Origin of the sequence: Methylorubrum populi (genome assembly GCA_036946625.1) — a bacterium.
GTDB lineage: Bacteria > Pseudomonadota > Alphaproteobacteria > Rhizobiales > Beijerinckiaceae > Methylobacterium > Methylobacterium populi_C.
In genome coordinates, this window is sequence record JAQIIU010000002.1 from 1919933 (window position 1) to 1976543 (window position 56611).

47 protein-coding genes and 4 pseudogenes (1 of these 51 only partly in view) are annotated in these 56611 nt (G+C 69.3%); 19 read left to right on the forward strand and 32 right to left on the reverse strand.

Features of this window, described 5'->3' with window-relative positions:
- Window positions 1-277, reverse strand: the 5' portion of a protein-coding gene (locus PGN25_11045) for a Tat pathway signal protein (GenBank protein MEH3118101.1). The gene continues 203 nt to the left of window position 1, outside the view; 277 of the gene's 480 nt are visible here — the first part of the coding sequence; its start codon is at window positions 275-277; its stop codon lies beyond the left edge, outside the window.
- Window positions 278-833: 556 nt separating this feature from the next.
- Here PGN25_11045 and PGN25_11050 point away from each other — a divergent pair.
- A complete protein-coding gene (locus PGN25_11050; protein MEH3118102.1) occupies window positions 834-1265 on the forward strand; it encodes an Hsp20 family protein in 432 nt (143 codons plus the stop codon).
- Between the two features lie 171 nt (window positions 1266-1436).
- Window positions 1437-1721, forward strand: coding sequence for a DUF1150 domain-containing protein (locus tag PGN25_11055; GenBank protein ID MEH3118103.1), 285 nt, complete (start codon window positions 1437-1439; stop codon window positions 1719-1721).
- Window positions 1722-1754: 33 nt separating this feature from the next.
- Here the strand turns inward: PGN25_11055 and PGN25_11060 are convergent, their stop codons facing one another.
- Window positions 1755-2543 (reverse strand): alpha/beta hydrolase, encoded by a 789-nt coding sequence (locus tag PGN25_11060; protein MEH3118104.1) that lies wholly within the window; start codon window positions 2541-2543, stop codon window positions 1755-1757.
- Between the two features lie 125 nt (window positions 2544-2668).
- Between PGN25_11060 and PGN25_11065 the strand changes: the two genes are divergently transcribed.
- Both PGN25_11065 and infC read left to right on the forward strand, forming a co-directional pair.
- Window positions 2669-3898 carry a glycosyltransferase family 4 protein gene (locus PGN25_11065; protein ID MEH3118105.1) on the forward strand — a complete coding sequence of 410 codons (1230 nt, stop codon included), beginning with the start codon at window positions 2669-2671 and terminating at the stop codon, window positions 3896-3898.
- Between the two features lie 205 nt (window positions 3899-4103).
- The gene (gene infC / locus PGN25_11070) at window positions 4104-4625 is read left to right on the forward strand and encodes a translation initiation factor IF-3 (protein MEH3118106.1); all 522 of its coding nucleotides are present in this window, start codon (window positions 4104-4106) and stop codon (window positions 4623-4625) included.
- A gap of 446 nt (window positions 4626-5071) precedes the next feature.
- On the opposite strand, the gene PGN25_11075 is transcribed toward infC, so the two are convergent.
- Together PGN25_11075 and PGN25_11080 are read right to left on the reverse strand one after the other, a co-directional pair.
- Window positions 5072-7408 (reverse strand): amylo-alpha-1,6-glucosidase, encoded by a 2337-nt coding sequence (locus PGN25_11075; GenBank protein MEH3118107.1) that lies wholly within the window; start codon window positions 7406-7408, stop codon window positions 5072-5074.
- 164 nt (window positions 7409-7572) lie between these two features.
- Window positions 7573-8706, reverse strand: a complete 1134-nt coding sequence (locus tag PGN25_11080; GenBank protein MEH3118108.1) for a glycosyltransferase family 4 protein — start codon at window positions 8704-8706, stop codon at window positions 7573-7575.
- A gap of 562 nt (window positions 8707-9268) precedes the next feature.
- Between PGN25_11080 and PGN25_11085 the strand changes: the two genes are divergently transcribed.
- Entirely contained in the window at window positions 9269-9790 is a 522-nt protein-coding gene (locus PGN25_11085) for a hypothetical protein (protein MEH3118109.1), read from the forward strand.
- Window positions 9791-9824: 34 nt separating this feature from the next.
- Here the strand turns inward: PGN25_11085 and PGN25_11090 are convergent, their stop codons facing one another.
- The 7 genes from PGN25_11090 to PGN25_11120 all read right to left on the reverse strand — a co-directional run bounded on the left by PGN25_11090 (window position 9825) and on the right by PGN25_11120 (window position 14531).
- A complete protein-coding gene (locus PGN25_11090) occupies window positions 9825-10007 on the reverse strand; it encodes a hypothetical protein (GenBank protein ID MEH3118110.1) in 183 nt (60 codons plus the stop codon).
- A 171-nt stretch (window positions 10008-10178) separates the two neighbouring features.
- A complete protein-coding gene (rpmG, locus tag PGN25_11095; GenBank protein ID MEH3118111.1) occupies window positions 10179-10346 on the reverse strand; it encodes a 50S ribosomal protein L33 in 168 nt (55 codons plus the stop codon).
- A 153-nt stretch (window positions 10347-10499) separates the two neighbouring features.
- Window positions 10500-11324, reverse strand: a complete 825-nt coding sequence (panB, locus tag PGN25_11100) for a 3-methyl-2-oxobutanoate hydroxymethyltransferase (GenBank protein MEH3118112.1) — start codon at window positions 11322-11324, stop codon at window positions 10500-10502.
- A gap of 410 nt (window positions 11325-11734) precedes the next feature.
- Window positions 11735-12130, reverse strand: a complete 396-nt coding sequence (locus PGN25_11105; GenBank protein ID MEH3118113.1) for a thioredoxin family protein — start codon at window positions 12128-12130, stop codon at window positions 11735-11737.
- Between the two features lie 28 nt (window positions 12131-12158).
- Window positions 12159-12737 carry a rhodanese-like domain-containing protein gene (locus PGN25_11110; protein ID MEH3118114.1) on the reverse strand — a complete coding sequence of 193 codons (579 nt, stop codon included), beginning with the start codon at window positions 12735-12737 and terminating at the stop codon, window positions 12159-12161.
- A 4-nt stretch (window positions 12738-12741) separates the two neighbouring features.
- Window positions 12742-13557 carry a quinoprotein dehydrogenase-associated SoxYZ-like carrier gene (locus PGN25_11115; protein MEH3118115.1) on the reverse strand — a complete coding sequence of 272 codons (816 nt, stop codon included), beginning with the start codon at window positions 13555-13557 and terminating at the stop codon, window positions 12742-12744.
- Window positions 13558-13598: 41 nt separating this feature from the next.
- Window positions 13599-14531 (reverse strand): quinoprotein relay system zinc metallohydrolase 2, encoded by a 933-nt coding sequence (locus tag PGN25_11120; protein ID MEH3118116.1) that lies wholly within the window; start codon window positions 14529-14531, stop codon window positions 13599-13601.
- A 202-nt stretch (window positions 14532-14733) separates the two neighbouring features.
- Here PGN25_11120 and PGN25_11125 point away from each other — a divergent pair, with 202 nt between their 5' ends.
- From PGN25_11125 to PGN25_11140, 4 genes are all read left to right on the forward strand, one after another.
- Window positions 14734-15375, forward strand: coding sequence for a TetR/AcrR family transcriptional regulator (locus tag PGN25_11125; protein ID MEH3118117.1), 642 nt, complete (start codon window positions 14734-14736; stop codon window positions 15373-15375).
- Window positions 15376-15415: 40 nt separating this feature from the next.
- Window positions 15416-16405, forward strand: coding sequence for a GTP-binding protein (locus PGN25_11130; GenBank protein ID MEH3118118.1), 990 nt, complete (start codon window positions 15416-15418; stop codon window positions 16403-16405).
- A 681-nt stretch (window positions 16406-17086) separates the two neighbouring features.
- Window positions 17087-17998, forward strand: a complete 912-nt coding sequence (locus PGN25_11135) for a lytic transglycosylase domain-containing protein (protein MEH3118119.1) — start codon at window positions 17087-17089, stop codon at window positions 17996-17998.
- 127 nt (window positions 17999-18125) lie between these two features.
- A complete protein-coding gene (locus PGN25_11140; protein ID MEH3118120.1) occupies window positions 18126-19031 on the forward strand; it encodes an alpha/beta hydrolase in 906 nt (301 codons plus the stop codon).
- Between the two features lie 554 nt (window positions 19032-19585).
- Here PGN25_11140 and PGN25_11145 read toward each other — a convergent pair.
- Window positions 19586-20005, reverse strand: coding sequence for an acyl-CoA thioesterase (locus PGN25_11145; GenBank protein ID MEH3118121.1), 420 nt, complete (start codon window positions 20003-20005; stop codon window positions 19586-19588).
- A gap of 257 nt (window positions 20006-20262) precedes the next feature.
- Between PGN25_11145 and PGN25_11150 the strand changes: the two genes are divergently transcribed.
- Window positions 20263-20937, forward strand: a complete 675-nt coding sequence (locus tag PGN25_11150; protein MEH3118122.1) for a transglutaminase-like cysteine peptidase — start codon at window positions 20263-20265, stop codon at window positions 20935-20937.
- Between the two features lie 166 nt (window positions 20938-21103).
- Window positions 21104-21427 (forward strand): hypothetical protein, encoded by a 324-nt coding sequence (locus tag PGN25_11155; GenBank protein ID MEH3118123.1) that lies wholly within the window; start codon window positions 21104-21106, stop codon window positions 21425-21427.
- 541 nt (window positions 21428-21968) lie between these two features.
- Here PGN25_11155 and PGN25_11160 read toward each other — a convergent pair.
- On the reverse strand, window positions 21969-23507 hold the full coding sequence (locus PGN25_11160; protein ID MEH3118124.1) for a YifB family Mg chelatase-like AAA ATPase: 1539 nt from the start codon (window positions 23505-23507) through the stop codon (window positions 21969-21971).
- A gap of 151 nt (window positions 23508-23658) precedes the next feature.
- On the opposite strand from PGN25_11160, the gene PGN25_11165 reads away from it, so the two are divergent.
- Window positions 23659-23919, forward strand: a complete 261-nt coding sequence (locus tag PGN25_11165) for a PepSY domain-containing protein (GenBank protein MEH3118125.1) — start codon at window positions 23659-23661, stop codon at window positions 23917-23919.
- Between the two features lie 233 nt (window positions 23920-24152).
- On the opposite strand, the pseudogene PGN25_11170 reads toward PGN25_11165, so the two are convergent.
- The 9 genes and pseudogenes from PGN25_11170 to PGN25_11210 all read right to left on the reverse strand — a co-directional run bounded on the left by PGN25_11170 (window position 24153) and on the right by PGN25_11210 (window position 36634).
- Window positions 24153-24500 (reverse strand): annotated as a pseudogene (locus PGN25_11170) (winged helix-turn-helix domain-containing protein).
- A 600-nt stretch (window positions 24501-25100) separates the two neighbouring features.
- On the reverse strand, window positions 25101-26060 hold the full coding sequence (locus tag PGN25_11175; protein MEH3118126.1) for a hypothetical protein: 960 nt from the start codon (window positions 26058-26060) through the stop codon (window positions 25101-25103).
- Between the two features lie 464 nt (window positions 26061-26524).
- Entirely contained in the window at window positions 26525-27580 is a 1056-nt protein-coding gene (locus PGN25_11180) for a DUF3445 domain-containing protein (protein MEH3118127.1), read from the reverse strand.
- 9 nt (window positions 27581-27589) lie between these two features.
- The gene (locus PGN25_11185; protein MEH3118128.1) at window positions 27590-28543 is read right to left on the reverse strand and encodes a PDR/VanB family oxidoreductase; all 954 of its coding nucleotides are present in this window, start codon (window positions 28541-28543) and stop codon (window positions 27590-27592) included.
- Entirely contained in the window at window positions 28540-29112 is a 573-nt protein-coding gene (locus tag PGN25_11190; protein MEH3118129.1) for a dimethylamine monooxygenase subunit DmmA family protein, read from the reverse strand. The genes PGN25_11185 and PGN25_11190 overlap by 4 nt, the downstream gene beginning before the upstream one ends.
- 64 nt (window positions 29113-29176) lie before the next feature.
- Entirely contained in the window at window positions 29177-30313 is a 1137-nt protein-coding gene (locus PGN25_11195) for an aminomethyltransferase family protein (GenBank protein MEH3118130.1), read from the reverse strand.
- 227 nt (window positions 30314-30540) lie between these two features.
- Complete coding sequence (locus PGN25_11200) at window positions 30541-32292, reverse strand: APC family permease (protein MEH3118131.1); 1752 nt, start codon at window positions 32290-32292, stop codon at window positions 30541-30543.
- Window positions 32293-32805: 513 nt separating this feature from the next.
- On the reverse strand, window positions 32806-35130 hold the full coding sequence (locus PGN25_11205; protein ID MEH3118132.1) for a DUF1989 domain-containing protein: 2325 nt from the start codon (window positions 35128-35130) through the stop codon (window positions 32806-32808).
- 145 nt (window positions 35131-35275) lie between these two features.
- Window positions 35276-36634 carry an NAD(P)/FAD-dependent oxidoreductase gene (locus tag PGN25_11210; protein ID MEH3118133.1) on the reverse strand — a complete coding sequence of 453 codons (1359 nt, stop codon included), beginning with the start codon at window positions 36632-36634 and terminating at the stop codon, window positions 35276-35278.
- Window positions 36635-37365: 731 nt separating this feature from the next.
- Here PGN25_11210 and PGN25_11215 point away from each other — a divergent pair.
- A complete protein-coding gene (locus PGN25_11215; GenBank protein MEH3118134.1) occupies window positions 37366-38421 on the forward strand; it encodes a LuxR C-terminal-related transcriptional regulator in 1056 nt (351 codons plus the stop codon).
- A gap of 107 nt (window positions 38422-38528) precedes the next feature.
- On the opposite strand, the gene PGN25_11220 is transcribed toward PGN25_11215, so the two are convergent.
- The 3 genes and pseudogenes from PGN25_11220 to PGN25_11230 all read right to left on the reverse strand — a co-directional run bounded on the left by PGN25_11220 (window position 38529) and on the right by PGN25_11230 (window position 40711).
- Window positions 38529-39056 carry a transposase gene (locus tag PGN25_11220; GenBank protein MEH3118135.1) on the reverse strand — a complete coding sequence of 176 codons (528 nt, stop codon included), beginning with the start codon at window positions 39054-39056 and terminating at the stop codon, window positions 38529-38531.
- A gap of 261 nt (window positions 39057-39317) precedes the next feature.
- A pseudogene (locus PGN25_11225) lies at window positions 39318-40101 on the reverse strand (IS5 family transposase).
- Window positions 40102-40246: 145 nt separating this feature from the next.
- Window positions 40247-40711: pseudogene (locus PGN25_11230) on the reverse strand (IS3 family transposase).
- 327 nt (window positions 40712-41038) lie between these two features.
- On the opposite strand from PGN25_11230, the gene PGN25_11235 reads away from it, so the two are divergent.
- Complete coding sequence (locus tag PGN25_11235; protein MEH3118136.1) at window positions 41039-42100, forward strand: transposase; 1062 nt, start codon at window positions 41039-41041, stop codon at window positions 42098-42100.
- 31 nt (window positions 42101-42131) lie between these two features.
- Here the strand turns inward: PGN25_11235 and PGN25_11240 are convergent.
- Window positions 42132-42445 (reverse strand): annotated as a pseudogene (locus PGN25_11240) (transposase).
- 381 nt (window positions 42446-42826) lie between these two features.
- Here PGN25_11240 and PGN25_11245 point away from each other — a divergent pair.
- Window positions 42827-43066: an Lrp/AsnC ligand binding domain-containing protein gene (locus PGN25_11245; protein ID MEH3118137.1), complete on the forward strand. Its 240-nt coding sequence runs from the start codon at window positions 42827-42829 to the stop codon at window positions 43064-43066.
- 450 nt (window positions 43067-43516) lie between these two features.
- Here the strand turns inward: PGN25_11245 and garD are convergent, their stop codons facing one another.
- The 5 genes from garD to kdgD form a co-directional block, all read right to left on the reverse strand.
- Window positions 43517-45106, reverse strand: coding sequence for a galactarate dehydratase (gene garD / locus PGN25_11250; protein ID MEH3118138.1), 1590 nt, complete (start codon window positions 45104-45106; stop codon window positions 43517-43519).
- Between the two features lie 209 nt (window positions 45107-45315).
- Window positions 45316-46875 (reverse strand): aldehyde dehydrogenase (NADP(+)), encoded by a 1560-nt coding sequence (locus PGN25_11255; GenBank protein ID MEH3118139.1) that lies wholly within the window; start codon window positions 46873-46875, stop codon window positions 45316-45318.
- Window positions 46876-46953: 78 nt separating this feature from the next.
- Window positions 46954-48306 carry a glucarate dehydratase gene (gudD, locus tag PGN25_11260; GenBank protein MEH3118140.1) on the reverse strand — a complete coding sequence of 451 codons (1353 nt, stop codon included), beginning with the start codon at window positions 48304-48306 and terminating at the stop codon, window positions 46954-46956.
- 99 nt (window positions 48307-48405) lie between these two features.
- Window positions 48406-49782 carry an MFS transporter gene (locus PGN25_11265; GenBank protein ID MEH3118141.1) on the reverse strand — a complete coding sequence of 459 codons (1377 nt, stop codon included), beginning with the start codon at window positions 49780-49782 and terminating at the stop codon, window positions 48406-48408.
- Between the two features lie 122 nt (window positions 49783-49904).
- A complete protein-coding gene (gene kdgD / locus PGN25_11270; GenBank protein MEH3118142.1) occupies window positions 49905-50819 on the reverse strand; it encodes a 5-dehydro-4-deoxyglucarate dehydratase in 915 nt (304 codons plus the stop codon).
- A 109-nt stretch (window positions 50820-50928) separates the two neighbouring features.
- Here kdgD and PGN25_11275 point away from each other — a divergent pair, with 109 nt between their 5' ends.
- A complete protein-coding gene (locus PGN25_11275; protein MEH3118143.1) occupies window positions 50929-51822 on the forward strand; it encodes a LysR family transcriptional regulator in 894 nt (297 codons plus the stop codon).
- Between the two features lie 108 nt (window positions 51823-51930).
- Here PGN25_11275 and PGN25_11280 read toward each other — a convergent pair whose 3' ends face one another.
- Complete coding sequence (locus tag PGN25_11280) at window positions 51931-52560, reverse strand: aldolase (protein ID MEH3118144.1); 630 nt, start codon at window positions 52558-52560, stop codon at window positions 51931-51933.
- 221 nt (window positions 52561-52781) lie between these two features.
- Here PGN25_11280 and PGN25_11285 point away from each other — a divergent pair, with 221 nt between their 5' ends.
- From PGN25_11285 to PGN25_11295, 3 genes are all read left to right on the forward strand, one after another.
- Window positions 52782-53912 (forward strand): transglycosylase SLT domain-containing protein, encoded by a 1131-nt coding sequence (locus tag PGN25_11285; GenBank protein MEH3118145.1) that lies wholly within the window; start codon window positions 52782-52784, stop codon window positions 53910-53912.
- Window positions 53909-55519 (forward strand): DUF2336 domain-containing protein, encoded by a 1611-nt coding sequence (locus PGN25_11290; GenBank protein ID MEH3118146.1) that lies wholly within the window; start codon window positions 53909-53911, stop codon window positions 55517-55519. The genes PGN25_11285 and PGN25_11290 overlap by 4 nt, the downstream gene beginning before the upstream one ends.
- 305 nt (window positions 55520-55824) lie before the next feature.
- Window positions 55825-56520 carry a gamma-glutamylcyclotransferase gene (locus PGN25_11295; GenBank protein MEH3118147.1) on the forward strand — a complete coding sequence of 232 codons (696 nt, stop codon included), beginning with the start codon at window positions 55825-55827 and terminating at the stop codon, window positions 56518-56520.
- Window positions 56521-56611 lie beyond the last annotated feature (91 nt).

Consider the following 56611-nt stretch of genomic DNA (forward strand, 5'->3'; position numbering starts at 1 on the left):
TCTGGGCGACGCCCTCGGTGTCGAAGGCGAACAGGTCGACCTTCAGCGACTTCAGCGCGGGCCCGCGGCCGTTGTCGACGAGCATGTAGGTGCGGCAGGCCTCGCCCGCGGGTTCGAGCCGGTTCAGCTCGATCTTCAGGGGCGGGACGTCGGATTTGGGCGCCGGCGCACCGTCCTGCGCCATCGCGGCCGAGCCGGAGGCGATCAGGGCTGCGAAGGCGGCGCGCGCGAGACGGCGCCCTCCGATCCCGGCCTGTCCCGACATGGTGCGCCCCATTCCCCGACGTCCCTGCATCACGACGAATCCATCTCTCTCCGTCCCGCCCGCCCCGTGAGGCGACCCTGATGGCCTGCCCCGAAGGCCGAAGAAGGCCCGCGATCGGCCACACCGCCGGCGCGTCCGCGCCGAGAGCCGGCCTTCGGTACCGGACGAGCGCGACGCGATCTCCCGGCCGCCGCTTGGTCCGTGGATACGGCAAAGGTTACGCCCGGCGCTCCCCACGGCACCGTGCGTGTTTCCGGGCGTGCCTATCCGACAAGCGGGGTGATGATCAAGGTTTGGCAAGAATTTCAGAGCAATTCCAAACTATTGGCCGAGGCCGCCTCGTTCTTCCCGAAATGCACTTTTGTCCCGAATGAATTGCCGAATGATCCCGATCGGGCCGATCCGAGCGGATCCGGAGCGCCTGCGCCCGACCCTTGATCGGCCCCCGGTCGCTTTCCATATCCCGTCGCAGGAGCGCTGCCCCCGGGCGGGCTCGAGACCGCGAGGTGCCGCCAAGGGCTCGAACCCGGTTCGATCCCGAAGGGCCTCGCCGGAGGTTTGAGTGACGATGACGCGGCCGTCCCCGTTCGGGTATCCGTTCCTGCTCGGCTTCGACGAGATCGAGCAGGCACTCGATCGCGTGTCGAAGGCCGCCGGCGACGGGTATCCGCCCTACAACATCGAACGCGTCGCCCGCAGCGAGCGCGAGCCGGAACGTCTCCGCATCACGCTGGCGGTGGCCGGCTTTACGCAGGACCAGCTCGACGTCGCGCTGGAGGAAAACCAGCTCGTGGTGCGCGGCCGGCAGGTCGACGACAAGTCCCGCCAGTTCCTGCATCGCGGCATCGCGGCGCGGCAGTTCCAGCGGGCCTTCCTCCTCGCCGACGGCATGGAGGTGCTGGGCGCGGAACTGTCGAACGGCCTTCTGTCGATCGATCTCGCGCGCCCGGAGCCGGAGCGCATCGTGCGCAAGATCGCGATCGCGGCCAAGGATTCCTGAGAAGGGTTCCCGGCCTGCACGGCGCCCGTTTCCGCGTCGATGCACCGCAGGACGCCCCCGCCCGTCCCACCCCCGCCCGTCCCCTGGGCCTCCACCCCAACCCGGATTTGTCGCCGCCGGTGCGCGGGACCATATCCGGCTCGACGCTCTGCCTCGGAAGGAGGGCATTTCATGACCGACGTCATCACGACCGATCCGACCATCGACACCACCGCGACCCCCGCCATCGATCCGGCCGAGTTCGCGGCTCTCGGCGAGGGGCACATCGCCTATGTCCGGCCGATCCGCTCGGACGAGGTGCGCAGCCTGTTCCCGCAGGCACCCGACATGACCCCGGGCCTCGACCTGTTCGCCCTGCTCTCGGCGAGCGGCGCGCCGATCCTGCTCACCGATTCCCGCGAGGTCGCCGTCGCGAACGCGATGGCCCACCAGCTCTACCCGGTGAGCCTGCACTGACGCCCCACCGTCCCGCCGGAGCGGGGCGGGTCTTCAGGCCATCGCCGCGACCGTGCGCACCAGGAGGGCGATATCCTCGGGCCGCGACAGGCGGTGGTCGCCGTCCTTGACCAGCGTCAGCCGGGAGCCCCGCTCGGGCAGGCGCTCCAGAATCCGCAAGGCATGGCCGTAGGGAACGTCCGAGTCGGCCATGCCCTGGAGGATGTGAACCGGGCAGCCCGGCTCCAGCGCCGCATTCAGCAGCAGGTGGCGTCGCCCGTCCTCGATCAGCGCCATGCGGATCGGGTCGGGCTCCGGAGCGTAGGGCGTCGTCCGATACCAGACGCCGTCCCGCTCCAGGATCTGCCGGATCTCCGGCGGAAACGCGTCCCACATCAGCGCCTCGGTGAAGTCGAGGGCCGGGGCGATCAGCACGAGCCCGCCGAGGCCCGCCCCCCGCCGCGCCCGCTCCCGGGCGACGAGACAGGCGATCCAGCCGCCCATGGAGGAGCCGACGAGGATCGGCCCCTCGTCGGCGAAGCGGTCGATGACGGCGCAGGCGTCGGCCAGCCAGTCGGAGAGCGTGCCGTCCTCGAAACGCCCATCCGATTCACCGTGCCCGGAATAGTCGAACCGGACCATGCGCCGGCCGGCCCGTGCGGCCCAGGCGTCGAGGGCAGCAGCCTTGGTCGCCCGCATGTCCGAGCGGAAGCCGCCGAGCCAGACCACCGGCGGGCCCTCGCCCTCCCGGATCCGCACCGCGAGCCGGCGCGGGGACGACCCGCCGGCACCATCGAGGACGGTGACGGGCACGTCACCCACGGACGTTTCGGGAACGGTCACGGGTGCGGAAAATCCTGTGATTCTGAAACAAGCCGACGACGCTTCGTTTACCGAACCGTAAAGCCGCGGAACGATCCTTACCCCATGACCGTGTTCCGAGCGACCGTCCCGCCGCGGGTGCCGCGATGAACGGAGGCAGCCTGTCCGGCGGCCCCGTGCGCTTGTCCGAAGCCTCGCCGCTGGCGGGCGTGACGGTGCTGCAGATCATCCCGGCCCTGGAAGCGGGAGGCGCCGAGCGCACCACCGTCGACGTGGCCGCGGCTCTGGCCGAGGCCGGCGCCCGGCCGCTCGTGGCGACGGAGGGCGGGCGGCTCGTCGGCGAGCTTCAGGCCAAGGGCGGGATCTGGGTGCCGTTCCCGGCCAACACCAAGAACCCGCTGGCGATGGCGCTCAACGTCGGGCGCCTCGCCCGGCTCTGCCGCCGGGAGGGCGTTCGGATCCTGCACGCCCGCTCCCGCGCGCCGGCCTGGGTGGCACTGGGCGCCGCGCGACGCCAGGGAATTCCGTTCGTGACGACCTATCACGGCAGCTATTCGGGCCGCACCGGGGTCAAGATCCTCTACAATTCGGTGATGGCGCGGGGCGACGCCGTGATCGCCAACTCGCACTACACCGCCGACCTGATCCGCCGGACGCATCCCGAGCAGGCGGGCGAGCGCATCAGCGTGATCCACCGCGGCACGGACCTCTCGGCCTTCACCCCCTCGGCGGTGGCGCCCGCGCGGGTCGAGGGCCTGCGCCGGGCCTGGGGCGTGGCGCCGCACGAGCGGGTCGTTCTGCTCGCCGCCCGTCTCACCGCCTGGAAGGGCCAGCGCGTGCTGATCGAGGCGGCCGGCCGCCTGCGCGATCTGGGCCTCACCGATTTCGCCGTGGTGCTCGCGGGCGATCCGCAGGGCCGCACGTCCTACGAGCGCGAGCTCGACGCCCTGATCGAGGCGCGCGACCTCAAGGGCCTCGTGCGCCGGGTCGGCCACTGCGCCGACATGCCGGCGGCCTTCCGCGCCGCCTCCGTGGTCGCGGTGCCCTCGGTCGAGCCCGAGGCGTTCGGGCGCTCGGCGGTCGAGGCGCAGGCGCTCGGCATCCCCGTCGTCGTCTCGGACCTCGGCGCCGTGCCGGAGACGGTGCTGGCCCCGCCCGACGCCGACCCGGCCCGGCGCACCGGCTGGCGGGTGCCGCCCGGCGATGCGGCGGCGCTCGCCGACGCGCTGAAGCAGGCGCTGTCGCTCGGAGCCAGCGCCCGCGACGCGCTCGCGCGCCGGGCCCAACATCACGTCGAGACGAATTTCTCCCTCGACCGCATGATCGCGGGGACGCTCGACGTCTACGCGGATCTTCTGAACCGCGGCGGCCGGTGACGGGCGTGAACCGAAATCCGTCTCGCGAATTGTCTTGGCAAGAGTTGACTTGGAGAGTTGACTTGGCAAGAGGATTTGCCAAGTTGGTGCCGTCCGGCCGAGCCGGATCGATCGGTGGCCGGGGCTCGCCAGACGCGGCGGCTCTCAGGCTGCCGTTTTGTCGTTGATACAGGAGAACTGAGCCATTCGCAGACCCATGAGAGCCATGCCGGCCCCGCAGAAGGACGGGCCGCGCGCAAACCGGGACATTCGCGGCGTCCGCGACGTCCAGCTCATCGACCAGGACGGCCAGAACCGGGGCGTCGTGCCCTTCTTCGATGCGCTGGCGATGGCTGAGGAGGTCGGGCTCGACCTCGTCGAGATCGCGCCGAACTCGTCGCCTCCCGTCTGCAAGTTCCTCGATTACGGGCGCTTCCGCTTCAACGAACAGAAGAAGCAGAACGAGGCCCGCAAGCGGCAGAAGACGGTCGAGGTGAAGGAGATCAAGCTCCGCCCCGGCATCGACAAGCACGACTACGACGTGAAGATGAAGGCCGTGCAGCGCTTCTTCGAGGAAGGCGACAAGGTGAAGGTCACCTTACGCTTCCGCGGACGCGAGATCGCCCACCAGGATATCGGCCTGCGCCTGCTCGAACGCGTGAAGGTCGAGACCGCCGAGATCGCCAAGGTCGAGAGCGAGCCGATGCTCGAAGGCCGCCAGATGATCATGATCCTGGCGCCGCGCTGAATTTCTTCGGCCGTTCCGCGGAACGGGCTCTTCCGCCAATGCGCTGCTCCCTCGCGGGATCGGCGCATTTTTTGTCGGTGAAGCGGACAGCACCGTGTGACGCCGGTTCGCGTCGCGATGTCCGGATTGCCTGGGCTGACGCTTGGGGCGGCGGAGCCGTGGCCCGAGCCTATAGCAAGGGGTCAGCCGATCCTGCTGGCGAAGGGTGTCGGATTTCCGCTGGGATGCCTCGTCCGGCGTCGTCGTGGCGCTGGATCGCTTCGCCTGACGGCTCGCAATGACGGTATGGGTCACCCCTTTCCGTCATTGCGAGGCGAAGCCGAAGCAACCCAGAGCGCGACGCAGGCCGGATGAGGCACGCATGTCAGCCGAAACCCTTTCGCCAGCAAGATTGCATCAGTCGAAGCGGTCCAGCACCACGAAGCCGTCCGGCAACTCCCAGAAAACTATTTCAGCATCGAGATCTGCACGTCGCCGACGCGCCGGGTCACCGCCACCGTCACGTCGTCGCCGTGGCGGTGCAGGCGGATGTCGGCGCGCGAGGCGCCGAGCTTGAGGTTGAACAGTTCCACCCCTTCGAGGAAGCGCGGCAGGATCGGATTGCGGAAGCGGATGCGGTTGCGGGCGTGGTCGAGTTCGAGGCCGAGGCAGGCCGCGAGGAAGGCGAAGGGGGCCGCCGCGGCCCAGGCCTGGGGCGAGCAGGCCACGGGGTAGCTCACCGGGCCGCGCTGGCGGCGCCGCATGAAGCCGCAGAACAGCTCCGGCAGGCGCTTCTGGTCGTCGTAGAGGGTGGTGTCGAACATGCCCTGGAACACGCGTGCGGCCTCTTCCTTGAGGCCGTAGCGGGCGAGACCGAGGGCGCAGATCGCGTTGTCGTGCGGCCAGATCGAGCCGTTGTGGTAGGACATCGGGTTGTAGCGCGCCTCGCCCTTGGCGATGGTGCGGATGCCCCAGCCGTTGAAGCCGTCGTTGGACAGGAGCTGCTCGGCCACGCGGAGGGCCCGCTCCGGCAGGGCGATGTCGGTGAACAGGGCGTGGCCGGTGTTGGAGGAGCGCACGGCGCATTGCCGCTTCTGGCCGTCGAGGGCGAGCGCGTAGGTGCCGATCTCTTCGCACCAGAATGCCCGGTCGAAGTTTTCGCGCAAGCTGTCGGCCTCGGTGCCGAGACGCTTCGACAGGTCGTCCTCACCCAGCAGGCTCGCGAGCCGGGCCGCGCCGCGCTTGGCGGCGTAGACGTAGCCCTGCACCTCGCACAGCGCGATCGGTCCCTTGGCCATAGCGCCGTCGGCGTGGAAGATCGAATCGTGGCTGTCCTTCCAGCCCTGGTTGGCCAGCCCCTGCTCGGTCTCGCGGGCATATTCGACGAAGCCGTCGCCGTCGCGGTCGCCATACTTGTCGATCCATTCGAGCGAGAGCTTGAGCTGCGGCCAGATCGCCCGGACCGTGTCGAGGTCGCCGGTCACCTCGTAGTACTGCGAGGCCAGCATCACGAAGAGCGGCGTGCCGTCGATGGTGCCGTAATAGTGGCGGAAGGGCACCTCGCCGAGCATCGCCATCTCGCCGCGCCGGGTCTCGTGCAGCACCTTGCCGGGCTGGGCGTCGGCCGCCGGATCGACGGCCTTGGCCTGGGTCGCGGCGAGGAAGCGCAGCACGCCCTTGCCGAAGTTCGGGTCGATCCAGAGCGCCATCATCGCCGTGATGATGCCGTCGCGCCCGAACACCGTGGAGTACCAGGGGATGCCGGCGAAGGGGTAGACGCCCTCCTGCGTCCGCGTGGCCAGCATGTAGAGGTCGGCGGTCGCCCGGCAGAGCCCCTCGTTGAACTGGTCGTTCGAGGAGATGATCGTGGTGATGCCCGCCGTGAGCTGGCGCAGGTCGCGCCGGTTGTCGCGGTAGGCGCGGGCGAAGATGCGCCCCTCGCTCAGGCTGCGGTCCGGCTGCTCGGCGAGGCTGCCCGCCGCCCGCGACAGCGCCGCCGCGGCGGACTCGCCGGCCTTCTCGGGGCCGGGCGCCGAGGTATAGGCGCGGTGCGACTGGCAGACCACGCGGATGAAGAGCGAGGTGTGACCGCCGGGGTGCAACGCGACCACGAACTCGGCCTTGCCCGGTTCGAGGCCGTGCGGCTTCGGCCCGAAATGCAGCGAGGTGGTGCGCACGATCTCGTCGAGGCCGGCGTAGCGGAACTGAACCTCGGTGTCGCTGCGCCGCTCCACCGTGCGCTTGCCGCGGTTCGTCCGGTCCGAGCCGCGCACCTCGAACAGGTCGCGGTAATCGGCGTCGAAGGTGACGCCGATGCGCAAGGAGCGGCGGCGGGTGTCGTAGTTGCGCAGGCCGATCCGGTCGTAGCAGGCGCCCTTGAACAGGAACTTGGTGCGCTCGATGGCGATCAGTTCGCGGGGGATCGTCGTGTCGTCGCCCGCATCCAGCCGGATGTCGGGGGTGGTGAGATCGACGCTCAGCGCCCCGTTGTCGTCCTGCATGGCCGAGGACAGCATCATCGGCCGCTCGTCCTCGACGGTGAGCGCGAGGCGCGAGAGGTAGCGCGTGTCCTGGAAGTAGAGGCCCTCGGGCCCGGGCGACCAGCCGATATCGCCGTAGCTGTCGAGCACGGCGAAGGCCTCGCCGTACTTCAGGGCCCGCAACGGGCGCTCGACCAGCGAGGCCTGCGCCTCGATATGGTATTGCGGCAGGTGCTCGTCGGCGTCCTGAAAGCCGGCTTTCGGCGCCGTCTTCCCCTCGATGATACCGGCGTGGAGATGGGCTGCGTCGTCCTGTGCCGCCATGCGAAGCGCCTCTGTGCCGTTGTCCGATGGAGCCTGCTCTCGATCGAGGCTCGCAAATCGAAGGCCGCCGATCGCCTCACAGCAACCGGCGGCCCTGTCGGACTCGTTCAGTTAGGCGCTCCCCCGGCCCCGGCGAGGGGCCGGAGGCGAGTTTCCGTCGAGCCTCAGGCCGGCATCGCCGCGACGTGGATCGGACCGTGGGCGGTGCCGTTCAGCTCACCGTACTGGGGCGAGAAGGCGCCGGCGGCGGGCATCTCGATCACGTTTCCCCGGCCGGCCAGCAACTGCTCGTAGGCCGAGACGTACTTGCGCACCATCACTTCCGCCGTGAAGCGGCCCTCGAAATGGGCGCGGACGCCGGCGCGCGGCAGATCCTTGACCTTGCGGCAGGCCTCGACCGCCTCGTCCATCGAGTCGACGATGAAGCCGCTGACGCCGTCCCTGATCACTTCCGGCACCGAGCCATTGCGATAGGCGATCACGGGCGTGCCCGCCGACATCGCCTCGATCATCACCAGGCCGAAGGGCTCCGGCCAGTCGATCGGGAAGGCGAGCGCCAGGGCGTTGCCGAGGAAGTCCTTCTTCTGCTCCTCGTTGATCTCGCCGATATACTCGACCAGCGGGTGGTGGATCATCGGCTCGATGGTCTCGTCCCAGTACTCCTGGTCGGCCTTGTCGACCTTGGCGGCGATCTTCAGCGGGATGCCGGAACGGATCGCCATCTCGATCGCGCGGTCGGGGCGCTTCTCGGGCGAGATGCGGCCGAGGAAGGCGAGATAGCCGCCCCTGGCCTCGGGGTCGTACGGGCAGTTCTCCTTCGGCAGGCCGTGATGGATCGTGGCCAGCCAGTTGGCGTTCTCCGGCATCGGCTCGCGCTGGTTGTCCGAGATCGAGACCAGGGGCATGCCGGTGAAGGTGCTGTAGACCGGCATGAAGTCCGGCACGTCCAGGCGACCATGCATGGTCGTCAGGCATTTGTGGTACAGATCCTCGAACATCGGGTATTGCAGGAGATCGATGTGGAAGTGGATGACGTCGAACTCGTGCGCCCGGCGATGCACGTGGTGCAGCATGGCGAGGTGGCCCGCGGTGTGGTCGCGGTAGCCGAGCAGGCGCAGGCCTTCCGGGTGACAGGCGGCGAGCTTGGCCGAGGTCCGGGAATCGCCGCTGGCGAACAAGGTCACGTCGTGACCCTGGCGGACGAGTTCTTCCGTAATCCATGAAACGACACGCTCGGTACCGCCATAGAACTTCGGGGGCACGGCTTCAGCGAGCGGGGCAACCTGGGCAATGCGCACGAAGACGTCTCCTGTGACCGGGAATAAGGATGTTGCAGGGACTCATGGGGGATGCGGCCTGAGCGGGACATGAACGAAACGGACGGCCAAGGTTTATGGTTCCGCTGCCCCACTGGGGCGAGCGGCAATCTTTGCAACCCCACCGGACACCGGCTTTCCACAGCGGCCCGCGCAAACGCCCGCACCGGCCTGACGGGTCGTTCGACCCGCCGGCGCGCACCGGCGCGCGTGCCGAATCCCGTTCGTGGACATGTTGTTGCCCCCTAAAGACCGGACAGGGCCTCCTGGGTTGATCGGGGGATGAACTCGCGCGGCGAACGGGAGCCTAATACCGACACGGCCGGACGGATCGAGAACGCGCAGATCGGGGTGTTCCTGGGCTATGCCGGGTCTCATGCCACCTCCCCGACCGCTCGCTCGTTGAGAACATAAAGTGAACAAAGAAGGCGTGAATGCACAAGTTTCATGCAGGTGCGGGGTTTGATCGCGTCCCGGGGCCGTTCGGGCCCCGCGCGGTGCAACGAAGGCTTTGCGAGGGCGCAAAATCGGTTATTCGCCGCGCATGATCTCCGGCCTGATCCATGTGGCCCGCGCGTCCGACCCGGCCGCGATCGAGGGCCTTGCCGATACGCTGAGCGCGCTCGTGGCGGGCGTGGCGGCGGGGCTCGTGGGCGATGCGGTGATCGTGACGGGAACGGCCTGCTCCGCGCTGGAGACCGTGGCCGAGGGCAGCGGCGCGACGCTGGTGGTGCGCCCGCCCGGCGCCAACCCGTGGAGCGCGGGCGCCAGGGCGGCACGGCGGGAGTGGATGCTGTGCCTGGAGCCCGGCGACATCCCGGCGGAGGGCTGGATCCGCACCCTCGACCGCTTCGTCGGCACGGCCCGGCCCGACATGGCCCTCGGCCGGATGCGGCGAGCGCACGCCGCCCTGCCGGCCCGGATCGCGGCGCGGGGCGAGCGCGTCATCGGCGCCGCCCATCCGCGGGCCGGGGACGTGGTGCGGCGGGAACGGTTGCTCGCGGGCCTGCCCTTCGCGCCCCGCCTCAAGGTGCGGACGCTGTCCGCCCGGCTCGACCGCGCCTGACAGGCGCGGGAGCGACGTTCGAAGGCAGCCGGGATCAGCCGGCCCGGAACCACGTCGGCGCGGCGCGCATCAGCACCATGAGGGCGGCGGCGGCGAGAGCGGCCGCCAGCGTGATCTCGGCCGAATGCGCGTAGCCGGCCCGGTCGAGGACCGTGGCGGCGGAGGCGATCGTCAGGCCGACGCCAGCGGGAACGAAATGGGGAGCCGAGACGTTCATACACTCGGTCTACACGATCTCGCTTGCGCGAGGGTGATCCCGACGCATCGGCCGCCGCGGAATCTTTCCCGCGCGGTCCGCCTCATGCCCCGAACGCGCGCCCCGAACGCGAAAGGCCGCCCCGTCGCCGGAGCGGCCCCTGCCGCATCGTCCGAAGGATGGATGCGCCGCCTACTTGATCTTGGCTTCCTTGAACTCGACGTGCTTGCGCGCGACCGGGTCGTACTTCTTCATGACCATCTTCTCGGTCTGCGTCCGGGAGTTCTTCTTGGTGACGTAAAAGTAGCCCGTGTCGGCGGTCGAGACGAGGCGGATCTTGACGGTAACGGCCTTGGCCATGGCTGGGCGCTCCTAAAGCGGGTTCGGGGGCGGTTCGCTGTGTGGCGGCGCCAGCGTGGGCGAAACGCAAAAGGCCGGGAAGCCCCGGCCGAATTCCGGCGCGGTCAATGCCCGATGGAGGGCGCCTCGTCAAGCCGCGGCGGCCTTGCGGCCTCACCGCGGCGGGTAGGTGTGATCCTCCGCCGGGAAGCGGCCGGCCCGAACCTCGTCGGCGTAGGCGCGCACGGCCTCCTCGATATGCGCCCGCAGCGAGCCGTAGCTCTTCACGAATCTCGGCACCCGGTCGTTCAGGCCCAGCATGTCTTCGAGCACCAGGATCTGCCCGTCGCAGGCCGCGGTGGCGCCGATGCCGATGGTGGCCGAGCGAACCGAGGCATCGCCGGCGATCGCCCGCGCCACCGGCTCGACGATGCCCTCCAGAACGATGGCGAAGGCGCCCGCGTCGCTGATCGCGCGGGCATCCGCCCGCAGGCGCGCCTCGTCGCCGGCCCCGTGCCCCTGCACCTTGAAGCCGCCCATCGTGTTCACCGATTGGGGGGTGAGGCCGATATGACCCATCACCGGCACGCCGCGCTCGGTCAGGAAGGCGACCGTCTCGGCGAAGCGCGCGCCGCCCTCCAGCTTGACCGCCCCGGCCCCCGTCTCCTTGAGGACGCGGGCGGCGTTGAGGAAGGCCTGCTCGCGGTTCGCCTCGTAGGAGCCGAACGGCATGTCGACCACCACGAGGGCGCGGGTCGTGCCCCGCATCACGGCCTGCGCCTGGAGGATCATCATCTCCAGGGTCACCGGCAGGGTCGATTCCATCCCGTGCATCACCATGCCGAGCGAATCGCCGACCAGCACGAAGTCGCAATAGGCATCGACGATGCCGGCGGTGTGGGCGTGATAGGCGGTGAGCGCGATGATCTTGCGCCCCTCCGCCTTGCGCTTGATCAGATCGACCGCCTGCAAGCGACGGGTTTGAACGACCTGCGACATGGCTCGCGATCCGAAGAGACTGGTGTTCCCAGGAGCCCGGCCGGGCCGGGCACATCGTGCGGAGCGCTTCCATAGGCCCGTTCGCGCCGCCCCGCAGGGGGCCTTTGGGCTCGATTTCGGTGGAACGCAGGGAAGTTGTTACCCGGAGGGGCCTGGCTCCGCCGCGGTGACGCTTCGTGCCCCTACGGGGAGACCACCGCGGATGGTGGCCCGGTCCGTCGGGTTGCGCGCCGCTCGCCCCGCTCGCCCTTTGTCGGGCGTTTCCTCCCTAGACTTCGGACCGCCTCCGGGCCTGCCGCTTTTCCGCCACATCCGGGTCCGTGTCAATGGCCGATCCTCGGATCGAGAGGCTTGAGATTGCTCGAATCTTGGACGCCGGACGCGGCTGCCTCGATTGTGGCGAAAACCGGTCAGAGCGCCTTTTCGAGAAGCTGTTCGATCCACTCGGCCTGGGCCTCGCCGACCAAGCGGCCGACCTCCGCCTTGCCCCTGTAGACGATGAGGGTGCTCTGCATCCGCGCGCCGAACCGGCGCACGAGGTCGCGCCGGCTGTCGAAGTCGATCGTGAAGACCGCGAGATCCCTGAAGCGCGGCTCGGCGGCGAGCGCCGCCAGGATCGGCTTCTGCGCCCGGCAGATCGGGCACCAGGGCGCGGAGATCTGCACGAGGATCGGCCGACCCGCGCCCTGTGCGGCCTCGAAGGCGGTCGCATCGTAGGGCACCGGCTCGGCCGCATGGCCGGCGGCGGGCCAGCCGGCGGCCAGCAGCGTCGCCGCGAGAACGAGGGCCTGTCGGCGGGTCGTCATCGTTCATCCTCGCGGCATGAACCCCGCCTCAGCGCTGCGCCGGGCGCTCGCCGACCGCCGCCGTCCAGGCCGGATCGGGCCGGGCGACGGCGGTGTCGCGATCGTCCTGCCAGCCCTCGACGCCGAGGGGGAACCAGTGGACGCGGGTGTAGCCGGCGGCGACCAGCCGCTTGCCGGCGTTCCAACTGCCCCAGCATTCCGGCCGGCAGAACGTCACCACGGGCCTGGCCCGATCGCCGCCGGTCAGTTCGGCGACGCGCTTCAGGAACGCCGCCTCCGTCTCGGGGGGAAGCGGGGCACCGCCCGCGCCCGGCATCCAGACGGCCCCGGGAATCGAGCGGTGGGTCGGCAGCCAGGGCCGGTCGGCGGACAGGCCCGCCGGCCGGTGGTCGGCGAGCACCACGTCGACGAGGACCGGCCGATCCGGCAGCAGCCGTTCGAGCCCCTTGAGGTCGATCACCGTCGCGCCCTTGAGCGTCGCCGGCGTGTAGCCCCGGGGCGGCCCGGTATGGAGCCCGTCCGGCTCCGGCACGCCGACCGGCGAGTCGGCGGGACCGGCCGCGCCGAGCAGGACGGCCAGCACGGCGGTTCCGGCGATGACGCGCATGGTCTCAGTTGCTCGCCGAGGGGAGCGGGAAGCTGTGCTCCCAGCGTCCGCCCTGGTTGTCGGAGGCCGCGACCTTGATCGGGCCCTCCCCCTCGGGCTTGAGGGCGAAGCCGATGACCGGGTTCGAGGCGATCGAGATGTCGCCGTCGAGGTGGAACACCAGGGTGTCGCCGCGGCTCACGTCGAGCCGCTCGATGTAGCGGGCCGGCGTGTAGTCGCGGGTGATCTGGTTCATCTGCATCCCCGAGAAGTTCGGGTGGCGCACCATCAGCGTCGCCTCGATCGCCCCGCCCGCCTGCGGCTCGCCGGCGAACTTCATGCGCATCTCGCCCATGCCCTTCATCGCCTCCTCGTCGCTCATGCCCATCGGGGCCGAGCAACCGCCGGAGGCCTTGACGAACTTCGCGGATTCGAGGAGCCGGCCGTCCTTGGTCTCCACCACCGCGTGGACGTCGGTGTAGTTGTTCACCCGCACCCGCAGCCTGATCTCGCCCGGATCGGCGGCCGGGCCGAAGGTGAAGTGCGCCGCGTAGGGCGAAGGGTTGTCGTCGATGATCAAGTGGAGCCCCTTCACGCCGTCCTTGTCGGCGAGCGTCAGGCCGATCGGCACCAGGGCGGCGTCGAGGGCACGGGCGGGGGCGTCGATGGTCACCGCGCTCTCGCTCGCCGCGACGGGCCGGTCGCCGAAGATCGATGTCTTGATCTCGGTCCAGCGGGCGGCGCGCTCCTCGTCGGTGTCGGTGGCGCCGGCCCTCACCGGAGCCGGCGCGAGCGCCGCCGCGGACAGGGTGAGGCCGAGGGCGAGCATCAGGCGTTTCATGGTCGGTCTCCTTCCCGGATGCCCTGGAGGCAGGGCGTGGGTTACTCCCACTCGAGTTCTTGGTAGGCCTGGGTGACGTTGCGGCCGTTATAGGTATCGAACAGCGCCCAGTTGTCCTTCTCGGCCCCCACCACCGTCCGCACCGCGGCCTCGATCGGCGCGCCGGAGGCCACCGCCTTGCGGGTCTCGTCGCGCAGGGCCGAGAGGTAACGCGCGAGGTCGGCCATCGCGGGGGCGAAGGCGACCCGCGTCGGGCCGTGGCCCGGCACGGCATCGGTCGCGCCCATCGCCTTCAGGCGCTCGATCTCCTTGAGCCAGCCGAGCAGGCTGCCATCGAGCGAGGGAATGCGGCCGACGAACAGCAGGTCGGCCGGGAACAGCAGGCCGCTGCCGGTATCGAGCATCGACAGGTCGCAGGTCGTGTGCGCGCTGCCGTGGGCCGTGAGCTTCAGAACGCGCCCGCCGAGATCGATCTCCGCTCCGTCCTTCACCGCCATCGTCGGGTAGACCACCTCCCCCGCCCCGTCCGCGCCGAGGATGTCGGCGAGGCGCCGGCGGTAGAACGCGCCCCGGGCATCGAGGGCGCCGCGCAGACCCGCATGGCCGACGAAGGTCGGGTTGTCCGCGCGGAAGGCGGCGGCGCCGAACACGTGATCGGGGTGCACATGGGTGAGCATGACGTAACGGATCGGCTTGTCCGTGCGCCGGGCGATTTCTCGGCGCAGCCACTGCCCATCCGTGAGGCTGCCGCCGGATTCAGTGACGAGCACCCCGTCGCGCCCGACGATGAAGCCGATATTGGCGATGCCGTCGGCGTTCTCAGGCGTCGCCTCCGTGTCGGGACCCCGCCGGACGAAGACGCCCGGCGCGACCTCGTCCATCGACAGGGCGTCCACCGCGAAGCCCGCCCGCGGCAGGCAGCACAGGCAGAGACCGCCGAACAGCGCCTCCCGGCGCGTCGCGCGCACGCTCAACGCCCCCCTCCCGCCGAAGCGGTCTCCAGGCACGCCCGTGCCACCATCTGCCGCTTCCTCCCGGCCTCTCCGTCGATATATTGCAAACCATCTAGTAGGTAGATTTTTGCGGCGTCAAGTGCGAGTGTGCCGGAAGGGACGACCGGGCCGTCGCGTTTGCGTGATCGGTGCCAGCGGGCGGCCCGAGGCAGACGGACGGACGATGAGAGACACGCGCGCGTCGCTTCTCAGCGAGGCCGAGTTCCTGGTGCGCGGCCGGGGCTATTCGGGCTTCAGCTACGCCGACCTCGCCGAGGCGGTCGGCATCCGCAAGGCGAGCATCCACCATCATTTCCGCACCAAGGAAGCCCTCGCCGAGGCGCTGATCGAGGCCTACGACGCGCGTTACGACGCGGCGCTCGACGACATCCTCGGCCGGACGGGCGACGGCGTGGCGCGGATCGAGGCCTACGGACGGCTCTATCTCGGCGGCGTCGAGCAGGGGCTGGGCTGCCTGTGCGCCGCGCTCGCCGTCGAATTGGAGACGCTGCCCGAGGGGCTGCGCCGGCGCATCGCCGCCTTCTTCAACAAGCACATCGCCTGGCTCGCCCGCGTGCTGGCCGAGGGGCAGGCCGACGGCAGCGTCCGCGCCGGCCTCGACCCGCAGGCCCATGCCCGCATGGCCGTGGCGACGCTGGAGGGGGCGCTGCTGCTCGAACGCTTCCTGGCGGGACCGGAGGGTTTCGGAAGGGCGCTGGCGGCGTTGAGCGAGGGGCTGCGGCCCATCCCGTCCGGAGGACCGGACCGACAGGGAGCTGCCTTGCAGCGGGACAGCCTTTCACGGGCGCCCGTTGATACAATATGACAGGCTCCACCCTTCACAGCCTCAGCCGCCCAGGTCTCCCATGTCCGACGCCTCTCCCCTCAGCGCCACCTCTCAAAAAATTCCGGTGACGGTGCTCACCGGCTATCTCGGGGCCGGCAAGACGACGCTGCTCAACCGCATCCTCACCGAACGGCACGGCAAGCGCTACGCCGTGATCGTCAACGAGTTCGGCGAGATCGGCATCGACAACGACCTCGTGGTCGGCGCCGACGAGGAAGTGTTCGAGATGAACAACGGCTGCGTCTGCTGCACCGTGCGCGGCGACCTGATCCGCATCATGGACGGGCTGGTGAAGCGCCGCGGCAAGTTCGACGCGATCATCGTCGAGACCACCGGGCTCGCCGACCCCGCCCCGGTCGCGCAGACCTTCTTCGTCGATCAGGACGTCGGCGAGGCCGCCCGCCTCGACGCGGTGGTGACGGTGGCCGACGCCCAGTGGCTCACCGACAGGCTCGCCGACGCGCCCGAGGCCAGGAACCAGATCGCGTTCGCCGACGTGATCCTGCTCAACAAGGCGGATCTCGTCTCCGCGCAGGATCTCGACCGGGTCGAGGGCCGGATCCGCGCGATCAACCCCTACGCCCGGGTCCATCGCACCCAGCGCTGCGACATCGCCCTCGACGCGGTGCTCGACCGCAACGCCTTCGACCTGTCGCGCATCCTCGATCTCGAGCCCGACTTCCTCGAGGAGGGCCACCACCATCACCACGACGCGCAGATGCAGTCGGTCTCGGCCAAGCTCGACGGACCGGTGGACCCGGACAAGTTCATGCCGTGGATCTCGAACCTGACCCAGGTCCAGGGGCCCGACATCCTGCGCTGCAAGGGCATCGTCGCCTTCCCCGACGAGCCGAAGCGCTTCGTCTTCCAGGGCGTGCACATGATCCTCGACGGCGACGTCCAGGGAGAGTGGGGCGCGGACGAGCCGCGCGTCTCCCGCGTCGTCTTCATCGGCCGCAACCTCGATCCGGAGGCGATCCGCGAGGGGTTCCTGAGCTGCAAGGCCTAAATGGAAACTGGCTCCTTTGGCCGGATGGCGCACGAGAAGCCCAGGCGCTCGATCTGGGGCCTGAGGCCTGAGCGCGTGTGGCGGGGGCAACCTTGCAAGACGTGATTGGCGCCTGGATCGGCGTAGGGCGTGCCGTTCTTGAGCATGTGGTGGCGGCTGTCAGGATGGAGGCGGCCACGGCGCAGACGGCCTTCTTCGGCCCACGGCGGGCACGCAGGCGCTGGAACTGGGCCTGCAGGTAGCTGTACTTCTTGCGCACCCCCGCCCAGGCGGACTGGACGAGGGCGACCTTGAGCCAGGGCGCACCTTTCCTCAGCCGGGACGAGGGCGCTTTTCAGCGCTGCGCGGATCGCCTCGGAGGAGGCTTTCACCCGCAGGCCGACCAGAGCGCGCAGCCGATCCGGGTCGCACTCGCCGGCGGCGAGTGCATCGAGCACGGCGCGGGCGGATTGGCCCATGATGTCGGTGAGCACCGAGGCGAGCTTGGCCGATGCCGCTCAATGTCCACGACGTCTAGCCCGGGGATATCCAGAAAAATGATGCAATTCCAAGAATCTCCCGAAGGTAAAACCCTTCCGAGGGGCGCCGACTTTTGCACCATGATGCCTGTCCGCGCCGCATGACGGTCCGAGCACGGCGGCAATCATCCCCTTGCCGCACCGCCGCCCTAGATGAGCCGCCGTGCCTCGCCTCGCCCTCGTCCTCCTGCCGGCCGCCCTCGCCGCGCTCGCCGGTCCCGCTCGTGCGGCCGCCGCGCCCGAGAGCGAGACGGTGGAGCAGGCGCTCTGCCGGCTGATCGAGGAGTCGGCCAAGGCCCGCCGCCTGCCGGTGCCGTTCCTGACCCGGCTGATCTGGCGCGAGAGCGCCTTCCGCGTCGGCGTGGTGAGCCCGGCCGGCGCGCAGGGTGTGGCGCAGTTCATGCCGGGCACGGCGCGGGAGCGCGGGCTCACCGATCCGTTCGATCCCGAGCAGGCGATCCCCCACGCCGCGCATTTCCTGGCCGACCTCGAGCGGCAGTTCGGCAATCTCGGGCTCGCGGCGGCGGCCTATAACGGCGGGCCGGCGCGGGTCTCGGCGTGGCTCGCCGGCAGCGGCGGCCTGCCCGCCGAGACGCGGGCCTACGTCATCGCCATCACCGGCCGCCCGGCGGAGGATTGGCGGCCGAAGGCCGCCGTCGAGATGCCGGAAGGCGATCCCGTCGCGAAGGGAGCCGAGGGACGATCCGAGGACAAGCCGCCCGCGCCGGAGGCCGAGACGCGGAGCTGCCTCCAGGTCACCGCCGCCCTGCGCATCCCGTCGCGCGGGGACCGCTTCGCGCTCGCCATCGGGGGCGGCCCGGCCGCACCCTGGGGCGTGCAGCTCGCCGGCAACTTTTCCAAGCCGCTGGCGCTCGCGAGCTTCCAGCGGGCGCGAACCCGCTACGCGACCGTGATCGGCGAGGTGCGCCCGATGATCATCGGCACGCGCCTGCGCTTCCGCGGCACCCGCACCTTCTACCGGGTGCGCATCCCGGCCGAGAGCCGGGCCGCCGCGGACGGGCTCTGCGGGAAGATCCGCGGCGTCGGCGGCGCCTGCATCGTCCTGAGGACATAAGAATCCGATTCCGCAATCGTCTTTTCCCGAAAGCCGGCGCCCGCCTTTCGGGACGATGCCTCAACTCCCGGCGCGGCCACCGGGCGGCCATGAAACCGCCGCGACCGCCGCGTCAATCACGGGTCACATGATCAAGGCATTCGTCTCCCTCGTCTCGCTGGTCTGCCTCGGCCTCACCGCCTTGGGCCTGAGCGGCTGCTCGCCGCTCGCGCTGTTCGACGCGCTCGGGCCGCGCGACAAGGGCGGGCGCCTCGCGGTGCGCGACGCGGCCTACGGCACGGACCCGCGCCAGCATCTCGACGTGTTCGTGCCGACGGTCCCGGTCGAGCACGCGCCGGTGCTGGTGTTCTTCTACGGCGGTTCGTGGAACAGCGGCAGCAAGGACGACTACGCCTTCGCCGCGCAGGCCTTCGCCGCGCAAGGGTTCGTCACCGTGCTGCCGGACTATCGGCTCTACCCGAAAGCACGCTTCCCCGACTTCCTGGAGGACGGGGCGGCCGCCATCGCCTGGGTGCGCGACAACATCGCCGCGCAGGGGGGCGATCCGCACCGGATCGTGCTCGCGGGCCATTCGGCCGGCGCCTACAACGCGGCGATGCTCGGGCTCGATCCCGAGTACCTGCGCCGGGCCGGCGTCGATCCCCGGGTGATCCGGGCCGTGGCGGGCCTGTCCGGTCCCTACGACTTCCTGCCCTTCGACCAGAAGACCTCGATCGACGTGTTCGGGCAGGCGCCCGACCCGGAGGCGACGCAGCCGGTCGCCTTCGCCGGCGCCCACTCGCCGCCGACCTTCCTCGCCACCGGCGACGCCGACGCCGTCGTGCGCCCGCGCAACACGGCGAGCCTCGCCGCCCGCCTGCGCGCCGCCCGCGTGCCGGTGCAGGAGCGGGTCTACGAAGGCCTCGACCACGCCGACACGCTGCTCGCGCTCTCCGTCAGCTTCCGCCGCAAGGCCCCGGTTCTGGCCGAGATGAGCGCCTTCCTCCACCAGCACGCGGGCGCACGCCGGCTCACCACGCTGACGATGCATTGATTTTTTTGGGGGGGCGCCGCCATCGGGGGACGGTCGGGTGGGGCGTGCCGCGCGAGGGCGGCGGGCGCCGCGATGCCTGAATCGCTTCTCCGACGCTCGCGGATGACGGGGAGGCCAGCCCCACACCGTCATCGTGAAAGGGGCAGCCGATACCGCTGGCGAATGCAGGGGCGTGAGAGGATCGTTCGGCTCTCGCCGCGCTGCTGGATTGCTTCGGCTTCGCCTCGCAATGACGGAAGAAGCAGCCTCACACCGTCATTGCGAGCCGTCAGGCGAAGCAATCCAGGACCGCGACGCGGGCCGGATGAGGCTCTCAGAGCCTGTTTGACTGCGGTGATCCCATTTCGACCCTCATCCTGAGGTGCCGCGTGAGCGGCCTCGAAGGGTGCTCCAGGGATCGCGCGGAACCTGGAACACCCTTCGAGGCCTCCGCTGCGCTCCGGCACCTCAGGATGAGGGTGGGGATGGGAGTAGGACCTTCCTCTCGCCTTGCCGTGGCCTGACGAAGACACGGCGGCCGGTCAAACGGCTCTCATACTCATCCCTTGCATCGATCAGACCTCCCGCGCCTCCGGGATCGGCCTTGGCCGCCGGTCCGGGCCGATGGCGACGAAGGTGAAGAGGCCCTCCGTCACCTTCATGGTGGCCTCACCCTCCCGCTCCCGCCGCCAGACCTCGACCTGGATGCGCATGGAGGTGCGTCCCGTCCGCACGATCCAGGCGTAGAAACTCACCTCGTCGCCGACGAAGACCGGCCGGTGGAAGGTCATCGCCTCGGCCGAGATCGTGGCGCAGCGCCCCCGCGCCCGGCGCGCGGCGACGTTGCCGGCCGCCATGTCCATCTGCGCCATCAGCCAGCCGCCGAAGATGTCGCCCGCGGGGTTGGTATCGGTCGGCATCGCCACCGTGCGGATCACCGGCGGCCCGCGGTCGGTGGGCTGCACGGCTTCGGCGGGGATCGGCTCGGTCGTCATCGGCGCGGGGCTTCGGCAAGGCTTTTGGGATGAGGCGGTCGATCCCTGCCTAGCAGGCGGCGTGCCGCGGTTTCCACCGCGCCGGGTGACGGTCGCCCTGCCTTGTTTCGAGCGCGCCCACACGGCCACGCCAGCCCTGCCGCCCCCGTCCGCTCAAATGCGACGGATCGCGTTAACCGATTTTTAACCCGGCGATTGCGGGAACCGAACGGCTGTGAGAGCTTCATTAACGGAAGCTTAACTGCTCGGTCAGGGCCATGCGTATCGCGTTCTCCAAGCCCCGTGTCGCTCGGCGCCTCACCGCCCTCCCGACCCGCCGCCTCGCGGGTCTCGCCCTGGCCGGGGCCGTCCTCGCCGCGCCGGCGCCGCAGGCCGCGGCGCAGACCCACGCCGCGCTTCCGGCGACGAGCCTGTCGGCGACCACCACCGGCCCGGCCCGGCCGATCGCCGCCTGGGCCGAGTTCTGCGAGCGCTATGCCGGCGAGTGCGCGGTCGACCGCACGGAGCCCGCCACCGTCGTCCTGACGCCGGCGCTGTGGCAGACGATCAACGCGGTCAACCGCCGGATCAACCGGGCGGTCGAGGCGGTGACCGACCAGGAGCACTGGCACGCCGCCGACCGCTGGGACCTCGCCGAGGACGGCCGGGGCGACTGCGAGGATTACCAGCTCCTCAAGCGCCGGATGCTCGTGGAGGCCGGACTGCCGCGGCGGGCGATGCGGATGACCGTGGTGATCGACGAGAAGGGCGAGGGCCACGCCGTGCTCACGATCCTCACCAACCGCGGCGACCTCGTGCTCGACAACAAGACCAACGCGGTGCTGCCCTGGACCCAGACCGGCTACACCTTCGTCAAGCGCGAGAGCCAGGACGCGGTCGGCTGGGTCGCGCTCGGCCGCGACGCCTCGCCGCTTACCGCGGCCAACCGCTGAGGGAACTTTTTCTCAGTCCCGAATCAGGACCAGACCCGCACCTCGCACGTGAGCGGGCTTTAACGGTTCGGCGGCCAAGGTTGACGAGAGGTTTCCGGTAAAGCGCCTGCCCGCCGGAAATCCCCGTCAGCGCCTCAGGTTCGCCGTCCCAGGGTCCGCTCGTCCCATGCGTCGCGTCCTCCTCGCCAGCCTTCCCGCCCTCGCTCTTCTCGCCGCCGCCCCCGCGCGGGCGGAGACCCCCGAGGGTGCGCGCCACGCGGCGTGGCAGGTCTGCCTCGACGAGGCCTTCGCGGACCACGCCCGCACCACGAGCCGGAGCTTCGCCGCGACCAAGGCCGTCGCCACCTGCCGCGATCGCGAAGAGGCCTATCTCGGCGCGCTCGCCGGTTCGCCGCTCCTCGACGGTGAGGACGTCGCGCGCATCCGCCCCGCCCTGGTGGCACGCGCCCGCGACCGGCTCATGGGCGAGCGCCGCTTCAGCGCGCTCTGACCATCGCTCCTCTTGCACTTCGCCCGTCGTTCCGGGGCCGCGCAGCGGAACCCGGACGCCACCCGTGATGTGCGATCGCAGCGGAGAGCATCGTCTTCTCATACCGTTTCCGGTTGATGACTTCGGCCTGTCCTGCGTCATCGCGAGGCGAAGCCGTGGCGATCCAGGGCGCGACCTTTCCGGACAGGGCGCGCCCTGGATCGCTTCGCTGCCGCTCGCGAGGACGGAGGGTGGCCAAACCCGAGGCGATCAATCGGAAACGGTATCAGTTGCCACCGGCTGCGCGGACCCTGGCGAATGAAACCACGGCGGGCATATGCGTGACCCTGTGCTCGCTCGGATGGCGAGTTTCTATTTAGACAAGCCGGCAATCCCCTTTCGGGACGATGGTCCGGCGTCGCGCCCCTTCGGGTCCGGGCTCACCTTCGCGGCCCCGGAATGACGGCGGAGGGGCGGACGGATCGGCATCCCGAAGGCCGGCCGTGTCGACCCGCGTTCGGAGCCCTGCCCGCCTCTCCGCGGCACCGGCGCCCGGAAGGCGTCAGGCCGCGGCCGCCGGCCGCTCGCCCCGCGCCCGGTAGGACAGGGCCTCCGCCAGATGCAGCCGCCGCACCTGCGCCTCGCCGTCGAGGTCGGCCAGGGTCCGGGCGACGCGGAGCGTGCGGTGGAAGCCGCGGGCGGACAGCCGCATGGTCTCCGCCGCATGGCGGATCAGCGCCGCCCCTTCGGCATCGGGCGCGGCGGCCGCTTCGATCACGGTGGCCGGGCAGGTGGCGTTGGTCGCCGCCGCGGGCAGGCCGAGGGCCGCATAGCGCGCGCTCTGGCGCGCACGGGCGGCGGCGACCCGCGCGGCGGCCTCCGCCGAGCCTTCCGCGGGCGGGGGCAGGATCAGGTCGGCGGCGGTGACGGCGGCGACCTCGACCCGCAGGTCGATGCGGTCGAGCAGCGGCCCGGAGATGCGGGCGCCGTACTGCGCCACGCAGCGCTCGTTCGGTCCCCGGCGGCAGGCATAGCCCGGCTCCAGGGCCATGCCGCAGCGGCACGGGTTCATCGCCGCCACGAGCTGGAAGCGGGCCGGATAGGTGGTGCGGTGATTGGCGCGGGCGATCATGATCTCGCCCGTCTCCATCGGCTGGCGCAGGGAATCGAGCACCTGCGGCGTGAACTCGGGCAATTCGTCGAGGAACAGCACGCCGCCATGGGCGAGCGAGGCCTCGCCCGGCCGCGCGTTGAGCCCGCCGCCGACGAGCGCCGCCATGGAGGCGGAATGGTGCGGCTGGCGGAACGGGCGCCGGTTCGAGAGCATGCCGCCCTTCAGCGCGCCCGCCACCGACTGGATCATCGAGACTTCGAGCAGTTCGCGCGGGCCCAGGGGCGGCAGGATCGAGGGGAGGCGCGCGGCGAGCATCGACTTGCCGGCCCCCGGAGGCCCGTTGAAAAGCAGGTTGTGGCCGCCGGCCGCGGCGATCTCCAGGGCGCGCTTGGCGCCCTCCTGGCCCTTGATGTCGGCTAGGTCCGGCATCGGGCCGGCGGGCGCGGCCACGGCGGGCTGCGGCCGGGCCATCACCTGGCTGCCCTTGAAGTGGTTGGCGAGTTGGATCAGCGAGCGCGGCGCCAGCACGTCCATGTCGCCCGCGGCCCAGGCCGCCTCCGGGCCGGTCGCCGCAGGGCAGATCAGGCCGAGGCCCCGGCCGTTCGCCGCCATCGCCGCCGGGAGCACGCCGGCCACGGCGGTGATCGAGCCGTCGAGGGCGAGTTCGCCGAGCACGCAGTAGCCGCCGAGCGCGTCCGCGGGCAGGGCGCCGATGGCGCCCATCACCGCGAGCGCGATCGGCAGGTCGTAGTGCGAGCCCTCCTTCGGCAGGTCGGCCGGGGCGAGGTTGCAGGTGATGCGCTTGGCCGGAAGCGCCAGCCCCGAGGCGATCAGCGCCGAGCGCACCCGCTCGCGCGATTCCGCCACCGCCTTGTCGGGCAGGCCGACGATGGTGAAGGCGACGGCGCCCGGCGCGATCTGCACCTGCACGTCGACGGCGCGCGCCTCGATCCCCTCGAAGGCGACGGTGGCGACGCGGGTGACCATGGTGCGCGGCAAGCTCCGAACCCGGAGGTTGCAGCCTAGGCGGCGCTACGCGCCCTGGCAATCATCGGCGGGTCTCATGGCCATCCGGCAGGAACAAGCAAGCGGGATGAGCGACCGTTCGCCCCGCATCTTTTCCCCAATGGAGCGTGCCATGTCCTTCCGCCCCCTCGCCCTCGCCGCCCTCGGCCTCGCCCTTCTCGGCGCTCCGGCGCTCGCCGACGAGCGGCTGCCGCCCGACCAGCAGGCCAAGGTCGAGGACGTGCTGAAGAAGGAGGGCTTCACCAAGTGGAAGGCGATCGAGACGGACGACGGCCACATCGAGGTGGACGACGCCATCGACGCCAACGGCAAGCCGTTCGACCTCCATCTCGACGCGAAGACGCTGGCGATCACGAAGCGCGAGCCCGAGTGAGGTTTCGGCCGCAGGGTCTTTCGGTCCTCGAGCATGCCGGCCCCGGTGTCGGACGGCGCGAGTCCGCTTCGGCACCGGCGCGCTTCTGGATTGCTTCGGCTGAAGCCTCGCGATGACGGGACGAAGGGCGGCAATCGGCGTCTAAATAGAAATTCGCTATCCGAGCGAGCACAGCGTCACGCATATGCCTGCCGTGGTTTCATTCATCAGGGTCCGCGCAGCCGGTGGCAACTGAAGGCCACCAGCACGGCCGGGTCCTGCTCGTGGTGGCGCGGGCGCACCGACAGCTTGCGGAAGCCGAGCGTCTTGACCGTGCGGCCGAGCCTGCTCTCGTCCAGGCGGATCCCGAAGCTCGCGTAGACCCAGGCAGCCGGATCCTTCAGCCGCCAGCGCACCATGCCGTGCCGATCCAGGTCAAGGCCCTCCTCGATCACCCGCGCCAGCGCCTGCCGCTGCGCCGCGCTCGGCTTGGGCGGATGGCCGGGAGCCTTGCGGTCGATCCGTCCGGCAGGTCCGTCCGCGTTGAACGTCAAAACCCAGTCGCGCACCGTCTGCAGGCCCACCGCCCCGATCCGAGCCGCATCCGTGCGGCGGCACGGCTCGTCCGGGCCAGCCGGCGCAGATCATCTCGATCGCTTACCGTCACGATGTCCGCCTCAAGAGGCGCACGCCGCAATCAAGTCGAACTTCACCGAGGTGTGGGACCACACACTGCAATTTAATCCATCACTTAGTGTAAAATTATAGCTTGATTGCCTAGATATTCGCCATTAATGCTCAAAAACAGAGCATGGCTTGAACGATGAGTAAGACATTGCGCTCGCAGAGATTCACCGTTACCGCCGCAGCAGTCATCGCTGCGGCAGTTTCCATCTGGCCGCTGGCCGTGAGCGGTCAGACAAGGCCGCAGACCAGTGGTAGCTATGACGCTGGGTATACCGGCTCGATAGGACAAATCCGTCAAGAGAATCATTCGCTTGGCGAGATCGAACGATTCAATCCCACGAGCGATCAGATCCGCGGCCCTGTCCATGACAACGCGACCAATCGGGTCATGCCCGGCAACCCATCACCCTCGGTACGATAACGAAGTCAACGATGGTGTGCCGGTCCGCGATCGGCGAATATTTTCGGCGAGTCCGCATGATTCGATCCGCTCATGTCGAATGCCGTTTGGGCAACTAATCGAATAATCCGAGTATGCCCCTGGGACTGGCATATACGCCGGGCGCCGACGTAGAGGCTTGCCAGCGGATCGCTCCGATGATCGCATCGCCGCACCATCCGGAGCGACCGCCGTTGAAGTATCCGCGATAATCACCACCCAATGTAAAACATTGCTGTGGGTTGAGATCGGTCGTATGGAATCTCAGATCGAGCAGCAGGTTCTTGTACGTATACGATAGTCCGACGTTGCCGTAGTTGTAGCTGGGCAGATCCACCGCAACGAAACCAGTCGCGGACGTCTTGGCTGCACCGAGAAAGTAGTGGCCGCCCTCGCCGGAGATCGAGAAGCCGCCCGCATACGCCTCCGGCAGGAACGAGAACCAGGACGCAGGCAGCGTGTAGGCAATCGTGCCCGATGTGTAGGTTCCGACGGCGTGCTGCCCGAACCAGTTCGGCGAATAGAAAATGTTTGCACCCAGGACCCAATCGGATGCCAGTTGGTACAGGGCTTTACCGGAGATCTCGTAGAAGTCGCTGTTGGCCGTCGACAGGAAGGCGCCCGAGTTCGGATCTATCAGGCGCTGCTCGTTCGGATAAAAATAGTATAGAAAACCGATATCGAGCGAAATCTTGTCGAAGACGGGCCGGATGCCGGCAACGAGGTCGAATTCAAAATCCGGCCGCGTGGGCAGACGAGTCTGCCACGTGTAGAAGCCGGTATAAGCTAAATTATTGAAGTACTGAACCTCAAAGAAGCTTTGATAACTGCCTTGACGGTTGGAATTCGAAATACCGCGAAAATTGTAATCGGACGCATACTGAGAATAAAATGAAAACCCGATCAGGGGATCGGCCGCCTTCGCTTCCGGCGGGAGCTCTTTCGGGGCGGCCGGCATGTCGGCGGCCTTGATCGCTGTGCCCGACAGGAAGAATGAAGCAATCAGGCAGCAGCCCCGTATACTTGCTTTTCGCATGCTTGCAGCCCCTTAGCCATCGCCGAAAGTGCGACTCGCCTCAGCGCTTGAGATCGAGCCGCTATTGATTTCCTCACAGGAAACGAACGTTCTCAAGTATGAAAAAGCTTGATTCTAGCCTCGATGTCATTATCGAGAGGCATGTAACAAATATGCAACTTTTCCATGTGCCAACATGCGTAATTTATAATTTTGATATATTTTCACCTTTATAAATGAAAATCTGTTGTCTCTTCTGAATATTTGAAGTTTGTTTATGAATTGACCTTTTTGAATCGCTTTCGATGCGAGTTTATCTTGCGTAGCAGGATATTGTCGTGCGCGAACATGCATTCCTGTATTCTCAGAAGTTTTGCACTTACGGATCTCGCAATATAAGTGTTGATTTTGCATATTTATCGGATAATTTATAAATACAAATCGATAGTTTATATGTTAATATTGTTTTCCTACAGAAAAATATTCTACAAGCTGTTTTGTTCGGGTTGAATGCCAAGTGAGAGCGGCGCACCGTCATCCATCGGGGCGAGACGGGCGATGATCAGATTCTTGTAGCGCGTCAGACCTTTGTACTCCGACAGCTCCGGGGGCAGGGTCGCGAGTACACGGTGCAGCCGGTTGCGCCATTTCACCACACGCTCGATGTCCTGGAGACTGATGAGGTAGCAGCGGATCCCGAACAGGATCGCGTTCGAGCGCGGCAAGCGGAACAACGTCTGCAGCTCGACGCGCAGATGCACCTTCTGCGCGACGTTCTCCGGCGTGACCGTAGTGCGGTCCGGACCCCAGTCGGGATAGTTCTCGGGCGAGGTGTCGAGCCGGGGGTTGACGGTCATCGTCCAGTTCAAGCGCCGGACCGGGCGGCCGTACTGGAGGCGCAGCAGGAACTGGAGCGCGCGGTCGAACACGCCGATCTCGTGCGCCAGGGGCACGGGGCCATGCCATTCGTGGAAGCTCATGCCGACATCGAATTCCAGCGACCAGTCCGCCTGCGTGGTGACCATGCCGCCATCCACGTAGAGGTTGTCGTCGCGCTGGTCCTGCAGGGTGAAGTCGCCCTGCGCCTGCCGCGTGACGTACTCGAACGGCTCGCAAGGCAGCGTGGAGGCGTCGCCGAACACGAAGGACTGGTCGATGCCGAGGGGACGGTTGATCCAGCGCCAGTTCGGGCCGTCGCGCGTCAGGGAGAAATGCTCGGGGTAATCCGTGGCGAAGCTCTCCATGATGATCTCCAGCGTGTCCCACTGGGCCGGCATCATGTGCGGAAGCACGAGGCACCGCTTCGGGTCGTCGTCGAGGACGAGCGCGCGTTCGCGGCACTCGGCGACGTAGTGCTCGTCCACGTCGAAGGGATGCGCGAAGGCCGGCGTCGGGCCGCCCCTGACATGCGGCTCGATGTTGACCGAGTACATGTATCTGTCCTCGCCGAACGGGAACGGGAAGCGCAGTACGCCCGCGTCGCTGTTGCGGTACGAGAAGTCGCCGCGGAAGGTCTCGTCGGTCTTGAACGGAATGCCCATCTCGGCCTCTCACAGATCCAGCACGAGCGATTCCGATTTCGCCCGCGACACGCAGGTGGCGATCATGCGCCCGGCGGCCTTCTCGGCCTGCGAGAGCACGTGGTCCCGGTGCTCGGGCTCACCGTCGAGCACCGGCATCAGGCAGGCGCCGCAGGCGCCGCCGCGGCACAGGCTGGGCGGCTCGACCCCCGCCGTCTCGAGCGCTTCGAGCAGCGTCTGCGCGGCGCTGACCCGGATCGTTCTGCGAGATTTGGCGAGGTGGACGTCGAACGGCTTTCCGCCGGCGGCGGGGGCAAAGCTCTCGCGGTGGATCGAGCAGGCGGGCCAGCCGAGCCGGAGCGCCGTCTCGGCGACGGCGTCCATCAGGCCTTCCGGGCCGCACGCGTAGACGTGGGTACCGAGCGGCCGGTCGGCGAGGACGCTGTCGAGATCGGGCGGTGACCGGTCCTTCGAACCGTGAACCTCGACCGTTCCCTCATGGTCCCCGAGCAGGTTCCGGAAGGTCTCGGCTTCGTCCTCGGCGCAGAACTGGTGGAGCTCGAACGCTGCCCCGCGCGCCCTCAGGGCCGGCAGGTAGGACAGGAACGGCGTCAGGCCGATGCCGCCGCCGATGAGGATGTGCCTGCGCGCCAGGGAGGCGATCGGAAACAGGCTGGCCGGCGCACTCAGCTCGACCGTGTCGCCCGCCTTCAGCACGTCGTGCAGGAAGTGCGAGCCGCCGCGGGACGTCGCGACCCTGCGGACGATGATCTCGTAACGGTCGCGCTGATCGGGCGGCGTCACGAGCGAGTACGCGTTGCGCCAGACCCGTTCCGGCCCGCGGAGCGTGACCTGGACATGGGCGCCCGGCGGTGCGACCGGAAAGCGCCCTCCGTCCTCGCGCGCGAAGCGGAAGCGCTTCAGCGTCGGGCTCAGCGTTTCGATGTCGGCCACGCGTGCCGACAGGGTGCCGTCGAGGATCATGGGTAGGCCTGCTCGGCGGGAGGAACGTCGCCGGGCACCTCTGCATCCGCCTTCACCCCCATGAAGGCGGCGAGGCGCCGCGAGAAGTGATCGCGCACGAAGAGGTTGGCGCCACAGCCGTCGCAGCGCACGATGGTCGTCGTCACGCCCTCGTTGAAGGTCTTGCAGTGGACGCACTGGACGCGCCGCGCGTGCGAGCCGGTCTGCGCGAGGAACACCTCCTGCTTGCTCATCCCCGCGCGCTGGGCGGCACCGTGCACGTCCCAGAGGAACGTCTCGGTTCCGCTCGCGTAGAGGCGCAGGCCCATGCGCTCGTGCCGGAGGCGTTCCGCGAGGCGCCCGATCAGATGCGCGGGCGAACGGAAGCAGCGCCGCCGGTCCGAAAATCCGACCGTGCGTCCCTCCGCGCCGCGCGGGACGACGATCCAAACCTCGATCGCGTCGTCCGCAGCGGGCGACGCCTCGATCGCGTCGTCAGGTGAATCGGAGACCAGCAGGTGGCGCAGACCCGTCGGATCGACGCGCAGCGTGTCGTATGTGGGTCTGCTCTTGATCCCCTGGTCGGACATCCTTCGTGTCTCCGGTCTTCTCCGTCAGGATGCGGGAGCGGCGTCGAGGCGGGCCGCGAGACGGTCAGGCGGCCCCGCGCTCCTCGGCCGGATGGGTGCGCAGCCGCATCGGGTCGTAGAAGGGGGTGCGCACGACGGTCGCGACGAGCGGGCCGTGCTCGCCCTCGACCTGCACCTCGGTCCCGAGCGCCGCGAGCTCCGGCGGCAGGTGCGCGAGACCGAGAGACTTCATCAGGTGCCGGCTGTAGGTCGTGCTGTTGACGGTGCCGACCGCGCGCCCGTCCTTCGTGATCGTCGATCCGGGCGCTACCGCCTGGTCGTGCAGGATCTCGAGCCCGACCTGCCGGAAACGCTCCCGGCCCTTCCGCGCCACGAGCGCCGCCTTGCCGTGGAAGTCCGGCTTGTCGAGATCGACCGTCCAGTCGACGCCGACCTCCCACGGAGTGGTGTCGGGCTTGGGCATGTCGAAGGGGAAGAACAGCAGCCCGCCCTCGACGCGCACGATATCGAGACAGTCCCACGAGGCGGCGGCGATGCCGAAGGGCTTGCCCGCGTCCATGATCGCATCCCAGATCGCCACGGCGTCCCTGGCGGCGCAGAACACCTCGTAGCCGCGCTCCGCCGAGTAGCCGCCCCGGGCGAGGGAGACCTCGCGGCCGAACAGCGTGGTGCGCGCGTGCGCGAAGTACTTCAGACCCGCGAGGTCGAAGGGCGTGTGCGGCTCGAGGATGTCGAGCGCCAGCGGGCCCTGCAGCGAGAGGATGTGGATGTCGTCGTCGCGCCCGGCGCGCACGTCGCGCCCCTCGGTGAAGTTCGGAAGCACCTCTTCGAGGCTGCCGCCCCCATGCGAGACGCGGAACGCCTGCGGACCGTCGCGGTAGACGAGCACGTCGTCGATGAGCGATCCGTTCTCGTCCACGATGTTGCTGATCGCCGAGTGGCCGGGGGCGATCTTGCTCACGTCGCTGGTCAGCATGGCGTTCAGCATCGCCTCCGCGTCCGGACCCGAGACGTTGACGATGCGCAGGCCCGACACGTCGAAGAGACCCGCGCGCGAGCGGACGATGCTGGTCTCCTCGTAGCGGTCGGTGTCGTAGGTCTGCGGGATCGGCATCCCGTTCCATTCGGCGTCGAGCTTGGAGCCGAGCGCCAGATGACGCTCGTTGAGGGCCGATTGGCGCGGAAGATCTTTGTCGCTCATGGTCGTCGTTCCTCTGGTCTCTCGTGCCGGTTTCTTGGTTGGTCGGAGCGGTACGGCTCCGGCGTTCCGTTCCCTGCAAGGCGCCCGATCGGCCGACGCCCTGCGTTTTCCGCGACGTCCGGCGCCGGTTCGGCCCGGAGACGGCCCATCCGACGCGGGACGCCCCCGGTATGACGTCCCGGGCGAGCCGGGGCGTATCCCGCTCCGGCTCGCCCGAACGGGTCCGGTCAGAGCTGGAACAACCAGTTCGAGACCAGCAGCACCGCGACGCCTCCCAGCAGCGTGAGATACGGCAGGATACCGGCCCTCCGCTGCGAGGCCGCGCCATCGCGACCGGCATGCAGGTCCTCGAACATCGCCTCGGGGAACTTGCCCTTGTCCTGGATGTAGTGGCGGAAGCAGAAGACCGGGATGATCATCGCGGCGGTGATCAGGCCGGCCCAGAGCGCGACCGGATTCCAGACCTTCGCGCCGGCGCCCATGAAGACCACGTTGACGAAGGCGAACACGCCGCCGAGCACGAGCACGACCTTGGGCGCCCGGTAGGGCCGCGGGACGTGGGGCGAGTCGATCCGGTGGATCCAGGCCGAGTTCAGGTTGAGGAAGTTGAAGATGATGTAGCCGCAATTCGACACGGCGAGGATGAAGAAGAAGCTCGTCGCATCCGCGCAGGCGATGGCCAGGATCGCGAGGTTGAAGACGAGATCGGTCCACATCGCCCGGGTCGGGGCGCCATGCTCGTTGACGTGGCTCAGGTAGCGCGGCAGCCAGCCGTCGACCGAGCCCTGGTAGAGGGTGCGCGACGAACCGGCCATGGCCGTCATGATGCACAGCACCAGGGCGAGGATCATCAGCATCACGAGGGCGTTCTCGACGATCGGCCCGCCGCCGACCATGTGTGCGAGCGCCGCGGCGACGCCGGAGCCGTCCACCACCGAGGGTTCCAGCATGCCTTCCACGCCGAGCATGCTCTGGAACGTGAACGGAACCAGGGTGAACAGCACGAGGCAGAGCAGGCCCGAGTAGAAGATCGCCTTGAACGTGTCCTTCGCAGGGTCGCGGAACTCGCTCGTATAGCAGATCGCCGTCTCGAAGCCGTAGGTCGACCACGCGGCGATGAACATGCCGCCGAGCACCAGCGTCCATCCGGCGACGGTCCACGCGCCGGGAGCCGGAGCGCTCGGCGCCGCCAGCGGGACGAGCGGGGTGAAGTTCGCCCAGTTCACGCCGTGGATGACGAGCGGGACGACGCCGACGATGAACATCGGGATGACGACGAGCAGACCGATGTACTTCTGCACGCTGGCCGTGCCGAGGATGCCGCGATGCTGCACGGCGAAGGTGGCCAGCATCAGCACGGCGCCGATGAGGAACGCGGCGTTGAGCGACAGGGACACCGGCCCGAACGTGGTCTGGAACAGGGTCCAACTGCGGATGGCCGGCGTGAGGGCCGCGACCGCGGCGGCCGGCTTGTCGGCGTCAGCCACCTGCAGGCTCGCCCCGTGCTCGGCCAGCCACTGGACGACGGCGGGCGAGGTCGCGGCCGGCACCGGCGCCAGCGCGTTGAGGATGTAGGATGCGGCGATCGAGCAGCCGAGCGACAGCACCGGCGTCCAGGCGAACCAGTTGCACCACACCGAGAGCGGGGCGATCAGCTTCGCGTAGCGGACCCAGGCCGCCGCGCCGTAGACCGAGGCGCCTCCGGACTTGTTCGGGAAAAGGCCCGCGATCTCCGCGTAGGAGAACGACTGGATGAGGCCCATGATCATGGACAGCGTCCAGATCAGGAAAGCGAGCTTGCCGGTATTCCCGGCGATGCCGCCGACCGAGAACAGCACGAGGGCGGGAACGCCGCTGGCGACCCAGAACGCACCCGTCCAACGGATGCTTCGGTGCAGCCTGCCGTCCTCGGCGGATGCCGCCACCGCTGCCGGGTAGCCCGGCAGCGGTTTCGTGGTGGATGTCAGTCCGGTGCTCATCGTTCGCCTCCCCAAATCACGCGTCGTGCGGATTCTCGTGGGTTCCAAGCTTCCCCGCCCCTCCGGGCCGGGCCCGAGCGGAGAAGCGACGTCGGTCCAGGGCTTCGGCATCCGAAGTCCTGCGCATGGCCGGACAGAACTCCCGCGGTGCATTGCGCCGCTGCCGTTCGCTGAAACCCGCTTCGCGGCCGGCTTCTTCAAGCGAACGAATTTTTCTTATAGGGAAACTATATTTTTCTATGAGACATGCTGTCAAGCGATATTCTGTAAAAAACTTGATCAGTTCGACCGTATTGCACAAAACATGCACATGGAGACTTCAATTTAAGCAATTCGTGCCGACATGTACCGATCCTTTCAGCGTGTCGGTCGAGAATTCGCGAGACATCCCACGATGATTCCAACGGCGGGTTCGGGGCGGCAGAAAGGTCCGGTGCGATCCTGGTGCGGCTCACGGCTTCCGATCCTGATGCGATGTGCCTCCGATTCGAGCAGATGTTCCCCCGAACGGGCTCAAGCCGGAACGCCCGCCGTAGCGGTCTTGTCCGGCGTCGTTTCGCGGTCGAGCGGCGCCGGATTTGGCGTGGGCGTCGGCGCCTCGGCGCGGACGCGGGTCTTCTTCGGGTCGAAATGCGGGAAAGCGACGAGTTTCGCCGCGATCCGTTTCTGATGCCCGTCGAGCTTCCCGATCTCGACGTCCCGGTCCTCGGTCGCGGCCGACACGTCGAGGCGGGCCAGGGCGATCGTCCTGCCGAGGATCGGCGAGCGTGTTGCGCTGGTGACCACGCCCACCTGCGTACGCCCGTCGTAGACCGGGTCCCCATGGCCGACATCCTCGTTGCCGGAAACGTCGAGGCCGACCAGACGGCGATGCGGATTGTCGCGTCTGCGCGCGATCGCCTCCGAGCCGACGAACGGGTCCGGCTTGTCCTTCGGAACCGTGAAGCCGATCCCCGCCTCGAACGGATCGGTCTGGTCGCAGAAGTCGTGGCCGGCGAAGACGAGACCGGCTTCGATCCGCACCATGTCGAGCGCGGCCAGCCCCATCGGCATCAGCCCGTGCGGCGCCCCGGCCTCCATGATCGCGTCCCAGATCGCCGGAGCTTGGCTCGGGTGGCACCACACCTCGTAGCCGAGTTCGCCCGTGTAGCCGGTCCGCGAGACCACGACCGGGATGCCGCCGATCCGTCCCACGGTGAACCGGAACCACTTCAGCTCGTCGACCGTGGGCTCCTGCGGCGGCGTCACGACGAGGCCCGACAGGATCGTGCGCGATCGCGGCCCCTGCACGGCGACGTTGTGCAACTGGTCGGTCGAGCTCTTGATCCAGACCTTGAGCTTGCGCTCCTCCGCGAGCTTGCGGAGCCAGAGGCCGGAATACTCGTCGCCGCAGACCCAGCGGAAGTTGTGCCGGCCGATGCGGAACAGCGTGCCGTCGTCGATCATGCCGCCGTGCGCGTTGCACATCGCGGTGTAGACGATCTGGTTGACGGCGAGCTTGCGGACGTTGCGGGTAACCGCGAGTTGCATCAGATCCTCGGCATCCGGCCCGATGATCTCGAACTTCCGCAGCGCGGACAGGTCCATGATCGTCGCCCGCTCGCGGCACGCCCAGTATTCCTCGATCGGCCCGGCGGCGTTGAAGCAGGTCGGAACCCAGAAGCCGCGGTAATCCTCGAGCTTTCGCGTCAGGGCGGAGGTGCGCGGGTGGAAGCCCGACTCGCGGGTCAGGCGCGGCTCGGCATCGGGGGTCATGCGGTGGCTCATACCCTTTGGAAAGGCGCTCGCGGCGTCGTAGACCCGAACGTGGATATCCGTCGGTTCCCAGCCGTTGGCGGGATCGATGTCGTCCGCGCAGGATGACGTGGCGCAAACGAGATCCGTCAGCGCGCGCAGCAGCACGTAGTCGCCCGGTCGCGACCACGGTTCGTCCAGCGTGATCCGGTCATCGGTGCCCGGGATCGTGTTGTAGAAGAAATTGATCGCCGGCCAGCCCTTCTTCGGCTGCACGCCATACGCACCGAGCGCAGCGTTGAAGTTGTCGGTGCAATTCGAGTGGCCGGGATAGCCCATGTCCTCGTAATACTTCGCCGAGCAGGCGAGCATGAATGTATCGTGGCGGCCGACCGTGTCCTGGATGACCTCGACCAGAGGGCACATGCGTGCATCGAAATACTTCGACAGCAGGCCCGGCTTCGGTGCCGACGAGCCCATCAGGGTGCGGGTCGTCGTCGCGTCGAGCCCGTATTCCCGCCCCTCTGACAGCTCGGCGGCGTCGAAAGCGAGGAAGTCGGCGCACTGGCGGCCATCCACGTCGATGATCTGGATGTACTGCCCCGCCTTGACCGTATAGGCCTCCGCCGTCGCGGCCTTGACCCTCCGATCGAGAAGCGGCGGCGCGAGCGGCGGCGGGGCACGCCCGTCGAGCGCCGTCGCCGGCTCGATCTCCACGCGCAGGTCGGTCGGCGGATTCTGCGCATCCGGCTGCATCGCGGCGCCGGGAACCACCAGAACGCAGACGGTCGCGGACGCCGCGGTCGCGTGGAAGGCGCTGCCCGGCCCGGATTCCTCGGGAAAGAGGATGTGCTTCTCGAGATCCGATGCGGCGAGGCCACGTGTGCGCAAAGCCGCCTCGATCGTCCGGACATCCGCCGGCACGTCGTCGTCGCTCACAAGGAAGGCGTCTTCGGCAGAACCGGTCGCCCGCCGCCCGTTCAGGGCGCCGGGCTGGACGTACAGAAAGGCGGGCTGAAGCCCCTCGGGATCGACGATCCGCAAACGGTCCCCCGCCTGCAGTTCGAAGATGGAGCCGGAGCCTCCGCGCGCGACGAGCGACATCTTCCTGGCCCGCGGGCGGTCTGCCCTCTCGTCGACGGATGGCGGTTGCAACCAGATCTGGTTCATCGCTCGATCTCACCCCAACGTACGCACCCGGACGGGGCGGGCGGCACGTGGCGCGACGTGCCGCCCGCCCCGAGCGTCGTTACTCGGCCGCTTGCGGCAGGCTCATGAAGGCTTCCAGAGAATCGTCCATCGCCTTCATCCACGTCGTGTGGTGGGCAGGCGACAGCGTTCCCGTGATCGTGGAGCGATACGACCGGTCCCGATAGGTCAGGATGCCTTCCATCTTGTGGTGCTCCCACTCCTTGAACAGGCCCGCGACCTTGTCGACGTCGAGATGCGGGTAGTCGGTCGCCTGAAGGAGCTCGCGCACGTACTCGGTCTGGAAGTCGATCGCCTCGAACGGATTGGTGAGCGTGTCCTGATAGGCAAGCCACTTGGCGGTATCGGCGGCCTGTTCCTCGCGGCTCGGCAGGGTGATCCGACCCATCATGACGTCACGCGCATACCACGCCTGGGCATCGAACATGTTGTAGGTGTAGTATTGGTCCTGCATCCCGAGGTAGATCAGCTTCGGGTTCGACAGCCAGAAGATGCCCTTGTAGAGGCCGGCCGGGTAGAGACAGTTATGCGTCTTGAGGCGCAGCTCGTCCGGCAGGAACGGGTATGTGTGCTGGTAGCCGGTGCAGAGGATGACGGCGTCGACCTCGGCCTGCGAGCCGTCCTTGAAGTGAGCGACCTTGCCTTCGAACCTCGTCACGAGCGGCTTCTCGACGAAACCTTCCGGCCATGCAAAGCCCATCGGCTTCGACCGGTAGCTGAAGGTGATCGATTTGGCGCCGTACTTGATGCACTGCGTGCCGATGTCCTCGGCCGAGTAGCTCGAACCGATCATCAACAGCCGCTTGCCGGCGAACTCGTCCGCGACGCGGAAGTCATGCGCGTGCATGACGCGCCCCGGGAAGTGATCGATCCCCTCGAAATGCGGAACGTTCGGAACGGAGAAATGGCCGTTCGCGACGACGACGTGGTCGAACTCCTCGACTTGGTGCTCGTCGGCGATCAGATCCTTCGCGGTCACCGTGAACTTGCCGGTCTCCGCGGAGTAGCCGACCCAGCGGACCGGTGTCTTGAAGCGGATGTACTTGCGCACGTCGCTGCGCTCGACGCGGCCGGCGATGTAGTCGTGAAGGACGGCGCGCGGTGGGTAGGACGGGATCGGACGGCCGAAATGCTCCTCGAAAGAGTAGTCGGCGAATTCCAGGCACTCCTTGGGGCCGTTCGACCAGAGGTAGCGGTACATGCTGCCGTGGACCGGCTCGCCGCTCTCGTCGAGGCCCGTGCGCCAAGTGTAGTTCCACAGGCCGCCCCAGTTCGCCTGCTTCTCGAAGCAGACCAGTTCCGGAATCTCGTGCCCCGCCCGCCGCGCGGTCTCGAAGGCCCGCAACTGCGCAAGGCCGCTCGGCCCCGCCCCGATGATCGCCACCCTCTTCTTCGTCATCTGATCCTCGTGTCGGTCTAGACTGGCAAAGCAGCTACGCGCTCATCGCGGTTCGCTGGCCGGTAGGGCGATCGATCGTTGCGCCGTGCCGTCGGATACCTGAGGCGATGGCTCGCGCAGGATCGGAAGCTTCACGCCACATCGCACGCGCGCCCAGACCAAACTCGCGTGAAAGCTTGGAAGGGATGGTCGTGCGGCGCTTCATGAAGCCTTCTCCAAAGGTGCATCGAAGTGCGAGAATATTCGTCTCTTGCGGCCATTCCTGATGAGAAAATTTCTAGAACTTGGGTAAACGCCTGCGCAATGGTGACCGTTGGCACTACCGAAATCGTGCCTATTTCCCGTGCGCCTCAAGCGGCCGGATGCCCGAAAACAGTGCTGCCACCGGGGCCGAGCGCCTAAAACTTGCGCCATAACCCGACGCGGGAAGGTGTCGGACCGCGCGGAGGCGAGGGCCGCTCCGTGAGTGCCTCACCAAACTCCCGGTCGGCGACCGCCCTCGCTCTGGCGGCGACGGCGCGGCGGGCGTTTCGTGAGAGTCACTGAGTGCCGGCCCGGCTTGGGGGGGATGCGTGGCTGGGGTAATACGTTGGAGGGTAGGACCCAAAGCGTGATCGAGCGGATGTCGGCTGCTGAGCGTGCGCCAAACCGTATCGCGACCCGGAGCGCGCGATGATCGGGAGATTCACCAAGAGCTTCGGCTCCAAGCGGCGCGACGACGGGTTGTTGAGATGAGCGATGAGACCTCCCCCGGCGAGCCGATCAAGCTGACCGACACACAATGGTTTCGCGCGCTCGGCGACGTCGCGACCTCGATCGGTACGGAGAGCTTTCATCGGCACCTCCTTTCTCTGCTCCGGCGGTGCATCAGAAATGACTCGGGCTGGATTATCCGTTATTCCAGAGTGTCTCCTCCAGATGTTTTGTATACGTCCGGAGTTTCACAGAACATTGTCGATTTTTACAATAATAACTGCCTAAGAATTGACCCTTTTTCTCTAACTTGGAAAAATACTGGCATAAATGGTGTTTTGACCCTGTCGGAACTGAACAAAACTAGCCCGGAAGCAATTATATACAGTAATATCTTCAAGCCTGCAGCAAACATATCCGACGAGCTTGGGATGTTCTTTTCGACGGTCGGGCATTGCTGCTTCGGGCTGTTTCTCGAGCGTGAGCGTGGTTTTTTCTCACGGGCGGACATCAGGCGCGCGGAGCTGATCTTTCCGGCGCTCGAAGGCTATCACCGCAGCCATCTCGGGCTGCTGTTCAACACCCTCCGCTACACCAACGGCACCGAGGCGGGCGACCTGACCAACAGGCCGACCCTGATCCGTGACAGGCACAAGGTCGACGTCTTCTCGAACACGTCCTGGAGGCAGGCGGTCGAGGCGGACGCGTCCCTGGTACCGCTCCTGGAGGGGTTCGACCCGATCGGGGGCGTGCAGAGCCTCTGTTCGCGAGACTACATCCTGACCTCGGAGGCGTTCGACCGGGATTTCTCGCTGGCGCCGGGCGGCCGGATCTTCATGCTGCAGCCGAGGGCCCAGCTTCAGGACGAAGGAGCGAACCATCAGGCCGTCGCCGACATGCTCTCGGCCCTCACCCCCCGGGAGCGGGACATTCTCAGCCTGACGATGAGCGGTCAGAGTACAGGGCAGATCGCGCAGCACCTGAAGATCACCAAGGGAACGGTCAAGAACTGCAAGCTGCGTCTCTACCGGAAGGTCGGCGTCAGCTCGGAGCGCGATCTCATCCGGATGTTCGGCAAGCTTTACAATACATGAGGTTTGCCTCGAAAATTTCCGAGACTCTCCTCTGCGGAGTGCCATTGCCTCAAGGCGCGGGCAGGACAAAGCGCCGTTTGTCTGGCTGCCGGCATTTCGGACCGGCCCTATCGAGAGGCTGCGACATGCCGGCGGCCGTGGGTAGCCTGAAGGCCGGATCCGGGAACGTGACGGGCACAGGCGGCCAGCGACCTCGATGGCCGGCCGGCATTGTCCGCCGCCGGAGAGGGCCCGGTGCATCCTTCGGCATCCACCAGCGCCACGCGTTTGCGGCCGACCAGCTTCTTGGCGCCATCGTAGCCGCGCGGTCCGCGCACCCCGAGGCACTTGATGCTTTGCGTGTCGATGATGGCCAGCCGTGGTTCTGGTCGACGCCCACAGCGCCGCCGCTGTCGGCGCGCCAGAGCGCGCATCAGGCTCTCGAACAGCCCCTTCTCGATCCAGCGCCGGAACCAGCCGTAGACCGTGCGCCAGGGCGGAAAGCCAGCCGGCAGCGCCCGCCACCCTCCGCCCGTCCGCAGGTGCCAGGCGATCCCCGCCAGCGCCCGGCGCACGGGCGTCGCATCCTGACGGCTGGGCGGATCGGCTCGTTCCAAGAAGCGAGCCACCTCGTCCAAGCCTGCTTGCAGCACCATGTCCTTCAGACGCGCCTCATGACGCGTCCGATGTCGGTCCGTCCACATCTGCTCTCCACTCCGCCCCGCCAGGCGGAATGCGTGTTGACACACGAGACAGATGGGGACAGCCGGCGGAGGAGCTCAAACAGGCTCTCAATCACATGGGCGGGGCCCCTTCGCGGGGGCTCCGCCCATCCCTTACGCATGGAATGAACCGATGACCGAAGAGACCCCGCGAGAGATCACCATCACGTTCGCTAGAGTGTGGTGAGGAATTAACTATCTGAGCCAGATGGCGATGGCGGCGAGTTTGACGAAGCCCATGAAGTTGACGAGCAGCTTGTCGTAACGGGTGGCGACGCGGCGGAACTGCTTGAGCTTGTTGAAGAAGCGCTCGATCTTGTTGCGCTCCTTGTACAGGTCGCGGTCGTAGGCGCGCGGGCTCTTGCGGTTGCGCTTGGGCGGGATGACCGCCTCGGCTCCGCTCGCCTCGATCGCCTCCGCCAGGGGATCGGCATCGTAGCCCTTGTCGCCCAGAACAGCGTCAGGTTCGAAGCCCGCGATCAGATCGTGAGCGAGCGTGATGTCGTTGCGCTGGCCCGGACTGGCAAGCAGGCGCACCGGGTTGCCCAGTGCATCGCCGGCCGCATGGATCTTGGTACTCAGCCCGCCGCGCGACCGACCCAGGCCCTGGGCATCCGGCCCCCTTTTTCCCTGCGCGCGCCAGTTCCCTGCGCGCGCCAGCCGCGTGCTGATGCGCGCGCACGATGGTCGAGTCGATCATCAGCCATTCCAGATCGGCTTCGCGCGCCAAGTCCGCCAGCATCTGATCCAGAACGCCGCGCGCGATCCAATCGTAGTAGCGCCGCTTCACCGTCGGGTAGTCGCCCAAACGCTTCGGCAAGTCCTTCCAGCGCCCGCCTGAGCGGGCCATCCACAGCAGCGCATCGAGGAACCGCCGGTTGTCCGTGCGGGGACCACGCTTCCCTTTCGTCCCGCCGGGCACGAAGCCCTTCACGCGCTCCCACTGATCGTCCCGAAGCGCGTCTACCTCAACTGACATCGCCGATCTCCTCAATCGGCCAACCCTCCCATTCCAAACTTGCCCCAGACTGACTCCCTTACATTCCTCACCGCGACCTAGCGTGGGCTTTCAGAGAGTGGCGAAGGCGCTCCGTTGGCCTGCTGCCGGTTTGGTGGACGCCGGCCTAAGCTAGTTTGGCTCGGTTTTCGAACTCGACGGGGCTGAGGTAGCCGAGCGTCGAGTGCCGCCGTGCCGCATTGTAGAAGCGCTCGATGTAATCGAACACGTCCGCTCGCGCCTCGTCCCGCGTGCGGTAGGTTCGCCGGACCGTTCGCTCGGTCTTCAGCGACGAGAAGAAGCTCTCCATCGCCGCGTTGTCCCAGACGTTGCCCGACCGACTCATCGAGCAGACGATGCCGTGCTCGGCCATCAGCCGCTGGAACGGCTCGCTCGTGTACTGACTGCCCTGGTCGGAGTGATGCAGCAGCGCGTCCGGCCTGCCCCTGCGCCAGACCGCCATAACGAGCGCGTCCGCCACGAGTTGCGCCGTCATGCTCGCCTGCATCGACCAGCCGACCACGCGGCGCGAGAACAGGTCGATCACGGCCGCGACGTAGAGCCAGCCCTCCGCCGTCCAGATGTAGGTGAGATACTGTCGGCGAATCAGATGGTCGGGGGTGTTGGCACGGAGGTGCGCGATGAGCCTGCGACCGGAACCGATCGGCGCGATCCCCGTCGAGACGGCGCGCGTGGCGCGCGCGGCTTTCCCCAAAGGGACGGTCGCGACGCGGTTGCGCGATGAGTTCAGCGCCCTCTACCAGGACGAGGACTTCCGCGATCTCTATCCGACCCGCGGCCAGCCCGGTCTTGCGCCCTGGCGGCTGGCCCTGGTCACGGTCCTCCAGTTCTCCGAGCACCTGAGCGACCGTCAAGCGGCCGACGCCGACCGGTCTGGTTCGAGCGCTATGGACGCCGGGTGGAGGACTATCGCCTGCCCAGGGCTCGGACGGAACGCGAGGCACTCGCTCTTGCGATCGGTACGGACGGGTTTGCCCTACTCGAAGCGCTGGACGCGCCGGCGGCACCGCCTGAGGTGCGGGCCGTGCCGATGGTGGGAACGCTGCGCGATGTATGGCGAGTGCATTATGCCCGCGAGGGAAGCGGGCCGCCACGGTGGCGCAGCGGCGCCGAGTTGCCGCCGGTCGGCGAGCGACTGCAGTCTCCCTACGACCCGGAGGTCCACTACAGCACCAAGCGGCAGATGGAATGGTCGGGTTACAAGGTACACGTCACCGAAGTCTGCGATGCGGACGCGGCCCATCTGATCACAAACGTGATGACCTGTCCGGCGATGCAGCCGGACATGGCGAGCACGGCCGCGATCCACGAGCAGCTGGCGGCAAAGAACCTTCTGCCGGCCGAGCACTTCGTGGATGCCGGCTACGTCGATGCGGGACTGCTGGTCGGTAGCCGACGCGACCATGACGTCGCGTTGGAAGGGCCGGTCCGCGCCATGCCGAGGCAGGCGACGCAGGCTGAGCAGACCTATGAACAGCGCCACTTCGCAATCGACTGGGAAGGCGAGCGGGTCACCTGTCCCCAGGGCAAGACGTCAGTGACGTGGCGCGCTACCCGCGACGAGGTCGGTGCCCCGCGCTTCCAGGCGGTGTTCAGCCGGACCGATTGCGGCGCCTGCGCGACGCGAGCGCTTTGCACCGCGTCGAAGGAGGCGCGCCGCTCCGTCTACTTCCTGCCGCGCCCGGAATACGAGGCGCTGAACGCCGCTCGAGACCGGATGCAGGATCCAGCCTGGAAGCAGCGGTATCGCATCCGCGCCGGGATCGAAGGCACGCTCTCGCAGGGCGTGCGGGCCTTCGGACTACGCAGGAGCCGATACATCGGCCAAGCCAGGACCGGACTGCAGCAGGTGTGCGTGGCCGCAGCGATGAACGCCGCGCGGGTCGTACACTGGTTGGCGGCAGTGCCGCGAGCCAGGACGCGCACGACACGCTTCGCAGCCTTGGCACAGGCCGCCTGATTCGCCGACAGTATCTCTTCATCGTCTCCACGATGTGCTCGACACAGGCGCGTCGGCGCGCGGGGCTCAGAAGTTTCCCCGGGCCGCCTCCTGCAGGATCGGCTTGTCCAGCGTCAGATCGGCAATCGCCTTGCGCAGCCGCTGGTTCTCGACCTCCAGGTCCTTCATCCGCCGGACCTGATCCGTCTTCAGACCGCCGAACTCCTTGCGCCAGCGCTAGTACCTCACCTCGGTCACGCCGAGAGCTCGGATCACATCGGCCACACTTTGACCTTGCGCGATCAACACGTCCGCCGGCCGCAGCTTGGCGACCACGTCCTCGGGCTTGTGCCGCTTCGTTCCCATCGGTCCGTCCTCGTCCTGGCCCGCAGGCCATACCTCAGGGCGGACCACTCGTGTGGGGGCCGATCACCTGCGTGTCCGCCAAACCGAGGGATGATCACAACTTCCTGTTCTTCAACGCCTATTACGAGTTCGGCGCGCAGAACCGTCCCGAGGGCAACGCTACACGGTCCGTTGGGTCGGGTACTTCAACTGACGGCTGGCCGTGGCAGCCGTCGTACCGAGGGCCTGTGCGACGGCTTGATTGATCGCGGCGCCCTCGGCAATCCGATGCCGAGGCGCTTCGATCCGTGACAGCCTCAGTTCGTTACGATCGCACCTGCCGGCGGAGACGCGCGATCGACCCATGCGCCCTCAAGCCCGGCCCCAGCCGGAGAGATGTCCATGAAGACCTTCTTTGTCCAAATCAAATGCGAAATCGGCAAGACTTACGAGGTGTCCGATTCGCTTCTGGCCATGAGCATCGCATCGGAAATCTATTCGACGGCTGGCAGGTTCGACATCATGGCCAAATTCCACGTCGACAACGACGTCGATATCGGGCTGTTCGTCAACGCGTTCCTGCTGCGCCTCAGCAACGTCAGGGACTCCGAGACGATCATCGCGTTCAAGGCTTTTCTCTGACGAGGACGATGCCGTGGGCCGATGAGTCATGCGTCGGGACATTCATCCTGGAGGACGGAAGCGCATCCGGTGCGGTCTTGCCCCACTGTGGTTGGCACCTTGAACCGTGCCGGGTTTCCCGGAGACTCCAACTCTTGCGAGGATGGAGCCATGACGAAGCGACCCCCAACCGAGCATACTGGCGCGTGCTGATATGCGCCGCGTGGTCGCGCCGGCAGTTGGCCGAAAGCCGTCCGGCCGCTTTCGAACACATGATGTCCGGAAGCGGATCTCGGCGACGCGATACCGGATGGGCATCGTGAGCGATGCCGATCGGCGTCCACCGCCCAAGTGCGCGCGGGCGGCCCGGGACGTCGTATCCGGCTCTGACGCGCGCCGCCGCGCGGACCGGCGCGAGGGTCATCGCACCGCTCCCGGGGTCGACGCCCTCGATCCCGCGGCCGGGGCCGGTCAGGTGACGGGCGCGGGGTTGAACAGGGTTAGGTCGTTGAACAGGCCCCAGCGGTCCGACCACGGCCGTTTGCGCCCGCTCGCCACGTCGAGGATCAGCCGGAACAGTTCGCGGCCGGCCTCCTCGATCGTCATCCGCCCGGTGGCGACGCGGCCTGCGTCGAAGTCGATCAGGTCCGACCAGCGCTCGGCGAGTTCCGTGCGGGTGGCGACCTTGATCACCGGCGCCTGCGCCAGTCCGTAGGGCGTGCCGCGCCCGGTGGAGAACACCTGCAGCGTGATCCCCGAGGCGAGCTGCAGCGTGCCGCAGACGAAGTCGCTGGCCGGCGTCGCGGCGAAGATCAGGCCGCGCTCCCGCACCCGCTCGCCCGGCGCCAGCACGCCGCTGATCGCCGCGGTGCCGGACTTGGCCACGGAGCCCAGCGCCTTCTCGACGATGTTGTTGAGGCCGCCCCGCTTGTTGCCGGGCGACGGGTTGGCGCGCCGGTCGGCCCCGCCCTTGGCGAGGTAGGCGTCGTACCACGCCATCTCCCGCACCAGCGCGCGAGCGACCTCGGGGGTCGCCGCGCGCGGGGTAAGCAGGTGGATCGCGTCGCGCACCTCCGTCACCTCGGAGAACAGCACCGTGGCGCCGCAAGCCACCAGCATGTCCGCGCAGACCCCCATCGCCGGGTTGGCGGTCACCCCCGAGAACGCGTCGCTGCCGCCGCATTGCAGGCCGACCACGAGGTCGGAGGCCGGGCAGGTCTCGCGCCGGCGCCGGTCGAGCACGGCGAGCCGCTCCTCGGCCATTGCCAGGATCGTGTCGAGCATCGTGCCGAAGCCAGCGTGCTGCTCGTCCTGGAGCCTGGTCACGCCTCCCGTCAAGCCTGCCTCCACGCCGCCGGTCGGCGCGCCGTCGGGCAGCAGGCGCTCGGAGACGAGCTTCTCGCAGCCCAGCCCCACCACCATGACCTGCCCGCCGAAGTTCGGGTTGCGCGCGAGGTTCTGGAGGGTGCGGATCGGGATCACCGCCTCGGGGGCGTTGATCGCCACGCCGCAGCCGTAGGCGTGGGTCAGGCCAACCACGTCGTCGACGTTGGGGTAGCGCGGCAGCAGCTCCGCCCTGATCCGCCGGATCGCCACGTCGAGGGTGCCGGCCACGCACTGCACGCTGGTGGAGATGGCGAGGATGTTCTTGGTGCCGACCGAGCCGTCCGAGTTGCGGAACCCCTCGAAGGTGTAGCCTTCGAGGGGCGGCAACGGCGCGGGCGGGCGGGGCGTGAGGTCGAGGGTGTCCAGGTCGGGGGCGGTCGGGGTCTCGACGCGCGATTCCTCGACCCAGCCGCCGCGCGGGATGGCTTCCGTCGCGTAACCCACCACCTCGCCGTAGCGGCGCACGGGCTCGCCCGGCGCGATGTCGGCGAGCGCCACCTTGTGGCCCTGCGGCACGAATTCCCGAAGCTCCGTCCCGTCGGGGAAGGCGGTCCCGGCGGGCAGGCCGAAGGCGTTGACGACGATCGCCACGTTGTCGCTGGCGTGCAGCCGGATCGTGCGCGGGGCGTCGCCCGAGGTCCGCGCGGCCGCGTCCTCCGCCGGGGGCGCGCTCATCCGGGTCGTGCCTGCGGTCATCGCATCCCTCCCTCGCCGGGCCGCACGGGCGGCCCCTCACCGGCGGTCGCCGCCGCCCCGGACCCGGCCTGCCGGGATCCCGATCGCTTCAGACCGCCCCGCGCGTCTCGACCGACAGGGCGTACAGCGCGTGGGAACGCGCCATGTACAGCCGGTTGACGCGCGGGGCGGATGGCCCCTCCGCCCGCTCAGGCATCGCGGCCTCCGTCGACCAGACGCTTGATGCCGAGCGGATTCCCAGCTTTGAGGGCGTCCGGCAGCAAGGCGTCGGGCAGATCCTGGTAGCAGACCGGGCGCAGGAAGCGCCCGATCGCGAGGCTGCCCACCGAGGTGGTGCGCCCGTCCGAGGTGGCCGGGTAGGGCCCGCCGTGCACCATCGCGTGACCCACCTCGACGCCCGTGCCGAAGCCGTCGACCAGGATGCGCCCGACCCGCCGCTCGAGCAACGGCAGCAGCCCACGCGCCGCCGCGTGGTCGTCCGCGTCGATGTGGAGGGCGGCCGTGAGCTGGCCCTCCAGCCGTTCCAGCACCGCGCGGACCTCGCCCATGTCCCGGCAGCGTACAACCAGCGAGGCCGCGCCGAACACCTCCTCAGCCAGATGACGATCGGCAAGGAAGGACCGCGCGTCGGTGGCGAACAGCATCGGCCGGCCCTGATGGTCGCCGCCGGCCTGCCCGCGGGCCAGCACCTCCACCGCGGGGTTGCCCGCCAGCGCGTCCACGCCCGCGCGGTAAGCCCGGCCGATGCCCGGGGTCAGCATCGTCTGCGCCGCCGCGCCTTCGAGCGCCCCCGCGGCGCCGGCCACGAACGCGTCGAGCCCCGCCCCCTCCACCGCGAGCACGAGGCCGGGGTTGGTGCAGAACTGGCCCGCGCCCAGCGTCAGCGCGGCCACGAACGCCCGGCCGATCGCGGCACCGCGGGCGGCCAGTGCGGCCGGGAACAGCACGACCGGGTTGATCGAACTCATCTCGGCGTAGACCGGGATCGGCGCGGGACGCGCGGCGGCGATCCGCATCAGCGCCGTGCCGCCGGCCCGCGAGCCGGTGAACCCCACCGCCGCGATGCGCGGGTCGGCCACCAGCCGCTCGCCGACGGCGATGCCGCCGTCGAACAGCAGCGAGAACACGCCCGCGGGCAGGCCGCACGCCGAGACCGCCCGCGCCACCGCGCGCCCGACCAGCTCCGACGTGCCGGGATGGGCGGGGTGCGCCTTGGCCACCACCGGGCAACCGGCGGCGAGCGCCGAGGCGGTGTCGCCGCCAGCCACCGAGAAGGCGAGCGGGAAGTTCGAGGCGCCGAACACCGCCACGGGCCCGACCGCGACGTTGCGCAGGCGCAGGTCCGGCCGGGGCAGGGGCTTGCGTTCCGGCAGGGCCGGATCGACGCGCGAGCCGAGGAAGCCGCCGTCGCGCACGACGCCGGCGAACATGCGCAACTGGCCGACGGTGCGGGCGCGCTCGCCCTCCAGGCGCGCCCACGGCAGGCCGCTCTCGGCCATGCAGCGTGCGATCAGGCCGTCGCCGAGGTCCAGGATGTTCCCCGCGATCCGCTCCAGGAAGGCGGCGCGCGCCTCCGGCGCGGTCTCGCGGTAGGCGTCGAGGGCGGCCTCGGCCAGCGCGCAGGCGCGGTCGACCGCCTCCGGCGCGGCCGGGGCGAAGCCGGGCTCGATCTCCGCCCCCGTGGCTGCCTCCACCGCCCGGAAGGGAGCGCCCCCGCCGGGGACCGCCTCCCCGCCCACCAGGCTCATGCCGCGCAGGTCCGTGCCGCCCAGATCCATACCGCCCTCTCCCATCGCTTCCCCCGTCGCGCCGCCCCGCGCCCCGCCTCAGCGCACCAGGCAGGGGCGCTTGTTGTCGAAGGTCCAGCCCGGGATCAGCGCCTGCATCGCCGCCGCGTCGTCGCGGGCGCCGAGCCCGTGCCGCCGGTAGAGATCGTGGGCCGCCTCGACCTCGGCCCAGTCAATCTCGATCCCGAGGCCCGGCCGCTCCGGCACGCGCACCAGCCCGCCGCGGATCGCCAGCGGCTCCCGGGTCAGGCGCTGGCCGTCCTGCCAGATCCAGTGCGTGTCGATGGCGGTCACGCGCCCCGGGGCGGCCGCGGCCGCGTGGGTGAACATCGCCAGCGACACGTCGAAGTGGTTGTTGGAGTGCGAGCCCCAGGTCAGGCCGTGGTCGCGGCACAGTTGGGCGACGCGCACGGAGCCGGCCAGCGTCCAGAAGTGCGGGTCGGCCAACGGGATGTCGACCGCGCCGAGCTGGATGGCGTGGTTCATCTGCCGCCAGTCGGTGGCGATCATGTTGGTGGCGGTGGGCAGGCCGGTGGCGCGGCGGAACTCGGCCATCACCTCGCGGCCGGAGAAGCCGGCCTCCGCACCGCAGGGGTCCTCGGCGTAGGCCAGCACGTCGCCCCGGCCCTTGCACAGGGTGATCGCCTCGGAGAGCGACCACGCGCCGTTCGGGTCGAGGGTGACCCGGGCGTCGGGGAAGCGCGCCTTGATCGCGGTGACCGCCTCGATCTCCGCCTCGCCGGCCAGCACGCCGCCCTTGAGCTTGAAGTCGTTGAACCCGTAGGCGTCGCGGGCGGCCTCGGCCAGCCGCACGACGGCCCGGGGGGTCAGCGCCTCCTCGTCGCGCAGACGCAGCCAGCCGTCGCGGCCTCGCGGTTCGCGGTAGGGCAGGCCCGTGCGGCGGCTGTCGCCGACGTAGAACAGGTAGCCCAGCATCTCGACTGCCTCGCGCTGCTGGCCCTCGCCGAGGAGCGCGGCCACCGGCACGTCCAGGAACTGGCCGAGCAGGTCGAGGAAGGCGGACTCGACCGCCGTGACCGCGTGGATCGCCACCCGCAGGTCGAAGGTCTGGAGGCCCCGCCCGTCGGGGTCACGGCCGGCGAAGCGGGCGCGCATCGCGTTGAGCGCGGTCTGCCACGCCCCCAGCGGCCGGCCGACGACGAGGTCTTGCGCCTCCTCCAGCACCCCGCGGATGCCCTCGCCGCCGGGCACCTCGCCGAGCCCCGTGGCGCCGGTCGAGTCGGTGAGCACCACGAGGTTGCGGGTGAAGTACGGCCCGTGCGCGCCGGACAGATTCAGGAGCATGCTGTCGCGGCCGGCCACGGGCACCACCCGCATCCCGGTCACGACGGGGGTGTTGCGGGCGGCGTGCTGCGTCTGTTCGAACGGCATGATCTCGCTCCCTGTCGACGGTCCGGCCGCATCTTGCTCGTCGCGCGGCATGCTCGGGATGGGCCGGCCCGCGTCCCGGGGCGGGCGGACCGGCGCTCCTCAGCCCTGAGGGGCGAGTTCGACGCGGCGGATCCGACCGACCACGACGAGGTAGCAGAACACCGCCGCCAGGGCGTTGGCGCCCACGAACACCAGGGCGCCGTTGAACGAGCCGGTCGCCTGGACGATGTAGCCGATGACGATCGGCGTCGTGATGCCGGCGGTGTTGCCGAAGGTGTTGAACAGGCCGCCCGACAGGCCGCCGCTCTCCCGCGGCGAGGTGTCGGCCACCACCGCCCAGCCCAGCGCCCCCACGCCCTTGCCGAAGAAGGCCAGCGCCATCAGCCCGACGACCAGCGCGTCGGCCTGGACGTAGTTGCAGCCCACGATCGCCATCGAGACCAGCATGCCGGCCACGATCGGGATCTTGCGGGCGGCGGTGAGCGAATGGCCGCGGCGCAGCAGCACGTCCGAGATGAAGCCGCCCAGGAGGGCGCCGATGAAGCCGCACAGGGCCGGCAGCACCGCCGCGAAACCCGCCTGCAGGATCGACAGGCCGCGCTCCTTCACGAGATAGACCGGGAACCACGTGAGGAAGAAGTAGGTGAGCACCGTGATGAAGTACTGCCCGAAGTAGATGCCGAGCAGCATGCGGCTCCCGAGGAGCTGGCGCAGGGTGCGGCCGGCCTGCCCGACCCCGCCGGAGACGGCACCGTCCATGACCATCAGCGCGCCGCCCTCGCGGATGTACTCGCGCTCGGCGCGGCCGATCTGCGGGTGGTCCTCCGGGCCGTGGACGACGCGCAGCCACAGGACGGCGAAGGCGACGCCCAACAGCCCCATCACCGTGAAGACGTGGTGCCAACTGAAGGTGTGGACGATCCAGGCCATCAGCGGCATGAACAGCACGGTGGCGAAGTACTGCGCCGAGTTGAAGAAGGCCGAGGCCATGCCGCGCTCGCGGGCGGGGAACCACGCGGCGACGATGCGCGCGTTGGCCGGGAAGGCCGGCGCCTCGGTCAGCCCGACGATGAGGCGCAGGGCGAACAGGACGGCGACGGCCGCGAGCCCGGTGAGGAAGCCGATCCCGCCCTGAAGCAGGGTGAAGACCGACCACAGGCCGATCGAGGCGGCGTAGACCCACTTCACCCCGAAGCGGTCCAGGAGCCAGCCGCCGGGGATCTGCGCCAGCACGTAGGACCACGCGAAGGCCGAGAACACGTAGCCCATCTGCACGGGGGTGAGCCCGAGCTCGCGGGCCATGTCCGGGCCGGCGATCGAGATGGTCGCGCGGTCGGCGTAGTTGATCGCCGTGGCCGCGAACAGCATCAGCGCGATGAGCAGGCGCACGCGGCCGCGCCGCGCGCCCGCGTCGGTGGCCGAGCCGGCGCCCGCGGCCGCCGGCGTGGTCGTGATGCCGGATGTCGTGATGTCCATGGGCGTCCTCCCGATCGGTCGCGCCCGTGGGCCGGGCGATCGTTGGTCCGCCGTTGGCCGGCGTGTCGTCGTCGCGTCGTGCCGGCTCTCGGCCCCGGCGGCGGGCCGCCGGGGCGGGCCGCTCAGCGGCGGTCGCCGATCAGCGCCTTCAGTTCGGCCAGTTCGGCCGCGTCGAGGTCGGTGAGCGGCGGGCGCACCGGGCCGGCGTGGCGCCCGACGGCGGTCATGCCGGCCTTGACGATCGAGACCGCGTAGCCGCGTCGACGGTTGCGGATCGCGATGTAGGGCAGCACGAAGTCGCGCAGCTCGGCGTAGACCGCGTCCCGGTCGCGGGCGCGGACCGCGGCGTAGAACGACAGCGCCCACTCCGGCAGAAAATTGAAGATCGCCGAGGAGTAGGTGGTCACTCCCATCTCCAGATACGGCAGGGCGAAGGTCTCGGCGGTCGGCAGGCCGCCGACGTATGTCAGACGGTCGCCGAGCCCGGCGTAGACCCGGGTCATCAGCTCGACGTCGCCGACCCCGTCCTTGAAACCGACGAGGTTGGGGCAGCGCTCGCACAGGTCGGCGAGAGTCCGCTCGTTGAGTTGCGCATTGGCGCGGTTGTAGACGATGACGCCGAGCCGGGTCGCCCGGCATACGGCCTCGACGTGGGCGGCCAGCCCCTCCTGCTCGGAACCGACGAGGTAGGGCGGCAGCAGCAGCAGCCCGTCGGCGCCCGCCGCCTCGGCCGCCCGGGCCAGCTCGACGGCGATGGCCGTGCCGTGGCCGGTCGGCGCGATGACCGGCACGCGCCCGCAGGTCTCCTCGACGGCGGCGCGCAGCACGCGGTCGACCTCGGCGGGGGTGAGGGAGAAGAACTCGCCGGTGCCGCCGGCGGCGAACAGCCCGGCGACGGGGTGGTCGGCCAGGCGCGAGAGGTTGTTGCGGTAGGCGCCCTCGTCGAAGGCGAGATCGTCGCGGAAGTGCGTGACCGGGAACGAGAGCAGGCCGGAGCCCAGGGCCTTGGCCATCTCCGCAGGGGTCATCCGCGCCATCGTCGCCTCCCGTGATTCGCGCCGTTCGGGCGTCGGGGATCCGGGTACGTTCGGGGCGCGTCTCGCGTCCAACGTTGATTTTGGCTGGATTATCCCGGATCGTGCATCGATGTTCGACCTGGGCCACGCCCGCAGCTTCGTCGCGGTCGCCGAGGAACTGCACTTCGGCCGCGCCGCCGCGCGCCTGAACCTGACCCAGTCGCCCCTGTCGCGGCAGGTCCAGATGCTGGAGCGGGCGCTCGGCGTCGACCTCCTGGAGCGCTCCACCCGCGCGGTCCGCCTGACGCCCGCCGGGCGCACCTTCCTGGCCGAGGCACACCGGGTGCTGGCGGCGGTCGACAGCGCGGAGCAGGTCACCCGCCGCACCGCCCGCGGCGAGAGCGGCCTCGTGCGGCTCGGCTTCACCGCGGCCTCGGCCTACCGCACCCTGCCGCGGCTCGTGGCGCACCTGCGCGCGCGCCTGCCAGGGATCGACCTCATGCTGGAGGAGATGGTCTCCGGCGAGCAGATCCTGGCGCTGGAGGGCAACCGGATCGACCTCGCGCTGCTTCGTCCCTCGCCGGCGCTGGCCGAGGGCGCGATCGCCGCGGTCCCGCTGGCGCGTGAGCGTCTCGTCCTGGCGGTGCCGCGGAACCACGCGCTCGCCGCCGGGCGCGCGCCCACGGTGCGCGACCTCCACGGGGAGCCGTTCGTCACGTGGTCGCCGCGCGGCGGGCGCTACTTCATCGACCTGCTCGACGCGCTGTTCGAGGCGAGCGGCGTGCGCCCGCGGGTCGTGCAGCGGGTCAACCAAGTCCACGCGATGCTGGCACTGGTCGGCGCGGGCCTCGGCGTGGCGCTGGTGCCGGAGGGCGTCCGCGGTGTCCGCGTCGCGGACGTCGCGCTGCGGTCGATCCGCCTGCCGGCGACGGCGCGGCCCGAACTGCTCCTGGCCTCGCGCAAGGACGACCCGAACCCGTGCCTGGACGCCGTGCGCAGCGCGGTATTGGACGCGACCTCATAGATACGACGGGTCGGTCCGTGGCCGCGGAGGGCCGCCGATAGGCTTTCGTGCGCCGGGTCGAGGGCACCGGAGCCACGGCCTCCTGCCTCGGATGGGCTTGGTATCGCCTCATCGGGTCGATTCGCGCAGGACGAGCAATCCGAGCCCCTCCTGCCGCGATGCCGCGGGCCTCGCGCTCGCTTTCGAGTCGAGCACCTCGAACATCGTGACGCCCGCCGCGGCGGCGGCGATCCGGATCATGCCGCGGGCCTGGACGAGCGCGTCGCCCTCCCCCAGGGACGCGGCGAGCGCGTTCCGGTCGAGGCCGAGCCCGCCGAGCCGTGGGCTCGCACCGACGAAGTTTTGCGCGTCGAGCACGCCGAGGGGATGGTGGATCGCGGCGAGGATGGCGATGCCGCCATCGGGCAGGCCGGCCTCGGCCTCGCGGACGGCGAGCCGGCCGCCGAGATCGGCCACGTCGCGGCCGGAGCGGGCGTCGCGCAGCAACAGGCCGTCCGGGGCTTGCGCGACGATGCCGTCGAGCGCCGGATCGTCCGCACCGTCGAGGGTGGCGTAGATCGTCAGATCGGGCCGCGCGGCCCGCAGACGGGGCACGGGCCCCGCCAGGATCACGGCGGGCTCCAGCACGAGCGTGTCCGTCGCATGGGGTGTCGCATGGGGCGTCGCCGCGAGACACGCCGCCGGGTCCGCGACCACGACGGCGAGGCGGGGCGCGGGACAGGGCGGCAGAGGGCTCATACCGTTTCCGATTGATCGCTTCGGGTTTGGCCCCCCTCCGTCATCGCGAGCGGCCGCGAAGCGATCCAGGGCGCGCCCTGGATCGCCACGGCTTCGCCTCGCGATGACGCAGGAGAGGCCGAAGTCAGCAACCGGATATCGTATCATTCAAGCTTCCTTTACCATAACCGCAGAAGACTCGCGCTTCACGGGGCCGAACGACGGTCCCGGCGGGACGCGTCATGTTCCTGTTCACCCATGCTCCCATCGGCACCCGCGAGACGGCCGCGCCCGCACGGATCGGGACCGCGAGCGGCGAGGTCGTCGACGCGATTCGCGAGGGGGCGCAGACGAGCGGCGTCGGCTTCGACTACCTGCTCGCCACGGCGCAGCGCGAATCGAGCCTCAACCCGTCGGCCAAGGCGAGCACCTCCACCGCCACCGGCCTGTTCCAGTTCATCGAGCAGACCTGGCTCGGGGTGATGAAGAGCACCGGGCCCAAGCTCGGCCTCTCCACCTACGCCGACGCCATCACGACGGGCGCAGACGGCCGCTACACCGTGGCCGATCCCACCACCCGGCAGGCGATCCTCGACCTGCGCCGCGACCCGAAGATCTCGGCGACGCTCGCGGGCGCGCTGACGCAGCGCAACGGCGAGGCGCTGACGGCGGCGCTGGGCCGCGAGCCGAATGCGGGCGACCTCTACGCCGCCCACGTGCTCGGCGCGAAGGGGGCTGCCGCGCTGATCGCCTCCGCCCAGGCGAGCCCGGGCCGCGCCGCCGCCCTCGACCTGCCGGAGGCGGCCGCCGCCAACCGCGGCCTGTTCTACGATCGGGCCGGGCAGCCGCGCAGTTCCTCCGAACTCTACGCGCTCTTGAGCCAGGCGACGGGTCAAGCGGCCGGCCAGGCGGCCTCCGGCACGGCGACCCCGGTCGCGACCGCCGCGGCGGAGACCGACCCGCCGACCGCCTACGCCTCGCTGGAGGGCGGCCTCCGCTCGCTGTTCCAGACCGACCGGCGCCAGGGGGCGATCTCGGACGGCGTGGCCAAGCTCTGGCAGAGCCGCGCCGCGGGCACGGCGGCTCGGGCCGCCCCGACCTACTTCCCGCGCTCCGACGGCTGGAGCGAGGCCGAGCCGGCGGCCCAGGCCGGCGCAGCTCCGGCCGCGGCGCAGAGCGCGCCCGCCGCGCAGGCCATCGTCGTGCCGCTGCCGCCGCGCCGGCCCGCCGGGCTGACGGCGGCCCCGGCGGCGGCCTTCATGGCCGGCCCGGCCACGGACCCGGCAACCGCCGCGACGACGACCCGTTCGCCGCCGAACGCCAAAAGCTCGCTGTTCGATTCCTCCTCCTACCGGCTCAGGAACGGCTCATGATCCTTCGCCAGTTCCTCACCCTCACCCAGAACGCCTCGGTCGAGCGGCGCGCCGAGGCCGCGGGGGCGCTGACGCACAGCTATCTCCAGGGCACGCTCGGACCGGACGCGGCCTGGGAGGCCAAGACGGCGTTGCTCGCCCTGCTCGACGATCCCGCCCCGGCGGTGCGCCGGGCCCTGGCGCGGACTTGCGCCGATTCGGACCAGGCGCCGCGCCCGCTGATCGTGGCGCTCGCCTCGGACCGGCCGGACATCGCCTGCCTCGTGCTGGCGCGCTCGCCCGTTCTCATGGATGCCGACCTCGTGGATTGCGTCGCCATGGGCTGCGAGGAGACCCGCGCGGCGGTGGCCGGACGGTCCGACGTGTCGAAGCCGGTCGCCGCCGCGCTCGCGGAGGTCGGCGGCGCGCCCTCGCTGATCGCGCTGGCGCAGAACCCGTTGGCCGCGATCGGCACCCCCGCCATGCTGCGCATGGTCGAGCGCCACGGCGACGAGGCGGGCCTGCGCCAAGCCCTGCTCGCCCGCGCCGACCTGCCGATCGAGGTGCGGCACGCCATCGTCGCACTGATGGCCGAGCAGCTCTCGCGCTTCGGCCAGGATGCCGGCTGGATCAACTCCGCGCGCGGCGCGCGGGTCGCCCGCGAGGCCCGCGACGCCGCCGCCCTGGCCCTGAGCGACGAGGCCGAGGAGGCCGGGCTCGCCCGGCTCGTGGCGCATCTGCGGATGCAGGAGCAGCTCACCGCCGGCCTGATCCTGCGGGCGATCCTCTCCCTGCGCCTGCCCTTCGCCGAGATCGCCCTGGCCGAGCTGAGCGGGCTCAGCCGGCCCCGCGTCGCCGGGCTGATGCGCGAGCCGCACGGTGCGGGCTTCGCCGCGCTCCACCGCCGGGCCGGGTTGCCCGATTTGCTGCTGCCCGCCATCCGTGCGGCGCTGACCGTCCGGCGCGACGCGAACGACGGCCGCGGCGGCATGAGCGGGCCGCGGCTCGCCCGCTCGATGATCGAGGCGGCGCTCACCGCCTGCGAAACGCTTCCCTTCGCCGAGGCGCGCGGCCTGACGGCGCTGCTCGCCCGCTTCGAGGCGGAGGCCGCCCGGGACGAGGCGCGCATCCTGACGCACGAGCAGGCCGAGGCGCGGGCGCGGGCGATGCAGGTGCAAGGGACCCGGGTGCGAGAGACCCCGGAGGCGGCCCTGCTCGTCGCGCCGGCGGACCTTTGCGCCGAAGCCGCCCCGCGGCACGCCGCGCCGCCCGAAGTCGTCGTCCTGCCGCCGGAGCCGCTCTCGCCCGCCGCCGCCTCGGCTTGGCCGATGGCGCCCCGGCCCGGGGACCGCATCGGCGCGGTCGCGATCGCGGACGAGGCGGAGACCGTGCCGGAGGCGGCGCAGACCGTGATCGCCGAACTCGCCGACGCGATCCTGACGCGCTTCCTGGCCGAACGAGCCGCCGCGCCGGCCCCGATGCCCGTCGCGGCGCCTTTGCCGGAGATCCGGTCCGAGCCGAAGCGCGCCCCGCGCCCCCGGGCGATCGCCGTGGCGGTCGCCGCCGGGATGATCCCGGAGGAACTGACGCCGCGCTGCCGGGCGGACCGCGAACGCCTCGCCGCCTGAGGCGATCGTACGCCCCCGGCAACGCTCCGAGCTCGGGTCGAGGCTCTCGGAGATTCTCATCGGTCCTCACCGTCGTCATCAACTCAGTTTGTGCTGGTTGTCTGCTGGGGTGGGATAGGCGTCGCGCCGACAGCGCGGAACACCCTCACCTGACCAGCACGACGACAGACAATGCCGGGGCGCCGAAGGCGAACCGGATCCACAGGAGCGCGAGGGTCGGAAGCCGTGAACCCGCGTTCGGAGCCCTGGGCAGCCTTGAGACAGGGATTGCGCCGGGGCCGCCGAAGATGGTCTCCTCGGACCCGATGGCCCCTCGTCCCCTGTCCCTCTCCCTCGACCTGATCGCCCGTGCCCATCCCGACACCGTCCCCGACGACGAGACAGCGCTGACGCTGCTCTCGGACGAGGATCTTTCTCCCGAACTCGAAGCGATGCTGGCGCGGCGGGCCTCGCCCGAGGGCGGCCTGTGGGTGTTCGCCTACGGCTCGCTGCTGTGGAACCCGGAATTCGCCTATCACGAGCAGCGGGTCGGCACGCTGCGGGGCTGGCACCGCCGCTTCTGCCTGCTGCAGCGGCGGTTTCGCGGCACGCCGGAGAATCCGGGCTTCGTGCTGGGGCTCGACCGGGGCGGGACCTGCCGCGGCATCGCCTTCCGCCTCGCCGACACGGACCCGCACGCCGCGCTGATGCCGGTCTGGCGGCGGGAGATGAAGGGCAAGGGCTACGAGGGGCGCTGGGTCACGGTCGAGACGCGAGACGGCCCGGTCACGGCCCTGACCTTCATGGTGAACCGGGCGAGCGATCGCTATGCCGGCCGCCTCTCGGACGCGGAGATCGCCGACAAGATCGCGGCGGCCTGCGGCCATCTCGGCCCCAGCGCGGAATATCTGTTCCGCACCGCGGAGGCCTGCGCCCGGCTCGGCATCCACGACCGGCACCTGTGGTCGCTCCAGGCGCTCGTGGCCGAGCGCCTGCGGGAGCGGCGCGCGGCCTGCGCGTAGGCCCGCCTCCGTCATCGCGAGGCTCGGCGCAAGCGATCCAGGACGCCGCCCTGTTCGGCGCGTTCGCGCCCTGGACTGCTTCGCTCCGCTC

Coding starts and splice junctions, on each gene's coding strand:
- infC (MEH3118106.1), top strand. CDS start 4,104: ATGCCGGCCCCGCAGAAGGACGGGCCGCGCGCAAACCGGGACATTCGC.
- PGN25_11215 (MEH3118134.1), top strand. CDS start 37,366: ATGAGCGATGAGACCTCCCCCGGCGAGCCGATCAAGCTGACCGACACA.
- kdgD (MEH3118142.1), bottom strand. CDS start 50,819: ATGGCGCGGATGACCCCTGCGGAGATGGCCAAGGCCCTGGGCTCCGGC.
- rpmG (MEH3118111.1), bottom strand. CDS start 10,346: ATGGCCAAGGCCGTTACCGTCAAGATCCGCCTCGTCTCGACCGCCGAC.
- PGN25_11150 (MEH3118122.1), top strand. CDS start 20,263: ATGCGTATCGCGTTCTCCAAGCCCCGTGTCGCTCGGCGCCTCACCGCC.
- gudD (MEH3118140.1), bottom strand. CDS start 48,306: ATGCCGTTCGAACAGACGCAGCACGCCGCCCGCAACACCCCCGTCGTG.
- PGN25_11065 (MEH3118105.1), top strand. CDS start 2,669: ATGAACGGAGGCAGCCTGTCCGGCGGCCCCGTGCGCTTGTCCGAAGCC.
- PGN25_11255 (MEH3118139.1), bottom strand. CDS start 46,875: ATGAGCCTGGTGGGCGGGGAGGCGGTCCCCGGCGGGGGCGCTCCCTTC.
- PGN25_11115 (MEH3118115.1), bottom strand. CDS start 13,557: ATGAAACGCCTGATGCTCGCCCTCGGCCTCACCCTGTCCGCGGCGGCG.
- PGN25_11125 (MEH3118117.1), top strand. CDS start 14,734: ATGAGAGACACGCGCGCGTCGCTTCTCAGCGAGGCCGAGTTCCTGGTG.
- PGN25_11160 (MEH3118124.1), bottom strand. CDS start 23,507: ATGGTCACCCGCGTCGCCACCGTCGCCTTCGAGGGGATCGAGGCGCGC.
- panB (MEH3118112.1), bottom strand. CDS start 11,324: ATGTCGCAGGTCGTTCAAACCCGTCGCTTGCAGGCGGTCGATCTGATC.
- PGN25_11050 (MEH3118102.1), top strand. CDS start 834: ATGACGCGGCCGTCCCCGTTCGGGTATCCGTTCCTGCTCGGCTTCGAC.
- PGN25_11180 (MEH3118127.1), bottom strand. CDS start 27,580: ATGGGCATTCCGTTCAAGACCGACGAGACCTTCCGCGGCGACTTCTCG.
- PGN25_11145 (MEH3118121.1), bottom strand. CDS start 20,005: ATGACGACCGAGCCGATCCCCGCCGAAGCCGTGCAGCCCACCGACCGC.
- PGN25_11295 (MEH3118147.1), top strand. CDS start 55,825: ATGGCCCCTCGTCCCCTGTCCCTCTCCCTCGACCTGATCGCCCGTGCC.
- PGN25_11285 (MEH3118145.1), top strand. CDS start 52,782: ATGTTCCTGTTCACCCATGCTCCCATCGGCACCCGCGAGACGGCCGCG.
- PGN25_11090 (MEH3118110.1), bottom strand. CDS start 10,007: ATGAACGTCTCGGCTCCCCATTTCGTTCCCGCTGGCGTCGGCCTGACG.
- PGN25_11290 (MEH3118146.1), top strand. CDS start 53,909: ATGATCCTTCGCCAGTTCCTCACCCTCACCCAGAACGCCTCGGTCGAG.
- PGN25_11195 (MEH3118130.1), bottom strand. CDS start 30,313: ATGAGCGACAAAGATCTTCCGCGCCAATCGGCCCTCAACGAGCGTCAT.
- PGN25_11190 (MEH3118129.1), bottom strand. CDS start 29,112: ATGTCCGACCAGGGGATCAAGAGCAGACCCACATACGACACGCTGCGC.
- PGN25_11185 (MEH3118128.1), bottom strand. CDS start 28,543: ATGATCCTCGACGGCACCCTGTCGGCACGCGTGGCCGACATCGAAACG.
- PGN25_11085 (MEH3118109.1), top strand. CDS start 9,269: ATGATCTCCGGCCTGATCCATGTGGCCCGCGCGTCCGACCCGGCCGCG.
- PGN25_11220 (MEH3118135.1), bottom strand. CDS start 39,056: ATGGTGCTGCAAGCAGGCTTGGACGAGGTGGCTCGCTTCTTGGAACGA.
- PGN25_11105 (MEH3118113.1), bottom strand. CDS start 12,130: ATGACGACCCGCCGACAGGCCCTCGTTCTCGCGGCGACGCTGCTGGCC.
- PGN25_11165 (MEH3118125.1), top strand. CDS start 23,659: ATGTCCTTCCGCCCCCTCGCCCTCGCCGCCCTCGGCCTCGCCCTTCTC.
- PGN25_11265 (MEH3118141.1), bottom strand. CDS start 49,782: ATGGACATCACGACATCCGGCATCACGACCACGCCGGCGGCCGCGGGC.
- garD (MEH3118138.1), bottom strand. CDS start 45,106: ATGAGCGCGCCCCCGGCGGAGGACGCGGCCGCGCGGACCTCGGGCGAC.
- PGN25_11075 (MEH3118107.1), bottom strand. CDS start 7,408: ATGGCGGCACAGGACGACGCAGCCCATCTCCACGCCGGTATCATCGAG.
- PGN25_11210 (MEH3118133.1), bottom strand. CDS start 36,634: ATGACGAAGAAGAGGGTGGCGATCATCGGGGCGGGGCCGAGCGGCCTT.
- PGN25_11245 (MEH3118137.1), top strand. CDS start 42,827: ATGAAGACCTTCTTTGTCCAAATCAAATGCGAAATCGGCAAGACTTAC.
- PGN25_11205 (MEH3118132.1), bottom strand. CDS start 35,130: ATGTCGCTCGTCGCGCGCGGAGGCTCCGGCTCCATCTTCGAACTGCAG.
- PGN25_11280 (MEH3118144.1), bottom strand. CDS start 52,560: ATGAGCCCTCTGCCGCCCTGTCCCGCGCCCCGCCTCGCCGTCGTGGTC.
- PGN25_11275 (MEH3118143.1), top strand. CDS start 50,929: ATGTTCGACCTGGGCCACGCCCGCAGCTTCGTCGCGGTCGCCGAGGAA.
- PGN25_11155 (MEH3118123.1), top strand. CDS start 21,104: ATGCGTCGCGTCCTCCTCGCCAGCCTTCCCGCCCTCGCTCTTCTCGCC.
- PGN25_11175 (MEH3118126.1), bottom strand. CDS start 26,060: ATGCGAAAAGCAAGTATACGGGGCTGCTGCCTGATTGCTTCATTCTTC.
- PGN25_11140 (MEH3118120.1), top strand. CDS start 18,126: ATGATCAAGGCATTCGTCTCCCTCGTCTCGCTGGTCTGCCTCGGCCTC.
- PGN25_11110 (MEH3118114.1), bottom strand. CDS start 12,737: ATGCGCGTCATCGCCGGAACCGCCGTGCTGGCCGTCCTGCTCGGCGCG.
- PGN25_11200 (MEH3118131.1), bottom strand. CDS start 32,292: ATGAGCACCGGACTGACATCCACCACGAAACCGCTGCCGGGCTACCCG.
- PGN25_11055 (MEH3118103.1), top strand. CDS start 1,437: ATGACCGACGTCATCACGACCGATCCGACCATCGACACCACCGCGACC.
- PGN25_11130 (MEH3118118.1), top strand. CDS start 15,416: ATGTCCGACGCCTCTCCCCTCAGCGCCACCTCTCAAAAAATTCCGGTG.